This window comes from Flavobacterium sp. UW10123, assembly GCF_040538975.1.
Classification (GTDB): domain Bacteria; phylum Bacteroidota; class Bacteroidia; order Flavobacteriales; family Flavobacteriaceae; genus Flavobacterium.
The window spans coordinates 115,343-173,013 of sequence record NZ_JBEWQE010000001.1; the positions used below are offsets into that span (position 1 = coordinate 115,343).

Here is a 57,671-nt window from a genome sequence, read left to right on the forward strand (position 1 = left end):
CTTTCAAGAGGTCACGGTCGGCTCCTGAACATAGGATAAAAAATTGTTTTAACATGATTGATGATTTTTGATTATGATGATACGGCAAATTTAACGCCAAATTTTCAAATACAATCAAAATATCAATTTCTTTTTAGTTGTGAATCAAACGTTTGAAGCTTTAATGTTAGTTAAACATTAATAATTATAGGCAATAACTGACGAATCATAACACTATGTTAATTTTTTTTCAAGGCTTTAGTAATACACGGGTCTTAGTTTCGCAACCGAAATCAAACTAAACACACACAATGAAAAAATTTTATCTATTAACAGCATTCTTTTTATTCGCCTTTACAGGTTTTGCTCAGAAAGCTATTATATCTGGAAAGATATTAGACGCCGATGACAAACTGCCTCTTCCTGGAGCTATGGTTCAAATTGTAGGCGAGAAAAAATATACCGTTTCTGATTATAACGGTCGTTTTGAATTATTAAATATTAATGAAGGAACTTATAAAGTTGAAGTAAAGTATATTGGATATACTACTTTAACTCAAGAAATAAAAGTTGAGCAAGGAAGAAACAATGTGATTGACTTTGCTCTTAAAGCTTCTGAAAACGAACTGAAAGAGGTTGTAGTCGGAGACATCTTAAAAGGTCAGGCAAAAGCTTTGAATCAGCAAAAAAACAACAAAAATATCGGAAACGTAATCTCTTCTGATCAAATGGGTCGTTTCCCAGATGCTAACGTAGGAGACGCTTTAAAACGTGTTCCAGGTATTACCATGCAGAATGACCAAGGTGAAGCTCGTAACATTATTATTAGAGGTTTAGCTCCGTCTTTAAACTCTGTTACTTTAAATGGCGATAGAATTCCATCTGCTGAAGGAGATAACAGAAACGTACAAATGGACTTGATTCCGTCTGATATGATTTCTACAATCGAAGTAAACAAAACGCTTACTTCTGACATGGATGCTGATGCAATTGGAGGTTCTGTAAACTTAATTACAAGAGCAACTCCAAACGGAGAAAGAATTTCTGCAACTCTTGCAGGAGGATATTTACCAATTCGTGACCACGCTTCTTACACTGCTGGTTTCGTTTATGGTAATCGTTTTATCGACAACAAATTAGGAGTAGTTTTCAGCGGTTCTTACAACAATGTAGATTATGGTTCTGATAACATCGAAAACGAATGGGTAAAAGATGATTTTGGAAATGAATATTTACAAGCTTCTGAAATTAGAAAATATGATGTACAGCGTATTCGCCGAAGCGGATCTGTTGCTTTAGATTATAAATTCAATGATAACAATACCATTTTTGCCAATGCAATTTATAACTGGCGAGATGACAGAGAAAACCGTTTTAGAACAACTTACGATGATATCGAGCCTCTTTATAATGGTGAAGAAATTGTTGGTTTTGAAGGTCGTGTAAAACGCCAAACAAAAGGTGGTTTAGACAATAATAGAAATAAAAACAGAAGATTAGAAGATCAAAGAGTACAGAATTACTCTATTCGCGGAGAGCATTTAATTAACTCAACATTAGATTTAGACTGGTCTGCTAATTATGCAAAAGCAAGAGAATATCGTCCAGGTGAGCGTTATATCGAATACCGTCAGAAAGGTTTAGAAATGTTCGAAGATTTATCAGATATCAGATTTCCTTTAATGACAACTGTTGGCGAATCTGTTGACAAATTTAAATTTGATTCTGTTACCGAAAACACAGATGAAACAAGCGAAAGCGAATTTGGTGCAAAAGTAAACATCCGTTTTCCATTCTCTGTAATTGCAGGAGAAAAAGGAAGATTGAGAACGGGTCTTAGACTTCGTTTGAAAGAAAAAGAAAGAAACAATATGTTCTATTCTTATGAGCCAATTAATGATGATATGGAATTATTATCTCAAGTTCCAACAAGCTATTTTGACGGAAAAGATTTTAATCCAGGAAGTAAATATGTGCCGGGAACTTTTGCTTCTGCAGCTTTCTTAGGAAGCTTAGATTTAAATAATCCTGCTTTATTTGATAAAGAAGCAGATCCAGCAGAATATTTAGCGGTAAACTATAACGCTAAAGAAAGAATTACTGCAGCTTATGTAAGATGGGATCAGGATTTTAACGATAAACTTTCTATGGTATTAGGTTTCCGTGTTGAAAATACTCATATCGATTATACAGGAAACCGTGTATTAGACGAAGAAGAATTGGAGAGTAAAATCAACAATACCAACTCTTACACTAATTTATTGCCAAGTATTTCATTACAATACAACGCAACAAAAGATTTAGTTTTAAGAGCTGCTGCTACAACAGCTTTAGCAAGACCAAACTATTACGCATTGGCTCCTTATGTAAATAATATTGCTGCCGATAAAGAAATTACAGCTGGAAATCCAGATCTTAAAGCTACATATTCGTACAACTATGATTTCATGGCAGAGAACTATTTCAAATCTGTTGGTTTAATTTCTGGAGGTGTTTTCTACAAAAGATTAAATGATTTCATTTACAACTACAGCGATAATCAATATACTGATGCGAAATTTGCTGCAGATTTCCCAAATCAGGCAAACCCAATTCCAGTGGGAGAAAACTGGTCATTTTTACAATCACGAAATGGAGAAAATGTAGATGTTTACGGGTTTGAAGTTGCTTTTCAGCGTCAGTTAGATTTCTTGCCAGGTAAATTCTTAAAAGGATTTGGCATCTATTTAAACTATACGTACACAAAATCGAAAGCAAGCGGAATTGCTGACGAAGACGGAAACGAAAGAAATGACATCAGTCTTCCTGGAACAACGCCTCACATGTTTAACGGATCTTTATCTTGGGAAAACAAACGTTTCTCTGCAAGAATCTCAACCAACTTTACCTCTGATTATTTAGATGAATTAGGTTCTGAGTCTTACAAAGACAGCTACTATGACAAGCAATTTTTCTTAGATGCCAATGCTTCTTATAAAATCACTAAACAATTACGTGTTTTTGCTGAAGCAAATAACTTAACAAACCAACCGTTACGTTACTACCAAGGAGTTGCTGCTCATACAAAACAAGCTGAATATTACCAGCCTCGTTACAATTTCGGATTGAAATTAGACTTGTAATCTGCACTTTTTTAAAATTCTTAAATTAGACAGAGTTTAGCGCTCTGTCTAATTGCATTAAAATATATAATAGAAATGAAAAATAAATCTTTAGTTGCTTTTTTACTTTTAAGCTTAGCATTTACAGCTTGTAAAGACGATAAATTAGCGCCAATTCAGCCAAATGCCGTAAAACCAACAGCGGTTACAGAGGCTCTCCCTCACGATACAGACGATCCTTCAATCTGGATCAATCCAACTGATGCTTCAAAAAGCATAATTGTTGGAACAGATAAAGACACAGACGGCGGTTTATATGCTTTTGATTTGAATGGAAAAATCCTTAAAAAATCAATTCCGTTAAAACGTCCAAACAATGTTGATATCGCTTACGGATTGATTATTGACGGAAAAAAAGTAGACGTTGCCGTTACTACAGAACGTGAAGAAAACAAAATTAGAATTTTTAGTTTACCTGATTTAGAGCCAATTGACAATGGCGGAATTCCAGTTTTTGACGGAGAAGCAGAGCGCGATCCAATGGGAGTTGCTTTATACACTCGTAAAACTGACGGAAAGATTTTTGCTATTGTGGGAAGAAAAACTGGCCCATCTGGAAGCTATTTATGGCAATATGAACTTTCTGGAAATGGAAAATTTGCTACTGCAAAAGTCGTTCGCAAATTCGGAACTTACAGTGGAAAGAAAGAAATTGAAGCGATTGCTGTAGATAACGAATTAGGTTTTGTATACTATTGTGACGAACAGGCTGGAATTAGAAAATACAAAGCAGATCCGGCTTTAAACGATAATAAAGAATTGGCTTTCTTTGGTCAGAAAGATTTCAAAGCAGATCATGAAGGAATTGCGATTTACAAAAAAACAGATTCTACAGGATATATTCTGGTATCCAATCAGCAGGCAAATTCATTTATGGTTTACCCAAGAGAAGGTGCAAATGGAAATCCAAACAATCATCCATTATTGGCAGAAGTTCCAACTTCTACAATTGAATGTGATGGTGCAGATGTTACAAGTGTAAACTTAGGTTCAAAATATAAAAACGGACTTTTTGTAGCAATGAGTAACGGAATGACTTTCCATTATTACACTTGGGATTTAATCCAAAAACGCATCGACGAAACGAAGAAATAAAGATTCAGTGTTGATTTGAAATTGCAGTTTTTCAGTACTTTCCTTTAAACTGTGCTGAAAACTGCGTTTCAATGTCTTTAAAAAGTACTGATTGTCAGGCTGAGCGAAGTCGAAGCCCAGTTTCCAATTGGAACGTTCTTCGACTTCGCTCAGGGAGACAAGCAAACAGTATCAGACAGACACAAAAAAACAAAAAAAGCTGTTCATTTCTGAACAGCTTTTTTATTTTGAATTAAATAATTCCTTCTATTCTGTAATTGGTGCTCCTGCTAAAATTTCAGCATTTGCAAACTCTTCAAATTTCGCAAAATTAGCTTTGAATTTATGTGCTAATTCTAACGCTTTTTTATCGTATAAATCTTTGTCTTCCCAAGTATTTCTAGGATTTAAAATTTCCACTGGAACATTTGGACAATCTTGAGGAATTTCAATTCCAAATACTTCATGATTTTTAAACGCTACATCATTCAATTCTCCTTTTAATGCTGCAGTAATCATAGCACGAGTATATTTCAGCTTCATACGGCTTCCTGTTCCGTAAGCTCCGCCAGTCCATCCTGTGTTGATTAACCAAACTTTTACACCTGCATCTTTCATTTTTTTGCTCAACATTTCAGCATAGCGAGTTGGGTGCAAAGGCATAAATGGCGCTCCAAAACAAGCAGAGAAGTTTGGCTGAGGCTCAGTTACACCAGCTTCTGTCCCAGCAACTTTTGCTGTATATCCAGAAATAAAGTGGTAAGCTGCCTGACCTGGAGTCAATCTTGAGATTGGAGGCAAAATTCCGAAAGAATCTGCTGTTAAGAAAAATATATTTTTTGGATTGTGTCCAACCAAACCTGGCTGTACATTATCAATATGTGTAATTGGGTAACTTACACGTGTATTTTGTGTGATAGAAACATCGTCAAAATCTACTACGTTTGTTCCTGCTTTGAAAACCACATTCTCTAAAAGCGCTCCTTTTTTGATTGCTCTAAAAATGTCTGGTTCATTCTCTTCAGTTAAGTTGATTACTTTTGCGTAGCATCCGCCTTCAAAATTGAAAACTGTATTTTCATTTGTCCAGCCGTGCTCATCGTCTCCGATTAATTTACGCTCTGGATCTGCAGATAAAGTTGTTTTTCCTGTACCAGACAATCCGAAGAAGATTGCTGTATCTCCTGCTTCACCAACATTGGCGCTGCAATGCATTGGAAGTGTATTTTTGAAAACTGGAAGAATAAAGTTTAATGCAGAAAAAATTCCTTTTTTCATTTCTCCTGTATAACCTGTTCCACCAATTAAAGCAATTTTTTTAGTAAAATCTAAAATAGCAAAATTAGACTGGCGTGTTCCGTCTACAGCAGGATCTGCCATAAAACTTGGAGCACAAACTACGGTCCATTCTGGAGTAAAATTTGCCAGCTCTGAATCTTCTGGACGTAAGAACATATTGTAGCAAAACAAGTTTGACCAAGCAGTTTCTGTTACAACACGAACATTCAATCTATAATTTGGATCAGAACACACATAAGAATCACGAACAAAAACTTCTTTGTCTGATAAAAATGCTGTTACCTTATTATAAAGCTTTTCAAAAGCTTGAGGCTCAAATGGGATATTTACATTTCCCCACCAAACTTGATCCTTAGTAATATCGTCTTTTACGATAAAACGATCTTGTGGAGAACGACCTGTAAATTCACCTGTATTAATTGCTAACGCTCCAGTAGAATTCTCAACACCTTGACCAGACTGCAAAGTAATCGCATGTAATTCATCTGCAGATAGTTGATAACGAACTTTTGCATTTTCAATTCCTAACTCTTTTAACGAAATCGATTGCGCGAAAACTGTATTTGTGTCCATAAGTTTTTAAGTTGTGTGTGATTTTTTGTTTAAGGCAAAATTACAGATTTATTTTTATTTCTTTTAAAATACTTAAATTTCACTTTAATTTATACGAAAAAAGAGAAATTTCACTTTAAAATTTACAAAAAGAAAAAAATAACCGCCTCTAATTTGTTTATTTACAACCTTATACGCGAATTTGTTATATTATTTTTGTTTGACAATGTAAAATACAAAAAAGTCACACAAATAAAGTTATATGTTATTTATGTGACAAAATTAAAGATTAATTCTTAGACAGAATTTTTTTTTCGGGATTTTATGATTTTCTCTTCAAAATCGTAAAGAATAATAGTGCCCAAGCAATAATTAATAAGAAACCACCCAAAGGTGTTGCGAATACTACAATTTTAGACTCGAATAAAGTGTAGTCCTTTGTTGCCAATAAATAGATAGAACCGCTGAAAAGAAGAACACCTCCAACAACCAAATTATAGATCGATTTTAAGGTCTTTTCTGCAATGTCTTTTTGGGTCGACAAAAAAAGAAGAAAGAGTGCATGGTACATTTGGTAACGGACACCAACTTCAAAAGTATTTAATTGGTCAACTGAAAGATACTTTTTCAATAAATGAGCCCCAAAAGCGCCCAAAATAATAGCTAGCATACCAATAAATGCTCCAGTTAGAACGATTCTTCTTTTCATAATATATTTCTTTGAAATTTCAAACAAAAATACTCCAAACGAACCGAAAAACCGCCTTTGTTTCTAGATTATTTAGAACAAAATCAAATTATTTCTTGAGTTTTGCGAAAAAAATAATTTAATTTTCTTTAATTTTAATTGTTATATTTATAACAATTAAATATATTTGTGTTAAATATTTAAGACATGAGAAACATTTTAATATTTGGAGCAGGAAGATCTGCATCTTCTTTGATTCGATATTTACTATCAAAATCTAACGAAGAACAGCTGCATTTAACAGTAGCTGATCTTTCATTGAATCTTGCGAAAGCAAAAACACAAGACCACCCTAATGCCACTCCGCTTGCCTTAGATATTTTTAATTCCGATGATAGAAAAAAAGCTATTGAAAATGCATCAATAGTCATTTCTATGCTTCCCGCACATCTGCATATTGAAATTGCAAAAGACTGCCTTGAATTCAAAAAACATCTTGTAACTGCATCTTATATCAGCGATGCTATGCAGGCTTTAAACGAAGAAGCAATTCAAAACAATCTGATTTTTATGAATGAAATTGGTCTTGATCCAGGAATTGATCATATGAGTGCCATGAAAGTCATTGACGAAATCAGATCAAAAGGTGGTAAAATGCTTTTGTTTGAATCTTTCTGCGGCGGACTAGTAGCCCCTGAATCTGATAATAATTTGTGGAATTACAAATTTACTTGGGCGCCAAGAAATGTCGTTTTGGCTGGACAAGGCGGTGCTGCAAAATTCATTCAGGAAGGAACTTATAAATATATACCGTACAGCGCTTTGTTTAGAAGAACCGAATTTCTGGAAGTAGAAGGTTACGGAAAATTTGAAGCATATTCTAATCGTGATTCGCTTAAATACAGATCGGTTTATGGTTTAGATAATATTTTGACATTATATAGAGGTACAATTAGAAGAGTGGGTTATTCTCGCGCTTGGAATATGTTTGTACAGCTTGGAATGACTGACGATAGCTATATTTTAGAGGGGTCAGAAAATATGAGTTATCGTCAGTTTATCAATTCTTTTCTTCCGTATCATCCGACGGATTCTGCCGAAATTAAAACTCGCTTGCTCTTAAAAATTGATCAAGACGATATTATGTGGGATAAACTTTTGGAACTGGATTTATTCAACCCAAACAAAAAAGTCAATCTGCCAAATGCTACTCCTGCTCAAATTTTAGAAAAAATCTTAACTGACAGCTGGGCTCTTGAACCAGATGACAAAGATATGATTGTGATGTATCACAAATTTGGTTACGAATTGAATGGAGAAAAGAAACAAATCGATTCTAAAATGGTTTGTATTGGTGAAGATCAGACTTATACTGCAATGGCAAAAACAGTCGGACTTCCGGTTGCAATTGCGACTTTATTAATCTTAAACAGAAAAATTACAACTCCAGGCGTTCAGCTTCCTATTAAAAAAGAAGTTTACGAACCGATCTTAAAGGAGCTAGAAGAATATGGGGTCATTTTTAACGAACAAAATGTACCTTATTTCGGATACAATCCAGACTTGTTTTAATCTGGTTTGCATGTTTATTTTTAGAATTTTTTTTTAATTAGTTTTTAATTTTATCCGCTTCTCCCATCAAGAAGCGGATTTTTTTCTTTTAAGGGACAAAGATTCAGAGGAACAAAGTGACAAAGGTTTTATACTTTGCGTAAAAAAAACTCCAACTAAAGCTGGAGTCTTTTAAAAAACCTTTGTCACTTTGCTACTTTGTTACCCTGAACCTCTATTTCTCACTTTGAATGGTAATTGGCAAAGAATACAACACTCTAACTGGTTTTCCGTTTTCACTACCTGGAATCCACTTTGGTGAAAGTTTTAAAACTCTTATTGCTTCATCTGCTGTTCCGTAGCCTAAATTTTTTACAACATTAAACTCAGACAGACTTCCATCTTTTTCGACCATAAACTCAATAAGAAGTTTGCCATCCATTTTTTGTTTCGAAAATTCTTCTGACATTTTAAAATTTTGCCCCACAAACATATAGAACTTTTCTATTCCGCCAGGAAATTGTGGCTGATTCATATCTGCCTTTTCATTAACACTATTACCGTTTTTTCCATTAAAACTGTTTTGCGCAGTAGCTTCCGAATTAAAGGCAATTAACAATAAAATAGAAACGACCGTTACAGAACTCACTTTTAAAATCATTGTAATTGGCGATTTTTCTTTAGTCATCATGAGCAAACGTTTTTTGGTTATTAAATAATTAATATTACTTGCCAAAGCGACAGTATGTTTATTTGAAGCAAATTGCAACAATAAGTTCTGATAACTTTTAACTTCATCAAATTGTTTGTTTACGGCTTCATCGGCTAAAAATTCATGATTGAGTTTTATTGCTTTTTCAAACAAAACAAACATCGGATTAAACCAAAATACGATTTGCAAAACCTCAACAAAAAGAATATCCAAAGTATGTTTTTGCTGCAAATGTGCTTTTTCATGAGCGATTAATTCTGATGGAATTTTTCCATTTGCAAAATCTTCTTTACTGATAAAAATAGCATTCCAGAAAGAATGTGGCAAAATCGATTCTTTTATTAAAACAAGTTTCTGATTGTCTATAAATTGCACCGAATTCTTTTTTATTTTCAAGAAAAAAGAAGACACGTTTATAGCAAATCGAATCAGTAAAATTGTTGCAATGAGAACATAAATTGCTCCTAAAAAGAAATATACGATTTCATTGTATGAAACTTCGTTTAAGATAGATTTACTAGACACGATCATTATTTCGTCCATCTGAATTGTTTTAATTTCTGACGGAAAAAATGATGCAACCGAAAACAATTGCAACGGAATAACTAAGCTGAAAATCAAACTTCCTAGAAGATAGGCACGATTGAATTGAAACATTCTTTCGTTTTCTAACAACAATTTATACACTGCATAAAAAACAGCAAGCAGTAAACCCGATTTTAAAAGATATGCTATCATTTCTTCTTTTTTTGAATTTCTGAATCGATTATTTTTTTAAGATCTTCCAATTCTGAAGCCGACAAATTGGTTTCGGTCGTAAAAAACGAAGCAAATTGTGAAGCCGAATTATTAAAGAAATTGCTAATCAGCCCTTTTACATGTTTTGCAAAATAGTCCGTTTTCTTTACCAGCGGATAATACTCTCTCGAATTTCCAAATTCGTTGTACGCCACAAATTTCTTATCGATCATTCGTTTCAATAAAGTTGCAACTGTCGTTGTAGCAGGTTTTGGTTCTGGATACGCTTCGAGCAAATCTTTCATAAAAGCTTTTTCAAGCTTCCATAAATGCTCCATTAACTGTTCTTCTGCATTTGATAATTGTATCATGGTTTTGTATTTTCAAGTTTTTCAGTTTCAGCCAATTCCTTTTTATATTGCTCCAAATTCCATTCAATATTCAATTTTGCAGCATATTCGGCCATAGTTCCAAGTCCGACCTCAGCGCGTCTTTTATCCACATTATCTGGGTCTATCATTGGCGCTATACAAATTTTATTAGTCTTTTTATTCTTCGAACTCTGACTGCCATAAATTTGTTTTTTCCCTTCCCTCAAAGCTACTCTATCTTCTAAATACGCTAGATTTCCAGGATTGGCATTGCCATTTTTAACCGCCTCTCTCATCATAGGCAGGTATTTTTGCTGATATTTTAAATCAGAATGCTGAATCACCATAAACAAAGTCTGATTTCCCTGCGTTCCGACCACATTTTTTCCCAACCAGCCTCTTTCGTCCAGTATTTTCATCACTTTAATGAGATTAATACTGTCTTTTCTTTCCATTATTTTGCCAATGCTGTCAATTTTCTTTTTGTCAGGTTTAGTAGCTCTATAAACATTCATAAACTCGCCTCGAATTTCCTGATCATCGGTGTAAATCTCTGCTAATTGCCTTTCGAGAACCTTATCATAATTTGCTCCAATAACATCTAACTTCTTCTGCAGTTTATCAATTGTTTTATTCCATTCTTTTTCTGAATGCAAAGACTTTAAATCCTCATCAATTTTAATATGCGCAATGTTCTCGTATCCTTTATCTATAGAAAGATTCAGCCATTTAAATGCTTTTTTATGCCGCATTGCCATAGAAGCAGAACAGCCTGCGTCGTATAAATCTGCATAGTCTTTCTGTTCTATTTTAAACGCATTTTCATAATACGAAACAGACAATTCATAGTTTTTTACCATGTAACAAGAATCTGCTTTATGAACCCATTCTTTATAGGTTTGGGCTTGCATCAAAATGCAATTCATTAAAAGAAAAGAAAGCGTTATTAATTTTTTCATGGTTTAGAGGCTAGTTTGTCTATTTAATATTTTGTTCCGAAATCAATTCTCCTTTATCGTAATTTTTGACTCCTTTTAATTTTCCTTTGTCCGAATAAAACTTCCATTCTCCAAAATAAAACCAATGTGACTGAACCGAATCAGTCTCAAATTTAGTTTTCCCTTTCGATTCCAGTTTTCCGTTTTCGTAATAACTTTTTACGATACAGATTCCGTTTTTATATTTCTCTGTTTTGTAGATTTTTCCGTTAATATACGTTTTCCATTTTTTAACCGGAAGATCATTTTTATAATATTCATACGATTTATAATTCGTTCCATCTTGCGAATAACTATCAATCCAAACGCCTTCTTTTTTCTTATCAATTTTTTGATTGATCGGTTTACTTTTACAGCTCAAAAACATTATCCCGCAAAACAATAGTAAAAAGAGGTTTTTCATATTTATGTTTTAATTCTACAGATATAGACATTGCTCTACAAATGTAGAATTAATTTTCAAACTAGCAAATATTTTTTTAAGATTCTGATATCGTAAGACTTAAAAGTTCTTACAACCTAAATTTTCTTGATTTTCCAAATGCGTTAGGGATTACTTCACATTATTTTTATTTTATTGGAGTTCAGTGAACTTCGTTTGAGGCGGTATCCTTTTATGTAGCGAAGCGGAATAAAAGATATAGCCGAAAGCCCGACCGAAGGGAACGCCCATAAAAAAATCCGCTCATTTCTGAACGGATTTATATAAAACTTTGCACCTCTGTGCCTTTGAACCTTTGTTTCTTTTTTATTTACTTAATTCCACAAAATACTTGTAAAACAACGGAATAGTCTCAATACCTTTCAAGTAATTAAAGATTCCGAAATGTTCATTTGGCGAGTGAATAGCATCGCTGTCCAAACCAAATCCCATTAAGATTGTTTTACTTTTTAATTCTTTTTCGAATAAAGCCACAATCGGAATACTTCCTCCAGAACGAACCGGAATTGCAGGAACTCCAAACGTTTCTGTATACGCTTTGTTTGCTGCCTGATAACCAATGCTGTCAATTGGCGTAACATAACCCTGACCACCGTGATGAGGTGTAACTTTTACTGTAACTCCAGCTGGAGCAAGGCTTGTAAAGTGTTTTGTGAAAAGTTCTGTAATTTCTTCCCAGTCCTGATTTGGAACCAAACGCATTGAGATTTTAGCGAAAGCTTTACTCGCAATAACCGTTTTAGCACCTTCGCCAGTATAACCGCCCCAAATTCCGTTTACGTCTAATGTCGGACGGATTGAGTTTCTTTCGTTCGTTACATAACCTTTTTCGCCGTAAACATCAGCAATGTTTAAAGCATTTTTATATTTTTCTAAACTGAAAGGCGCTTTTGCCATTTCTGCTCTTTCTTCTGCAGATAATTCTTCTACTTTATCGTAGAAACCTGGAATTGTAATATGATTGTTTTCGTCGTGAAGCGAAGCAATCATTTTTGCCAAAATATTAATCGGGTTCGCCACAGCTCCACCGTATAAACCTGAATGCAAATCGCGGTTTGGACCTGTAACTTCTACTTCAACATAACTCAAACCTCTTAAACCTGTCGTGATAGACGGCTGTTGGTTAGAGATCATTCCTGTATCTGAAATCAAGATTACGTCGTTTTTCAGTTTTTCTTGATTACGTTCTACGAACCAAGCCAAACTTGCTGAACCAACTTCTTCTTCACCTTCGATCATGAATTTTACGTTACAAGGCAACGTATTGCTTTGTACCATTAACTCAAGCGCTTTTACGTGCATGTACATCTGACCTTTGTCGTCACAAGCTCCACGTGCGAAGATGGCTCCTTCTGGGTGAATATCTGTAGTTTTAATAACCGGTTCAAAAGGTGGTGAAGTCCATAATTCTAATGGATCTGGCGGTTGTACGTCGTAGTGGCCGTAAACTAAAACCGTTGGAAGATTGGGATCTATAATTTTCTCTCCGTAGATAATTGGGTAACCTGGAGTGTCGCAAGTTTCGACATAATCGCACCCTGCTTTTGATAAACTTTCTTTTACAGCCTCTGCTGTGTCAATAACATCTTGAGAATATGCAGTGTCGGCACTAACCGACGGAATCTTTAATAATTCGATCAATTCGTTGATAAACCGATCTTTATGTTGTTGAACGTAGGACTTAATATTTTCCATTTAAATTATTTTTATAGAAAACCAAAAGTACGAAAAAGAGAATTAAAAAAAATTTTCAAAAAATGCTTTGATAATTCAAAAGTATGCCTATCTTTGCACCCACAATTACCGCGGATATGGCGAAATTGGTAGACGTGCCAGACTTAGGATCTGGTGCCGCAAGGCGTGTAGGTTCGAGTCCTATTATCCGCACTTTTAAAAAGCTTCTGAATATTTTTTCAGAAGCTTTTTTGTTTTTTGGCAATGTCCAATTTTTTATTACATTTAACCAAAAGCATATCTTCAAAAAAAAAAAAAAAAAAAAAAAAACTTATTTCATTCAATGTCAACGGTTTTAAAAATATTACTACTTCTATTTTCAATTTTAAGCTTCTCACAGAATAAACAAGAAAATGAAATATTTAAAAAAATAATTAGCCACGAAATCGAAAAGAACAAAGTATCTATTTATATAAAATGTAGAAAACCTAAAACTTCATTTAATGTAAGAGAATTTAAAGAAGATACTAGAGGAATTACAGTATCTGAAATGACATTAAATGATTTTAAAAAAAACAATACTGATACCGAGGAAACTTGGGATTTAGAATTAATAAAACAATCTGAATTTGATCCTAAATACATCAAAAATACAAATTGCCTGACCGACGAAGAAATAGAAATAATATTTAAAGATATTTACAAAAGGCAAAATATAATATCGGTAAGCAAACCCTTATTTGATAATGATTTTGAAAACTGCATTGTATCTATAACATATTCAAAATCTTTTCAAAGCGCTTCCGGAAGGAGTTATCTCTTAAAAAAAACTAATGGGATCTGGACAATTATAACTGAATTTGGGCATTGGATTTCATGATTAAAAAAGATTCCTAATCAATCTCAATATAACTATCCTCTTTCAAATATAGCTCGTGATTTCAATCACGGGAGACAAAGATTATCGACAATGATTGCGTTTCAATGGTTGAAACCATTGGCCATGTTTTGAGAATAACACCAACCTATTAGTACAGTTTTGTCATTTCGAGGAACGAGGAATCACACGCGTATATCTACAAAGATTGGCGATTTTCTTTGCGGAGTTTCTAGTGCGATTCCTCGTTCCTCGGAATGACAAACTGTGTGGCTATACTTTGTGTTTTATCTTTCTTATCTCAAATCCAAATAAGGATCGAGAACTTCTGCTAGTTTATTTAGCTAATAAAAATTATCATCTATGTTGGTGAATTCCATTTCATCAGTTTTACGACTTCTCATGCAGTATAAAGAAAGAAGATAATTTACCTCTCGAATTGTTTTCGCCATATCTTTTGGATCAATAATTTCATTAAAAAAACCTTTTAGCCTAGTTTCAACTTCTTCTGAAAAATGATTTGTACTCATAATTTTAGATTTAAAATATTGCAAAAATCATTCGAACTTAATTTCATTTGAACCCATATATGCGTTCAACTCTAATTATTTTTTTCTTATAGAAATCAATTTTCGGCTAAAGCCTTTTCCTTTTCAAACATAAAAAAACCTCCAGCTAAAGCAGGAGGCAATCCATTTAACTTTCTTATTCCATAAAGCATATCCGTCTAATTTGTCATTTCGAGGAACGAGACTCGAGCGATAGCGAATAGGCAAAGCAAATCTTCGCGAGAAGCTCGACAAAGATTAGCTTTTCGTTGCGGAGTTACTTGTGGAGATTTCTCCTCCGTCGAAATGACAATACTTTATGGTTACAATGCGGAAAAAACTTTGCGGAGTTTCTAGTGTGATTGCTTCGCCAGTTCGCTATCGCTCGTGTCCTCGTTCCTCGGAATGACAAAAAAAGAGCGAAAATCCTTTTAATCTTAATAATCTGTGGCAAAACAAAAAACAATTCAGAAATTTCTTTAATTATTTTACAGTTTAGTATTTAAATATTCTTATTTTTAAAACACCAAAAACCTAATTCTCAAAATTTCGCTTGTTTTTAAATCTCAAAAAACAATTAGAACACATGAGAAAATACAGATTATTAGTTATTCTATTAGCAATTATTGCTGTTTTTTATTTTGCGAGAACGGTTCGAAGCTTTACTGTTCAGCACGAAACCAAAACTCTTAAATCGGAGCATTTTATTGTTTCCTATAACGGAATTTATAAAAGCGAAGCCGAAAAAGTCAACAAGCATCTCGAGGAAAATTATTCTAGAATAAGAGAAAATCTAAAAGATATTGAACACGACCCTATAAAGGTTTTTGTTTATGGTTCGCAATTCAAGTTTAATGAAGCTACGGGTTTAACAGAAAACACAAAAGGCACAAGTCGTGGTCCAAACGAATTTCATTTTGTATGGACAAATTGGTTTAATTCTATTTTTCCCGACGATCCGCTCAAAACGGCGCTGCACGAATTTACGCATTGTGTTCAGCTAAATATTTTAATTTATAAAGCAAAAGACACCATCATCACCCAAGACCGACTGACTTTTGATAAGGAATTTGATAAAAAGTTTAAAGCCAAATATCCGCGCTGGCTCTGGGAATCGATTAGTATTTTTGAAGCAGGAGAAGTTAATTCGCTAAGCGTAAAATACGCCAAAAGCAAAAACCTGACTTTAGAAGATCTTAATCACGGCAATCAGATTTACAATATTGGCTACACGATAATCGAATATATGACTCAAAAATGGGGAAAAGATATTCTACCCAAACTCATTGCGTCTTTCGGCAATATCCAAAAAACATTGAACGTAACGCCAGAAGAATTTGAAAAAGGCTGGATGGCTTTTTTGGAAGATAATTATTAAAAAAGCTTTGCGACTCTGCGACTTTGCGAGAGATTCATAAGTATAAAAATTACATACTTTAAAAATTAATCTCGCAAAGACGCTAAGTCGCAAAGTTTGAAATTTTATTTAATTAGAATTTAGCAACTCAATTATCTTATCGACATTAATTTCACTATAATCATTAATATAAAAATCGCATGGCGGAAGTTCTTCTTTATTATGTGTGCTCAAAACACCTACGACTTTCATTCCGGCATTTAATCCTGCTGTAACGCCCGAATAAGAATCTTCAAAAACCACACAATCCGACGGAGAAACTCCAACTCTTTCTGCCGATTTTAAATATACTTCCGGATTTGGTTTATGAAACGTAACGTCTTCTGACGACCTCATCGAATCCATTTTTTCGTCTAGTTTCAGGAAATTGGCAATTAAATCCAGATTCGCACGTGGCGCCGATGTTCCGACAGCCGTTTTGAATCCACGAGATTTTAATTCGTTTAAAAAATCCATATAATGCGGAATCGTTTCGACTTTGTCTTTGTAAATCTCGCGAAACATTCCTTCTTTTTCGTCTTCTAATTTTAGAAGTTCTTCTCCCTGAATTGGGCGTTTGAAGAAATGCGTCATGATATAACTATTGTGTTTTCCGTACATATGCTCTTCAAATTCTTCTTGAGTATACGGAATATTATATTTTTTGAAAAACTCCTCAAAAGCGACTACATGATGCGGATTGGTGTGACAAATCACACCGTCCATATCAAAAATTACACATTGCTGGCTCATAATTTTGTTTTGTTGTTTTTAACGGTTGCAAGATACTTAATTCCGTAGAGTTGGATCGAGGTTTCTCGCAGAGTTTTTTGTTTCACGCAGATTTTAAAAAGATTTAAGCAGATAAGCGCAGATTATTTATTTTTAAAAATCTCAAAAATTAAATCTGCTAAAATCTGCAGAATCTGCGTGAAAAAAAATCCTTTAAATCTTTATAATCTGTGGCTTTAAAAATAAAACCTTTGCGTCTCTACTCCCGATGGCTATCGGGATTGCGAGAATAATAGACAAAGATTGGCAAAAACTTGAAACATTAAACCTGAAACAAAATCTTTACCCAATCCAAATCTTGCTTTTAACCAAAGTCATAGTCTGTCTCAAATGCTGATTACATGCAATAAGAATAATCAAAACCAACAAACCATAACCCACAATGGTGTAAATCTCCATATCTGCCAATAAAGTCGACTGTTTGGCGATGCTTCCGAAAATCTTTTTCATAGCCAAAACATTCGCATTATCTACCGAATATCCTTTGGCAATAAAACTCTGTGTAGCGTTTGCAATGTTTTGCTGTGCTTCGGGATTTTCACCCGTTACAAATTGACTAAGCTTTAAAAAGTGTTTTTTGTTTAAAAATACAGTTGCATTCTGCATAACGCAAAAACCAATCGTACTACCCCAGAAACGTCCAGAAACGCCGACAATTCCAGAAGAAACCGCCATATTTGCAGGAACCGAAGAAGTAGTAAATAAAATCAACGGAACAAATAACAATCCAACTCCGATGCCCTGCAAAAAGTACGGAACAATAATATCTGACAAAGCCACATCGGGCACAAAAAGAAACGTAAACCAAAAGTGATACAACGCAATCAGCGAAAAGCCAATCAGAAAAATGATTTTGGTCGAAAGCGATTTCATCAAGAAAAAAGCCGCCAAAACCAATCCGATAATATTTCCGAGTCCGTTAATGTATTGCACGCCCGCAACTCGAGACGGATCCCAATTCCAAATCGAATACATCGCCGAATGGCAAAGACTCAGCGTTGCCCTGCTGATGTAAAACAAGAAAAACAATAAAAACCCAATTCGAAGATTGGCATATTTAAAAACTTCAAAATTAAAAGTTGGCCTTTTGACCAAAAGTTCTTTAAAGATGAACAAACCTCCCGTAATAAGTGCCATGATAAGCATTAAAACCATTTGAGAAGATTCGAACCAATATTTTTTTTCGGCATACACAAAAAAGTAGGCACCGCAAAGAATAGCTGTTAAAACCAAAAAATAGCTCATCCAGTCGATTTGATACAACGGGATTTTCTTTGTTGTTCGGTGCCCACGAAAAGTAACCAAGATTAAAAAGACATTTAAAACCTGCAGTCCGCCCGAAACATACAGCATGTATTTCCAGTCGTAATGATCCAGAAACCAAACTGCAATATTCATAATAAAAGGCGTTGACAGCAGTAGAGAACCGTAATAAAAGGAAAAACCAATTATAATGGCATTTTTAGAATCAAACTGCTCAATAAGCAATTGTCTGATGGTAATGGCAGGAAGAGCCATTAAGATTCCTTCGGCAACTCTCAGCAATAGAAAAACTGCAAAATTATCGACATAACCTGACGTCACAATCGTAACTCCAATTAAGGAATAAACGCCCATGAGGTAATTTTTGGCAGGGAAAAAACTCGAAAATCGGCTTTCTATGAGAATTGTAGCCAGCAGAGTTCCGTACGTTACGCACATCGCGTACTGCAAATCTTCGGGCTCAATGTCCAGAAAACTTGCTGCATATGTTACGTTTGACGTATAAACTCCCAACAAAATCATAGAATGCAAAAGACAAACAAACAAAATCGTAATGATTGCCCATTTTGGAACCCATGATTTAAAAATACTTTTATCTTCCATTTTAATGTGCTGCGATCACACTAATATTCATTCCCGCTCTTAAAAAGTCGGCTTGTTTATCGTTATCTTTTAACTGAATTCTAACCGGAATTCTTTGTTCGATTTTTACGAAGTTACCCGTTGCATTATCTGGAGGAAGCAATGAAAATCTTGCCCCGCTCGCTGGCGATAAAGAGGCAATTGTACCAATGAAAGTTTTGTCGCTCAAAGCATCCGCTTTGATTTCGACATCCTGTCCAACAGTTAAATATTGCAATTGCGTTTCTTTAAAATTGGCTGTAATCCATTTTTCTTTACTTACAATTGATAATAAAGACTGACCTTCTTTTACCAATTGTCCTGGCTGTAAAGTTCGTTTTCCAACCCAGCCGTCATAAGGCGCCGTAATTATGGTGTACGAAAGAAATAAAGCCGCATTATCTGCCGTTGCTTGTTTTGAAGCAATATTGGTTTGCGTTGTCGGAACATTTGCTTCGGCAACAGAAGTACTCAAAGCAGATGAATGAATTCTATTCTTCATTTCCTGAAAATGCGCCTGCGCCGACTCGTAATCTGCTTTTACTTTCTCTAATTGCTGAGAAGTTGCCGCTTCTTCGCTTACCAAAGCTTTATAACGTTCGTATTCCAGTTTGGTTTTCCAAAGATTCGATTTGGCAGCGTCCAATTGCGCTTCGTTAATTGCTGTAGCGCTGGCTGTATTTACAGCATTTTTCTCAGCCACAACACTATTTTGTTTCGCATTCTGAACATCGGCAAGAGCCACATCCAATTTCGATTTGTATTCTCTGTTATCAATTACAACCAAAGTATCGCCTTTATGCACAAACTGATTTTCATTAAAACGAACTTCCTGCACATAACCCGTAATTCTCGACATAATTGGCGTTACATATTGCTCAACCTGAGCATCATTGGTTTCTTCGTGATTTCGGTTAAATACATAAAACCAAATCCCCAAAATAACTCCGCTTATAACAAGCACACACGCAATAATTGTTATTAGTATATGAAACGTTTTGTTTCTTCTAGTTTCATTTTTTATCTTAACCATATCTCTTTAATCTCTTTACTTAGTTCTTTTCTAAAATGTCTTTTTTCTTGCTTCTTACTCCTATCAAGTCTTGCTCTTATAAAGTCTTGCTTCTTGTCTCTTTCCTCTAAAAACCTCTCACCATCTAGCTCTGCGGAAGCATTCCAGCCGTATGAAGCAATTCGTAATGTTTTAAAACCGCATCCAATCGAGTAGAAATTTTGTTGTATTTCGCCTGAAGCAAAGCATTATCAGCGTCAACCATTTCGGTAATTAAAACCAATTGATTTAAGTATTTCAGCTTTACAATGCGGTAATTTTCGTCAGCCAAATCCAATGCTTTATCCACAACAACAAACTTTTCAAGAATTTCCTGATACTGCGTATGTTCTTTATACAACTTGTCTTGAATTTCCTCTTTTACAATTTCATTCTGCATTTCCTGCCATTTGATTTTGGTATTCGCCTGCTCCATTTTGGTTTTATTTTTATATAAAGACGAAAGGTCAAAAGTCGCTTCAATCCCAACTTGCCCTAAAGTGTACAGATACGGATTGGGCGGAAAGAATTTATAGTTTGGATAATAAAAACCATAATTCCCAAAGAAATGAACACTTGGCAAATAGTTTCCTTTTACCAGTTTCAGCTCCGTTTTGCTGATATTTAATTCTTGACTTGCAATACGCATTTCTTCGTTTTGCAAAGCTTTATTCATATAAAAATCATACGGATCCAAACCGTTCATTTCATCCAAACTCGACGTTGTATCAATCGCAATTTCTTCGTTTTCTGGAATCTGGATCAGCGTTTTCAGATCGTGAAGTGCGATTTTAATGTTTTTGGAGTTAGTTAACGCATTCAATTCGCGATCTGAAAGCTGTAATTCGGCACGAATAACTTCGTTTTTCGTAACCGTTCCATGTTTTTGAAGCGATTGCACTTCTTTCAATCGGCTTTTTTCTTCTTTGATGTTTTCTTCGAATATTTTCTGAAGTTCCATCATTTTATAAATCGCCAGATAATTAGCAACGACTTCAAGCTCGATATCATTTTCGGCCTTTTCTGTTTTTATTTTAGCTATTTCGCTTTCCTGATTGGCAATTTTGATGGCATTATTAATCTTATTTCCAGCATAAATTGGCATTTTAAAAGTCGAATTGACCTCATAAATTTCAGGAATTGCCGGTGTAACTTCTTTGTCTTTTAAAAACCCGCTTCCTTTAAATTCGGTAATATTCGTAATTCGAGAATACATACCGCTTAGCTGTACATCTGGTAGTCGGAGTTCTTTTCTTTCTTTGATATTCTGCTCTGAGAGCGTGACCTCCAATTGAGATCTAAGGATTTTTTTGTTGTTTTCTTTAGCCAGTTTCAAAGCTTCTTGTAATGAAACCGAATGAACTTCCTGCGCTTGTAAACCATTGAATACTAATATCATTAAGATTAACAGCAGGAATCTGGGAAAACAGTCGTCTGTAGAATTTGTTGTTTTAAGGAACATGAATACATTAATATTTGATGCTGCAAAGTTCCTTCATTTTTCTCGTGACTGATAATTCTAAAAAGCCAAGAACATATTCATTTCAGACAAATGTTAAAATCATGTTTTCCGAAAACGTTATATTAAAACACTGAAAAACAATTTATTACAAAACAGATTTGGATTGTGATATTTCACGCAGATTTTAATAGATTTTAGCAGATGCGCGCAGATTTTCCTTTTTACTCTCGCAGATTTGTCAGATTGTGCAGATTATAAAGCATTTAAAAAACTGTGAAATCTGTGAGATTTTTTTTATGCGGAATAAAAAAGAATCTGCAAAATCAGCTAAAATCTATTAAAATCTGCGTGAAATAAAAACTATTTACTTTCCAAAATCTCTTCTCCGTTTAAGTAATCGGAAGGTCTTTGCCCTAAAATCTTGAAGAAAGTATTACTGAAAGTCGGAGCACTATTGTAACCAACTTCTTCGGCTACCTCTTTTACCGAAAGTTTTCTTTCTAATAAAAGTTCGATTGCCTTTAAAATTCTTCTAATAGTATAATATTGAATAAAAGACATATTGAGATCTTTTTGAAACAAGCGGTACAAAGAGCGTTCGCTAAAACCAAATTCATGAGCGACATCAGCAAACAGAATCGTTTCTCCTAGGTTATTCTCAATATAACGAAGAATCTTTCCAAGTCGTTTGTCTTTTGGTTGTGGTAATTCTAAAGGTAAATTATTGGTGCAAATTTGCGGAAGAATCGCTTTTATAGCTTTAGCAATGGCAAAGTTCGGAGTTCCTTTTTTAAGATCGCCATTCCATCGATTCGTAAAAAGCATCATTTGCAACAGTAAGTTATTAACGGGATAAATTCCTTCTACTTTATAAAAGTCATCTTCTTCTTTTTCAACAGGAAAATACAGATTTCGCATCATAACACTTTCCGATTTCGGCTCGATGCTATGCTCCACTCCACTCGGAATCCAGATAAAATGTCTTGCAGGTAAAAAATAAGTTTTGGTTTCTGTAGTCACAAAAACAACATCGCCTTCCGCATATAAGAGCTGTGCTTTCTGGTGTCTGTGTGGCGGAATAAACAATTCACCCATCAAATCGTGGTGGCAGTAAATGCTCTTTTTATCAGCATCTACTTTTTTGATATAGTATTTATCGAGTTTCTGACCGGAGTGTTCCATTGGTGTTTAATATAGCACTTTTAGTGATATTAAAGATAAGAAGAAAATTGGATTGTGAAATTTAACCGCAAAGCCCGCAAGGAAAGCGCAATCCCGATAGCTATCGGGAGCAAAACTTTTTATACTTAAAATTTTTAGCCACAGATTAAAAGGATTAGAAGGATTTTTTAAAATCTGTGTTAATCTGTATAATCTGTGGCTAAATTAAACTTTGCGAACTTTACGTAAATCTTAGCTCCCGATAGCTATCGGGATTGCGGTTAAATAACAAAAACAAAAAAGCCTTTCCGTTAAGAAAGGCTTTTAACAACTTAGGCGGTCTGGACGGGACTCGAACCCGCGACCCCATGCGTGACAGGCATGTATTCTAACCAACTGAACTACCAAACCCTGCGTTATTGCGAGTGCAAAAATACAACAGATTTTCGTTTCTGCAAGCGTTTTTTCAAATAAAATTTGGACAATTTTTTAATTAGTTAAAATCCAATATTTTAAAAATTTAAGTTTTAATTAAAAAGTAGGAACTTTCTTTTACTTAACCGCTAAAAGCACTATCCCGATAACTATCGGGAACGCAAAGTCCACAAATTTTAAAACTTTGACAAAGGCTTTTTCATATAGAAATATTCAACCTGATTTAAACATAGCCCGTGGTTTCAACCACGGGAGACGTATTTATTTACATTGTGTTCCCACGGTTGAAACCACGGGCTATACTTTAATATATAAACGGAAAATCTTTGTTGAGTTACTTGCGAAGATTTCTCGTTCCTCGAAATGACAAACTGTTCGTTGAAATCAGAATTGAGAAAAAAAAATCGCAAAGCTTAAAATTGATTAAGCTTTGCGACTTTGCATTCTTTAAAAAATATCTTTGTGAACTTTGCGTAAATCTTTGCGCTCTTTGCGGTAAAATTTTCATCTTATTTAAGCAAAACCAAAAGTGTCTTAAATCAAAAAAGCCATCCACAAAAGTGGAAAGCTTTTCATTGGTCTAACTACTAAACCAGCTACGAGTTACAAAGTCGTAGCAAAACAACACAACTAATCTTAGATACCGTATTTGGGCAAAAAAGCCTTTCTGTTAAGAAAGGCTTCCCCAATATTGCGGTCTGGACGGGACTCGAACCCGCGACCCCATGCGTGACAGGCATGTATTCTAACCAGCTGAACTACCAAACCTCTGCGTTATTGCGGTTGCAAAGATATAACAGAATTTCATTTCTGCAAGCGTTTTTATAAAAAAAATGAAATTATTTTTTAAAATATTATCCAAAGTTTTGTTTTTCAACCAAATATGTAGTCAATATTTTTTCAAAATTATCACCAACATTTACCGGAACGTACTTAATTTGGTTCTTTGCGCAGGTTAAAGCCAAGTTTCTAAAATAAGCTTCTACCCTTTTTTCGTATTCCTCTTTTACATTATCAGCAAAAATAGAAACCTCATCTCCAGATTCTAAATCAATGAATTTTCTTGGCGAATTATCAAAATCAAACTTCAATTCGGTTTCATTATCAACTACATGAAATAAAACCACTTTATGTTTATTGTGTTTTAAATGCTGCAATGCGTTGAATAATTTCTCGTCATCTTCTGTCTGAAACATATCTGTAAACAAAATAATCATCGAACGGCGATGCATTTTCTCCGCAATCTGATGTAAATACGTAATTGTATCGGTTGTTTTTTTGACTTTTGGCTGAACCAATAATTCTTCCAGTTTGTTCAAAAGCATTCTGTGATGACGATCGCTTCCTTTTTCTGGGGCGTAATATTCGTATTTATCTGAGAAAACGCTCAAACCAACGGCATCACGCTGTTTCTTTAAAATATTCATTAAAACAGCAGAAGCCAAAACGGCAAAACCAATCTTCTTTTCGTAAAAAGGCTGATTCGATTTTAATTCAGGATAATGCATTGATGACGAATTGTCGACAATCAAATGACAGCGTAAATTGGTTTCTTCCTCAAAACGTTTCGTGTACAAACGGTCGGTTTTGGCAAACAATTTCCAGTCGATATGTTTGGTGCTTTCGCCTGCGTTATAGACTTTATGTTCGGCAAATTCGGCGGAAAATCCATGAAACGGACTCTTGTGCATTCCCGATATAAAACCTTCCACAACCTGATTCGCCAGCATTTCAAGGTGCTGAAAACTGGAGACTTTTTCTATTTCCGATTCAATTTTCATTCGGTTTCTTTTTTAATATTTTGTGCTTTATAAAGCAAATCTGTCGCCATGAATAATTTGCGTTTCAAGATCGGACTAAAATTAGGGTTTTCTTTTAAGAATCTTTGCACTTCATCAAAAGCAAATTTAGACGAATATCTTCCAACTGTATTGTCCAACCAATCTTTCGGGAAGAAAATATCTCCCGTGCGCTGAATTTCTTCTACCAAATCTAATGAAAATCTAATATATTTCTGCGCGCTTTCTTGACGAAGCGGATGATGAATATTACTCAAACCAACCGAAACCCAAGATTCTTTTTCACGATTTGCATCGTCTTTTAAAGATTCCATAAACGCATTTCGAACCGATTCATCTTTTGATAAAGAAGGCAATAAAAACTCAAAACGCTTTTGTTTATCAGGATTTGTAAAGGATGTTCTGGTTTTCTCCAAAATCTCATCGGCTTTTGGATGTTTAAAAATCGCCAGATTCATCGCCATGTTGGTATAATCATCTTCATTTAATTTCAAATTCGGAATCGAGATTTCTCTGTTCCAGACTTTATACAAACTGCCTTTTGCTGAATTGGAATACGCAATCGAAATAAATAATCCGAATAACGTCTTTTTTATATTTGCAGATAAATTCGCCTGCAAACGTTCATTCAAAATACCATCAAGCTGTTTCTGAACTTTATTTTGCTGTTTTTCAGTAAAAAATCTCCAATAAATGGTATTCAGACTATTCGAAGCAATTCGCAGAACCAATTCATTTTGCTCTGTTTGAATTCCCTTTAAAAAACAATCAAAAGCTTTTTCTGGCGAAACATTTCCAATCAAAGTATTTTCATAAAGATTACTGTAACTGGAAGCTCTCGCCATTTCATCTTTTAAATCAGCTATATAATTTAAATTATTCCCGTCAAGCGGAAAAACTCCGTATCCAAAACCATTATAATTGTAAACAACAGCAAGTGGTTTCTCAAGTCCTTCCGCTTCTTTTACAACGGTATTTTTGTCATTAATATTAACTGACAAAACCTTTACCTCTTTGGCATAAACTAAACCAATCTGAAAAACCTGAGGCCAGATATTCTCTGATTTATCCTCGGCTTGTTGTTGAATTTCAAAACTTTTAATTCGGTTTTTAGAATCATATTTTATTTGAACTGTAAAAATGGCTCTTCCGGATTTGTTTACCCAGACATCGCTCCATTTTTTCATGTCAAGCGGAGTTTCGGCATCAAGAAGTTCTACGAGATTATTCCAGTCGGCATTGTCATTAGCATATTTCTGAATGTATTTTTGAATTCCTTTCTGGAAAGCTTCTTTTCCCATTGAAGCTTCTAACTGGCGCATCATGATGGGCGCTTTGTTGTAAATAATAGCTCCGTACAACGAACCCGCATTCTTTAAATTCGCCAAATGCTGTTTGATCGGATGTGTTCCTAAAGATCTATCTTCCGCATAAGCGCTAGGATAATGCGCGGTAAAAAATTGCAGATTATGATTGACTTTTGGGAAAATCGGATTCATGATTTTATCGGCCATGAAGTTGGCAAAAACCTCTTTCATCCAAACGTCATCAAACCATTTCATGGTAACCAAATCCCCAAACCACATGTGCGAGGTTTCGTGAGCTATCAATTTAGCACGGTTTAATTTCTCGGTATCGGTTGCGCTGTTGTCCAAAAATAAAGTTGATTCTCTGTATTGAATTGCGCCAACATGTTCCATTCCGCCATACTGAAAAACAGGAATTGAAGCAAAATCCAGCTTTTGAAACGGAAATTTGTAATTGGTATATTTTTCCAAAAAATCTAAAGACTGCTGATGTAAATTGAAAATAGTATCTGCGCTTACGCGAAATTTCTCTGGACTATTTTCACGATACAGCATCGTCATTTCTAAACCTGGTTTTTGCGTCGTGCTTTTGAATTTTCCAGCAACGAAAGAAAACAAATACGTACTCATTTTGTCTGATTCACCAAAAGTGTAAGCTGTAAAATCTCCTTTCTCGAGTTTTTCCACCACATCGGCTCCAGCTAAAACCGACCAGTCTTTTGGTACAGAAAGTCTTAGTTTATAGGTCGCTTTCAAATCTGGCTGATCAAAGCAGGGAAATAAAGTACTTGCACGATCCGGAACTAATAAAGTATAAAGAAAATCATCATTTCGGTTTAAGGATAAATTACCCGCAATAAAGGAAATTGAAACACTATTTTTTCCTGAAACCAAAGTCGAAACCGGAATTACAATATGTCCGTTTTCATGAGTAATCGAAAGCTTTTTTCCGTTTACTTCAATTGTTTTTATGTTTGAAGTTTTCTCTTTAAAATCTAAAATTAAAGGCTGACTTAAATCGGACAAACTCAAATTTACTATCAAATTAGAATTTATATTTTCTGCTTTCTGATTCGGAATTTCAAAAGACAAAGTGTATTGAAGATCTGAAATCTGTTTTTTACGAAAATGTGCCAGCTGTTCTGAAACACCGTTTTCAAATAATTCACTTGCTTTTGACTGAGAAAAACTATTGAAAATCAATATAAAGAAACAAAGAAGGCTGTAGAAAATTTTCATTTTTAGGGAATATAAGATTTGATAAAATTAGCAAAAGCATTGATTTTTTGCAAACAATTATCGCAACAACATTGCATTTAAGAATAAGATTTTTATATTTGCAACACTATTGCATTAATTCTGATTTAAAATATCAGAAGTAATCATTAACGAATGAAAAAGAAACTTAAATTTATAAATCTCTTCATGCCTTTGATTGTATTGTTCGCAATACTTTTTCCGGCTGTCCATTCGTATGAGCACATTTTGGATACTCATAATTCAAAAGAGAAGTTAGAATTTTCTGTTTCAGAAAAGCCTCAATTCAAGGCAAAATTGCATTCGTTTCATAAATGTTCGATTTGTGATTTTAAGTTTAGCGCTGTTGGCACATTTGAATTTCATGCTTTTCAGTTTTTCAAGAATAATCCTGTTGTAAAACAACTTATTTTTTACAGCAAACCGCATTTTACATTTTTTAAGGGTGCTCTTTTCTCACTTCGAGCCCCACCTTTTACACTTTAGATTTTTTTGTGCACCCGATTTATTTTTGCAATTCGGCTATTTAGCTGTTTTTAATGATTTATATCTTAAAAACTTTCAATAGCTATTTTATTCATTTTAAGCAGTTAATATATCATGTTGATAATTTCTGTCTGCTTTTTCAGCACAATAAAACTTCAACATTTTATCTATCAACGCATTTATAACTAAATCCTAATTCGGGTTTTAGTTATGGCTGTACCTTTTTGAGCATTTGTTTGTTCTCGCAAAGTCGCGAAAACGCAAAGCTTAGAACAATTTTTTTGCGTCTTCGCGACTTTGCGAGAGCTAAATAAAAGAAAACCTTAAAGAAAAAATCTTAACCTAATGTCTTTAGCCATAAAAGCTTAAAAGCATTTACAAACTCTTTTATAACCTAAACACCCTTTATAAAATGATCAGAATCAAATCAGAAAAAATGAAAACAACAAAACTCATTCTGGCTTCGCTTTTTGCGGCAATTGCTTTTACAGGCTGCAGTAACGACGATTCAGAACAAGAACAAGCAATTCCAACTATTGACAAAATCGAGCTGGGTCTTAAAAACAGCGAAACAGCAACTATTGGTGCAGATTTCCATTTTAATGCAGAAGTAACAGCTGCTGACAAAATCGAAAATGTGCAAGTAAAAATTGTTCAAAGAAGTGCAGAAACTTACTCTAAAGTCTGGTCGCACGAAATTACTTGGACACAATATGTGGGCGCAAAAAACGCGACGGTCCACAAACATTTTGATATTCCAGAAGATGCTGCAGAAGGCAAATATGACTTTATCATTATCGTAAACGATCAAAACGGAACTAAGCTAGAAGTGAAGAAAAACTTAACCATTATAAATCAAAAAATATGAAAAAATTAAAGTTCCTTTTTGGCGTTTTGACACTTGCCTTTATAACATCATGTTCAAGCGATAAAGCCGAAATTGACAGCGAATATCCCGTAATTGACATCACTGGAACAAATGCTTTTCCAATTCAATGCAGCACGATCGAACGCGGAAAAACCTTCACTTTCAAAGCCACTTTTAATGATAATGTCGCTTTGGGTTCTTACAGCTTAGACATTCACCACAATTTCGACCATCATACGCATAGTACAGAAGTTAACACTTGTGAAACCGAAGCTGTAAAAAGCCCTGTAAAACCAATGCTTTTTATTAACAATTACACGATTCCAAACGGCGTAAAAAGTTACGAAGCAACGGCTCAAATCTCCATTCCTGCCGATGTTGATCCTGGCGATTATCATTTTATGATCCGCTTGACAGATAAAGAAGGCTGGCAGACGCTGAAAGGTTTAAGTATTAAAATTTTATAAGATCAGATTAATGAAGAATGCCCTATCCATGTATTGGAAATATTGTTTTTTACCTATCAGTTTATTGGTTTCAGCCGAAGCTTTTTCTCAAAATCAACCTTCAGAAAAGAAACCAGAAATCAAAGAACTTAACGAAGTTTTAGTTAACGGAAATTCTATTGAAAAACGCAAAAAAGAAGAATCGCTGAATGTTGAAACGGTAAACAATAGTTTCATCCAGCGTAATCTTGGCGGAAGTTTAATGCAGTCTTTGCAGAAATTGCCAGGCGTTAAAACTATTTCGATTGGTTCTGGAGGTTCGAAACCGCTTATTCGAGGTTTGAGTTTCAATCAGGTTATTGTGGTCGAAAACGGCTTGAAACACGAAGGCCAGCAATGGGGCGCCGATCACGGACTGGAAATCGATCAATATGCGGTCAATCGGGTAGAAATTATAAAAGGCCCTTCTTCATTTATCTACGGATCTGATGCTGTCGGTGGTGCGATAAATATTAAACCGCTTCCTCTTCCGTCGCAAAACACTTTTGGCGGAAGCGTCGATCTTACCGGAAAAAGCAACAATGCACAATTTGGAAGTTCTATTAATTTATTTGGAAGAAATAAAAACTGGTTCTTTGATTCCCGTATGACCACAATGGATTACGGCGATTATCGCGTTCCAACCGATGTGGTTCATGTGTACAGTTATGCTGTTCCGCTATACAAAAATCATTTGCGAAATACCGCGGGAAAAGAACTTGATTTTCATTTGAGTTCAGGCTATTCGGGAGATAATTTAAAATCAGTTTTTTATTTCAGTAATGTGCATACCAAAAGCGGATTTTTCGCGAATGCGCATGGACTCGAACCTAGAAATGTCGATCTAGAATTACACGACAAATCGAGCCGTGATATTTTGATGCCGTATCAGCAAGTCAATCATTTAAAGGTAAGTAATACAACTTCTTTTCAGTTGGGAAATCATGCTTTTGAGATGCAGATTGGTTTTCAGAATAACTTTAGAAGAGAATATAGCCATTACGTAAATCACGGTTATATGCCACCAATTTATCCTGAAAATATGTACGCTCCGCAAGATTTGGAACGTCAATATGATAAAGATGTTTGGTCGTTTTCTGCTAAAGATGAATTCCGATTTAATCGCCATCAGATTACTGTCGGAACCAATATTATCGGACAAGAAAATGCCATTGGCGGATGGAGTTTTTTAATTCCTGCTTTCACTCAATTTAACGCGGGTTTATTTGCTTACGATAAAATTGAACTGAATGAAAAATGGTTTCTGCACGGTGCTATTCGTTACGATTACGGAAAAATTAAAATGAAATCGTATTACGATTGGTTTCAAAGTCCCGTTTCTGAAAACAATCAGACGGAATTGGAATATTTGCAACGTTCTCAAGATTTAACAAAAACTTTTGACAGCTTTATATGGTCTGTTGGAGCAAATTATAATCCTGGAAAACTCTCGCTGAAAGCCAATTTGGGATCAAGTTTTAGAATGCCAATTGCCAAAGAACTGGCTTCAAACGGAGTAAATTATCATTATTTCAGATTCGAAAAAGGGAATCCGAATTTGGATGCCGAACGTTCGTATCAACTCGATTTGGGAATCGAATGGAATCAGCAAAACTGGTCTTTTCAGCTGACTCCGTTTGTTAACTATTTTCCAAATTTCATTTATCTGAATCCAACCTCAGTACATGATATTTATTATGGCGCAGGAAATCAGGTTTTTGAATATGAACAAAGCAAAGTCTTTCGTTACGGCGCAGAATTGCAGACGAGATACTATTTCCTAAAATCTTTAAGCGCAGAAATTGGCGCCGAATATCTTTATTCGGAACAAAAATCAGGAAGCAAAAAAGGCTATACTCTTCCGTTTTCGCCACCGCCTTCTATTTTGTTTGGATTGAATTACGAACCGCAAATCAGCTTTTTAAAAGAGCCTTATTTTTCTGTTGATTATCGTTTTACGGCACAGCAAAACAATATCGTTCCGCCTGAGAAAAAAACGGCAGAAAGTCATGTTTTTAATGTGGCTTTTGGCTCAAAAGTAAAAACAGGAAAACAGGATATCAGCATCAATATTCAGATCCAGAATTTATTTAATACGAGATATTTAAATCACACCAGCTTTTACCGACTTATCGAACTTCCAGAAGCGGGACGAAACATTATTGTTTCTATGAAAATTCCGTTTTCGTTTTCGCAATAAGCAGACTATTCAAAATTCAATTATTTACAAATTTTAAATCCTTTATTACAATGAAAAACAAGTTTTACAAACTACTATTTTTATTTGCAGTTTCGCTTTTTGCGGTTTCGTGCAGCAACGACGATGACAATCACGACGATCATGATCATGATCACGACACTTCACAAGAACACACTTTTGTTCGAGTTTTACTTTCTGACGAAAAAACAACTGAGTTAACACTTTTTGATCCGCATGAAGATAAAATCAGTTCTTTTACTGCAAAATTTGCGAAATCGTCTTTGTACACAACAGAATCTGGACGTTATGCAGGAATTGTTCACAGAGACAATAATTTCGTAGAAACTTTTGACAGCGGATTAGAATTACACGGTGATCACATTGATGTTGATGATCTTCCGAAATTTGGAGCTTTAGCCACAAGCGCATTAAAACCAACGCATTTTAAAAGTAAAATTGGTGAAATCCTGACTTTTAATGATGGTGACGGAACGCTTTCTGTTGGTAAAGAAGCTGATGTAAACAAAGCTGGTGCAACTTTCAAAACAATAAATGCAGGTTTATTGGCACATCACGGTGCAATGGCAACTTTTACAAACGGAACTTATGCCATTACGGTAAAAGACAATTCGGTAACTGGAACGCTTCCTGAAAAAGTAAAAATCATTGATAACACAGGAAAAACACTTTTTGATGCAAAAATTCAAACAAAAGGAATTCACGGAAATGCTTCAGATGGCGTTTATGCAGTTTTTGGTTCGTCAAGCGGAATTTTGGTTGTAGAAAGCAACGGAAACCAAAAACTAATCGATCATCCAGCAGATTTTGGAACAGCTTGGTTTGGAAGTATTTTAGAAACGGCTTCGGCAGGAAAATTTATTGGGTATACTGCTGTAAAAGGCGCTTATTTAATTGATGTTGTAGCTAATACTGTAAAACCAATTATTGCGAACACAACCATTATGCAATGCAAAACAAGCTATGATCGTAAAAAATTGGCTGTTTTATTGCATTCTGGAGAATTTAAACTTTATGATATCAGCAGTTTGCAAGCTGTAAAAGAAACTAAAGCGACTGCAGAAACAGCTACAGATGCAACATTAAAACCTCAAATGGCAGTTACAGATCGTTTTGCTTACATTACTTCGCCAACAACTGGAGAATTAGTGCGAGTTAACCTTTCTACATTGGCAATCAAAAAGACTAAGGTTTCAAGTACGCCTTATATGATTACGGTTTTGGGTTATGAAAACAGCGAAACACACAGTCACTAATTAATTTTCGAACAAAGGTTTTCTGCCACCAATTCACGAATTAAATTTGTGAAATTATCAGAACGGCTATATACGTTTTTGGAAGTAATTAAATTAGCGCGAATTCGTGAATTCGTGGCAGAAAAATAAAATAAAAAAGGTTTGACTCTCGTCAAACCTCTTTTATATAATATCGTAATCTGAGATTACAATAAAGCGTCTAAACTATCTGCGTAGGCTTGTTTCGGAGCTACTCCTACTTGTTTTCCTACTACTTCACCATTTTGAAACACCAAAACGGTTGGTATGTTACGCACACCATATTTTGCAGCAAATTCTTGGTTAGCATCTACATCTACTTTACCAACAACTACTTTACCAGCGTACTCTTCGCTTAATTGGTCAATGATTGGACCAACCATTCTACAAGGACCACACCATGCTGCCCAAAAATCTACCATTACTGGTTTATCTGATTTTAAAACTACTTCATCAAAAGTAGCATCTGTTATTGCTAATGCCATAATATATTAAGATTAAAATTAGGTTCGAAATATTAACTTTCAAACTACAGTACAAATTTAAAAATTTAAAATAAATCAAACACCATTACTAAATTAGTTTTCATTATAAATGTATTGTCAATAATTATAAACTGTATAATGCTAAATTTACAATTTATTTACCTGAAAATCAAACCAATAAACTTTTTAGCATTTTTTTAGTATCTTTAGTTATCCAAAAATACGATTAACATGAAAGAAACTTTATCCAAAACAAAATCCTTTCTGCAATCTGATTCTTTTAAAAAATATGCCAAACGCTTTGGATATTTTATTTTGGGCCTAATCGCGATTCTTCTGCTTGCCTGCGGAGGTTTGTCAATATATTTTAACCGAAATAAAGCTGAAATTATTGCCAAAGTCAATACCAAAATCAACGAGAATATAAACGGCAAATTTCATGTTGGCGATTTTCATTATAAGTTTCTAACGGGTTTCCCAAACTTTACATTGGCGCTGAATGATGTCGAAATAAAAGACAATCAATGGCAAAGCCACAAACATACTTTGTTGAGAGCAAAAGAAATCGAAGCACGTTTGAACATTTTGAGTTTATTGAAACATGAAATCAACATTCATAAAATCTTAATTAACGACGCTGATATTTATATCTACAAAGCCGAAAACGGTTATTCTAATGCCAATATTTTTAAACCCAAAAAGAAGAAACTGCAAACCGATAAAGAAAAACCCGAAACTACGATTGACGAAGTAAACCTCAACAAAGTTCATGTGATTATTGACAATCATTTGGGGCATAAATTGTTTGATTTTGATGTGGCGAGTTTAGATTCAAAAGTAAATTATGAAGATGACAGCTGGCAGACCAATTTGTTTTTGAAAACCAAAATTAATAGTCTCGCCTTTAATACCGTTCACGGAAGTTTTGCCAAGGAGAAAGTTCTAGAAGGCAATTTTGATATTTCGTATGCCCAAACCAATCAGAGAATAGATATTAAAACCAAAGGACTTAAAATTGGTTCTGACGTTTTTGATATTGTCGCTTTCTTTAATATCGGAAAAAACAATTCGCTTTTCGGAATCAATATCGGAACGGATATTTTATGGCGAAATGCTTCCAATTTATTATCGGCAAACATTAGCTCAAAACTTAACCAATTTGATATAAAAAAACCGATTAAGGTAAACTGCGATATCAAAGGTGATTTGAATGTTGAAGGCGACCCAAAAATTGTGGTGCAAGCAGATATTCGCGATAATGAAGTGAGCATTCCTGATGGTTTGTTTACCAATTGCAGTTTTAAAGGAATTTTTACTAACACTTTTAAACCCGAAAAGGAATCCAGCGATCCAAACTCCGCCATTATTCTCACCCATTTTAAAGCCGAATACGAAAGCATTCCGCTAAAAATTGCGCAAGCCGTAATTAATAATCTCGAAAAACCGATTGCTACTGGAGTTGTAAATGCTGATTTTGACATTTCGAAACTCAACGGAATGACGAACGAAAAAATTCTTCATTTTGAAAGCGGTCATGCCAAAGCCAATTTGAAATTTCAGTTTGATATTGTCGATTTGTACATCAATAAACCCAAATTTACAGGCGATGTTGACATTACTGATGCCACATTCGATTATCTTCCGAAAAAGATTCATGCCGAAAAAACGGCTGTTCAATTGTCTTTTACGCAAGAAGCGCTTTATATTAAAAAAATAGCCTACAAACACAAAAAGAACATTATCCGCATTGACGGAAAAATCGATAATTTCTTGAATCTCTATTACGACGCACCAGAAAAAATGGTTGTAAACTGGAATATTTACTGCCCAAATATTGATGTAAAACAGTTTATAGGCGTTTTAGAAAGTTCTCCGAAACAAAAAGTCGCAGTGAAAAAACCAGTTAAACAGAATGTCAATTTTACAAATCAATTGAGATCTGTAATAGAAAAATGTACAGCTGTAATTAATCTTAAAGCCGATAAAATCACCTATGGCGCGCTTACTGCAACCAATACTCAGGCTACACTGCAAATGCTAAATTCTAAGATTCTGCTTAAAAACGGAACATTAAATACTTCTGGCGGAAGCATAAACTTTAGCGGCTCTGTTGAGCCAAGTGGAAATCGTTATGTTTTTACTTCAAACGCACAGGTAAACCGAGTTGATATTGCGAGTTTTTTAAGGTCATTCAATAATTTCGGAATCAAATCTTTCAGTCCGAAAAACATTCGCGGGCGATTAACTAGCAATGCCAATGTTGCTGGTTTAATGAGCAGCACGGGCGATTTGATCATGAATTCGATGAAAGGAAAACTAGATTTTAATGTCAACCAAGGCGCATTACTCAATTTTGAACCGATTATGAAAGTTGGGAAATTTGCTTTTCCGTTTCGTGATGTAGAGAATATTACTTTTAGCGATTTGTCGGGTTCGCTCAATCTGCGTGGTGAGCAAATCGATGTCAATAAACTTACCATAAGTTCCAGCGTCTTAAACTTTGATGTTGTCGGAATTTACTCTTTCGGCCGAGGCACCAATCTCGCGCTTACCATTCCGCTAAGAAATTCTAAAAACGACGCCAAACTCGCCACCAAAGAAGAACGAAAAGCCGTTCGCGAACGCGGTATTGTCCTGCATTTGATTGCTTATGATAATGAAGGGAAAATGAAGGTTAAGTGGGGGAAGAAGGATAAGGGGTAGAAAAAATCTCTTGTTTTTTTGTCATTCCGAGGAACGAGGAATCTTCATTAATTATTCTTTACAATAAATCTCAAATCTCATGGTTAATATCCAGTTGAAAACTAAATATTTTTGAGGCCAATTGTACGCAGGTCAATTGTACGCACAAAACTATTTTTATACACTATGAATATCAAAGAAAAATTCGGATTCAAGGTCAAAGAACTTCGAGAAAAAAACGGATACTCAATCGAGTATTTAGCCAATATTTCCAACGTTGATAGAAATTATATCTCAGATATTGAAAAAGGTCAACGAAATGTTTCCATAGAAATAATAGAAAAAATAATAACAGCTCTTAATACTGATTTTGGGGCTTTTTTTAACGATAACAATTTTAAGAAATGAAGAAAAAGATATATGCAGAAACCAAAGAAGTTATCAACGAAGAAGTAAACGAACCACAGTTTAATATCTTTTACGAAAAAGAAAACTGGGTTGATAAAAAATTTAGCAATCCCAATGCAACTATTCGCTTAGCAACAATGTTTAGTGGAATAGGATCTATAGAACATGCCTTAGAAAGATTAGATTTAAAAAGTGAAATCGTATTTGCTTGTGATAATGATAAACATGTTAAACAAAGTTATTTTGCTAATTATGAAATTTCAGAAAAAAGCTGGTATGAAGACGTAAAACAAATTGATGGATCAAAATATGAAGGAGGCATAGATTTATTGGTTGGGGGGAGTCCTTGTCAATCATTTTCTATGGTAGGCAAAAGAAGAGGATTTGAAGATACAAGAGGGACATTATTTTATGAATTTGCTAGAGTTGTAAAAGAAAGTCAACCTAAGGTTTTTATATTCGAAAATGTAAAAGGGTTGGTAAATCATGATAAAGGGAACACTTTTAAAGTTATAAAAGAAACTTTTAAAGAATTAGGATATAAAATCAACTATCAACTACTAAATTCAAAAGATTATGGAATTCCACAACATAGAGAAAGAATTTTTGTTGTTGGTTTTAGAGACACTGAAACTCAATTTCAATTTCCTGAAGAAATTCCATTAGAGTATAAAATGCAAGATTTTCTTGAAGATTATATTGACAGTAAATATTATTTAAAAGAAAAAGGAGTGAAATTTGTTACAAGCACAAAAAACAGAAATAAAAGATACACTCAAATAAATGGCGAAATTGCTTTATGCCAAAAAGCAAACCAACAATTTAACTGGCATGGAGATTTTGTTTTTGAAGAAGCAGAAAGCAGTTTCAATGATTTCATTTTTAATGTAAATGACGTTGAAGAAAAATATTATTTATCCGAAAAAACGAAAGCCTATGTACTAGCTACAGGCACTAAATCATTTAAAACAACAGTTGGAACTGATTTAGAAATTGCAAGACCTATTTTACAATCTATGCATAAAATGCATCGTTCAGGCGTAGATAATTATGTAACTCACAATAAAGGAAAAATAAGAAAACTAACTCCTCGTGAATGTCTTCGTTTGATGGGTTTTAAAGAAGATTTCAAGCAAGTTGTTAGTGATACTCAAATGTATCGACAAGCAGGCAACAGTATTGTTGTGAATGTTTTTATTGCTTTAATGAAACAAATGGATATAACTAAATTTGGTGTTTAGTTATGGCAATTCAATATATATTAGCCGATTATTTACCTATTCCAAATGAAGTTGTTTTAAGAAAAAAAGAAGATGACAGACGTGAAATAGCTAAAAAGAAAAATGCAAATGATATCATATATTTAGGAACCAAAAAAAAATTTACAGAAAATGTTTCTAATTTAATAAGCAATGAAATTATAGATTCTTTATATGATAAATTTGAAGAAAACAAACAAAATGGAGCTTCTATGCAAAAAGGATCTGGTATCCTAGTCAAACATTGCATTGATTTGAAGGAATTAGAAAAACAAATCAAGAATATAGACAAATATTTAACTGAATTTAAAACTTTATACCGAAATCCAAACTTCAATAAATTAATTATACAAAAAAAGATTAACAAGCTTTTGATTTCTTCTAAAAATCTAGAATTTTATTCAGATTTAGTTTTTATTTCAGACAAATCACCTAAACCATATTTCAAATGGTTTAGAGATGTTGATGAGCAATCAAATAGTTCTTATGAATTTGTTAGACAATTTTTAATTCCCAAGATATTATCATGGAATTTTAAAATTGATTCTTTTGACAACGAAATATTGTCTGTCACATGGAAAATCAATTTCAGTAAACTTATTGAATTAAATAAAAACACCGAACTTAGAAAAAAATACAACGAAACTAAAGCTTTTGTAATAGAGAATATTTTATCTAAATCTTCAGAACTTTCAGATAGTGAATTAGAAACAATTAAAAATGCCGTTATTAAAATAAGACTTAGACAATCTAAATTCAGAAAAGATCTTTTATCCTCATCCAAAAACAAATGCATTTTTACTGACATAAACGAGCCAAGATTATTAATTGCAGGACATATTAAACCTTGGAGTAAGTCAATAAACAAAGAACGTCTCGATGTTAACAATGGAATTCTTTTAACCCCAACATTCGATAAGCTTTTTGACAAATTTTTAATTTCTTTTGATGAAAATGGAAAAGTAATGTTGTCAGAAAAAATCGAAAAGAATGTCTGGGTGAGTTTATTTCCATCACTTGAAAACATTACAAACACGAAAATTACAATTGACGAGTATAATAAAGAATATCTAGAATATCATAGAAACATATTTAAACAAAATGTAGATGGCGACAATTAACATTAATGAAAATCTATTTGAAATTGTCGATACAATTGAGAAAATGACAATTGCAGATTCATTTGTAGCTCGATCAAATAAAATTGGTGGTGGAAATGGCGAAGCAAAGTTTTATGTCGGTAACGAAAATGCAGAAACAAGATCATTCTTTGGAGAAAATGGATTTCGCATAAATTGTTTTTTATTGAAAAAAGATCTAAAAGAATTTTTACTTAATTCTGAAGGAGAATATAAAAACCCTGAACAACCTTATCAAAAAAAAGAAAACTTACCTGCTCTATGGCAAGAAAGAATGAAAATTATAGAACAACTTGACGAGGTATTACATTTTACTTTAATAGAACAGACCCAAATTGCTGGCCCAAGAATATACGTTAAAGCTCCCGACAACGATCCTATTTATAAATTAATTCGTGAAATTGCTTTGCCAAATATAAGTTATCTTTCAGCAATTAAACTAATTGACCCAAATGGAAATTTCGTTTTTTATTTCAAACCTTTTGTAGATTATTTTGGCGAATATGAAAATCCTTTTGTAATTGAAGAAGAAATTAAAATTCTTGAAGAAGAAGAACTGCCAACAGAAGTTAAAACTCAATTATTAAGAGCAAGAAAAGGTCAAGGAAAGTACAGACAAGCTCTTTTGGAAGAATGCCCTTTTTGCCCAATAACTTTAATATCCGATGATCGTTTATTAATTGCAAGTCATATTAAACCTTGGGTAAAATCAGATGATGATGAAAAAATTGATCCAAAAAATGGTTTTATGCTAACTCCAACTTACGATTTACTTTTTGATCGTGGCTTTATTTCATTTAGCAACGATAAAAAAATTATAATATCTCCCTGGCTTTCAAAGATGACTTGTTCAAAATTAAGCATCTCACCAGAAAAACAATATCCAATGCTTCCAACCGCAGGAAGAGAAAATTATTTAGAATATCATAGAAATAACATTTTTAAGGGATAACAATAAGTCAAAAAGCAAAAAAGCCACTTTCCCAAGTGGCTTTTTATTTTTGTCTTTACACAATCCCCAAATAAGGATCAAGAATTTCGGCTAATTCATTTAACCAAAAGAAACCATCTTCAATATTTACGGTTTCAGTTTTCATAAATCCATCTTCTCGTATTGCATTTAACGCAATAAGGAAATTTACTTGCCTAATGGTTTTTGCCATACTTTTAGAATCAATTGAATTGTTGAAGAATTCAGTTAACCTCAATTCGGTTTCTTTGGAAAGGGTGTTTGTACTCATAAGTCTGAAAGTTTAGAGAGTATAAAACCCGCATGGGTTAGCTGCTCTACGCCTTTCAGAGCGTTGCGGTTGTTTCCAATACCGCCAGCATGCCGTGCGGGCAGAAGTTTTGTCTTGTTCATATTCTGAAAGTTTAGAACTTCAAATATACGAAAACAAAAGATATATTGTAAGTTTTTTCTTTATTTATAAAATAAAATACTCTGAGTATATTTTCTCCAAATCGAAATTACAAAATTGAAAAATAAATCATTTTAAAATTTCATAATATTTCCTTAACTCACTTGTCTTTTTCCTCTAAAATGGATAAGTTTGAGAATGAATCATTAAATTTTATTTGTTATGAAAGTACAAATCAACACCGACAAAAACATTGAAGGAAGTGCAAGATTAGAAAGTTATTTTTCTGGAGAAGTAGAAAAAAGCTTAGACCGTTTTCAAGATAAAATTACTCGCGTAGAAATTCATTTTGGAGATGAAAATGGAGAAAAATTCAGCTTGCATGACAAAAAATGTGTGATTGAAGTTCGTCCTGTAAAACTACAGCCAATTACGGTTACAGAACACGCCGATACTCTAGAAAAAGCTTTTAGCGGTGCATTGGCAAAAGCTAAAAAAACATTGACTACGACTTTCGAAAAAATAAAAGAACATTAAATATAAAAGTGACAAAGGCACAAAGGTGCAAAGTAACAAAGGAAAAAACTTAGATCCTTGGTTACTTTGCACCTTTGTCGCTTTTCTATTATTTCGGTAAAGGAGCTCCAACTGCAATATCGCAACGGTGACCTGGTTTTCCGTGTGGCGGATTCATTCCTTCTGCAACTGTTGCTTCATTTCCTTCTGTGCTTAACAAAGCTGGAACTGGATTTGATGCTGGCGGTGAAACTGAGAAATTCTGCGTAACCGTTCCGCTTTGAGCCGTATTTGTCGTTGTTGCAGTTGTTGTCGCTTTAGGCGAATTTAATGGCGCTCCAACCGGAATATCACATCTATGTCCTGGTTGTCCATGTGGCGGATTCATTCCTTTTGCCACTTTTACTGGCGTAGTGGTTGTAGTCGTAACCATTTTCTGCTGCTGACTCGGATTTACTTGCACAGTTTGTCCTTGAGTTGCCTGCACTTGCTGTGTCGGCGCAGAATTTAAAGGCGCTCCAACGGCAATATCGCAACGGTGTCCTGGCTGTCCGTGAGCAGGATTGATTCCTTTTGTATCGCTTAAAACTGTATTTGGGTTCGCTGCAGGGTTTTGCACCACTGGCGCAGCTGGTTTAGTTGTATCTTTTGCAAGTCCTAACCTTACTAATTCGGAGTTTGCTGTACTTTCTTGCGGTTCTAATTCCTTTTTACAGGAAACGAACAATAGAGAAGTCACAGCGAGTGAACTTATAAGTAATTTTGCCTTCATGACTGGGGTATTTTTATTGAGAATCAAATATAGTAGTTTTTTAAGAGATTAAATGACATGAATATTGTTAATGATAATTTAATGAGGAACAAAGGTACAAAGTTGCAGAGGTGCATAGTCATTAGGCATCTTAAAATAAACTTTGCGACTTTGCGAGATTCAAAAAACAGCATTGCGAGAAACCTCACTTCCATCGTTAAAAAAATTATACCTTTAAACTCAAATAACATATCTCATGAAAAAAATACTTTTACTTCTTTTATTCGCTGCAACTTTTACAAATGCACAAAATGACAAAAACAAAATCAACCAAACTCTCGACGCGTGGCATAAAGCTGCCGGCGATGTAAAATACGATGCCTACTTCAGTACATTGGCAGACGATGCCATTTACATTGGAACCGATGCCACAGAGAATTGGACCAAAAAAGAATTTGCTGTTTGGGCAAAACCATTTTTCGATAAAGGAACGACTTGGAATTTTAAAGCTTTAGAACGTCATATCTTTTTTGATAAATCGGGAAAAATTGCTTGGTTTGACGAATTGCTAGACACACAAATGAAAATCTGTCGCGGTTCTGGAGTTTTGATTAAGGTGGGGAACGAATGGAAAATTCAGCATTATGTTTTATCCATGACGATTCCGAATGACGAAGTTGATGCTGTAACCAAGATAAAAGCACCAATTGAAGACGCTTTGATTGCAAAACTTCAGAAAAAATAAAACATTTTACTGTTTTCTTATTATAAACATAACTTTTTGAGCATATTAGAAGCGCTGTTAGCAGATTAATTTTAATTAATTCGGCAAAAACAGCGCTTTTTTGTAACTTTAGAATAAGATACTGTCAAAAAAACGAACTGTATTTTACAAAATCCATCAAAATAAAACCAACACCTCTATTTTAACAGCCTTAAAAACAAGAATCTTTATTTTTTTCTAACTTTGACCCCAAAAAAAATAGGGTTAAACAAAGTATTTTAAAAATGAAAATAGAAAAACGCTGGATTATCTCCTTTATCATGATAAGCGTCGTATGTACGATAGGGGCATTTTGGCCAACAGTTACAGAAAATAATTATGTTTTATCAGAATTCGGAACTACAGATCATATTGTTCCTGCCGATGTTGCCTGGATGCTTACTTCGAGCTGTCTGGTTTTAATCATGACACCAGGATTGTCTTTCTTTTATGGCGGAATGGTTGGAAAGAAAAACGTTATTTCGACCATGCTTCAAAGTTTTATCTGTTTAGGAGTTGTAACTCTTTTATGGGTTGTGGTAGCTTTTAGTTTGGCTTTTGGAGAACCAGTTGGTTTTGGCTCAGGAGATCATTTTTACAGCTTTTTCGGAAACCCGACCACTTTTGCTTTTATGGATTATGTTGGCGTTCTGCCTCATAAACAATTGGCCAATACGATTCCGTTTATGCTTTTTGCTTTGTTTCAAATGAAATTTGCCATCATTTGTCCTGCAATTATCACGGGTTCGTTTGCTGAGCGTGTTCGTTTCATCTCTTATCTAGTTTTCATTAGTTTATTCACGATATTCATTTATGCTCCTTTATGTCATGCCGTTTGGTATCCAACAGGCGTTTTAGGAAGCTATTTTGGCGTTAAAGATTTTGCAGGAGGAACTGTGGTTCACATGAGTTCTGGTTTTGCAGCTTTGGCTGGAGTTATTGTTTTAGGAAAAAGAAAAAACAGCCAACATATTCCAACTAATATTCCGTTTGTATTATTAGGAACAGGAATGCTTTGGTTTGGCTGGTTCGGATTCAACGCTGGATCTGCTCTTGCTGCCAACGGAACTGCTGCTATGGCTTTTGCTACAACGACAACTTCATCTGCCGCAGCGATGTTAACTTGGATTTTCTTTGATCGAATGAACGGAAGAAAAGTTTCTGCTCTTGGCGCTTGCATTGGTGCTGTTGTTGGTCTTGTTGCCATTACGCCAGCTGCAGGATTTGTTTCGGTTCCAGAAAGTATGTTCTTCGGTTTCATTACAGCGTTGGTTTCTAACACGGCTGTAAATTGTAAATATTCTAAAAAATTCGACGATACCCTTGACGTTTTTGCTTGTCACGGTGTCGGCGGAATTATGGGAATGATTCTAACTGCTATTTTCGCTCACGGCGAAGATGCAAGCTTACTTCATGGCGGATGGAATGTTTTTGGACATCACATGATGGCGTTGGTTCTAGTTTCAATCTTTACTTTCTTCGGAGCTTATTTCTTGTTTAAAGTAACCAATTTCATTATTCCGTTAAGAGTTTCAGAAGAATCAGAACATATCGGATTGGATTTGTCGCAACACGATGAATCTCTTGACCCAAAAGCGCAACCCATTACTGAGCCACATTACGGTTAAAAAGATATGCCACAGATTTCAAGGATTAAACAGATTAGAAAAATCCTTTCAATCTGTAAAATCTGTGGCAAAAAAACATTTAAACCCACTTACGCCATTTCATTCGTTTATATTCCTTAATTTTGCGGAAAATTTTTGTAAAAGTGGGAAGTAAAAATAAACTAAAAAGATTCAGAGAAAACGAAACATTTCAAAACGTTTTTCAACCAACCAGAGAAGAAGTTGTAGGCGATTTAATGCCTTTAAAAGGAAAATGGAATTCTGATTTCTTTAAAAATGATAATCCATTAGTTTTAGAATTAGGATGCGGAAAGGGAGAATATTCTGTTGGATTAGCAGAAAAATACCCAAACAAAAATTTTATCGGAATTGACATTAAAGGCGCTCGTTTCTGGCGCGGTGCTAAAACTGCTGTAGAAAACGGACTTCATAATGTGGCTTTCGTTCGTACACAAATTGAATTGATCAATCATATTTTTGCAGAAGGCGAAGTTGACGAAATCTGGATTACTTTCCCAGATCCGCAGATCAAATACAAGAGAACAAAACACAGAATGACGAATTCTGAGTTCTTGAAATTGTACAAAAAAATCTTGAAAAAAGACGGTGTTGTAAACCTTAAAACCGACAGTGAATTCATGCACGGTTATACTTTAGGATTGCTTCACGGTGAAGGTCACGAAGTTTTGTATGCCAATCATAATGTTTACAAAAACGAAGGAAGTCCAGAGGTTGTAACTTCTATTCAGACTTTCTACGAAAAACAATATTTAGAAATTAATAAGGCAATTACGTATATTCGTTTCAAAATTAAAGACTAACTTTAATTTTGAAACCTTTATCTAACCGATTTAATAACTAAATGACCTACCTTACTCCTTTAATTTCAGGTTTTATTGCCGCTGCCATTGGGACTATTCCGCCTGGATTGCTCAATATGACGGCTGCCAAAATCAAAATGAAAGAAGGGAAAAAGAATGCGCTGTCATTTGTAATTGGCGCGGTTTTAATTATTTTTTTTCAGGCCTACATTGCGGTATTATTTGCTCGTGTGATAGACAATCGTCCAGATGTTGTCATATTATTGCGTGAAGCTGGTTTTATCATTTTTTCTATCTTAACTGTTTATTTTTTCTTTTTTGCAAAAGATCCGATAGCAAAGAAAAAAACGAAACTAAAGAAAACCAGCAAAAAAAGCAGTTTCTTTCTCGGAATGCTGCTTTCTGGATTAAACTTTTTTCCGATTCCTTATTATGTTGTAATAAGTGTAACGCTTGCTTCGTATCATCTTTTTGTATTTGAAAATACTATTATTTTAACCTTTGTATTAGGCTCAGTTCTTGGGGCTTTTGCAATTTTATATAGTTACATTGCTTTCTTCGGAAAAATAGAAAAGAAAACCGATTACTTCATGCGAAATATGAATACCATTATCGGATCTATTACAGGATTGGTTGCTCTTGCAACACTTTTTAATATTCTGAATTATTACTTCGGATAATTTTATAGCCACAGATTTCACAGATTAAAAAGATTTTTTTACTTTGTGGCTAAACATTTTTCACGCAGATTTTTAAGATTTTTTGCAAATAATCTATTTAATCCCTTTAATCTGTGGCAAAAAAAAACAAAATCATGGCAGAAGAGAATTTTTTCGAAAGAGTGTATGTAATCGCCAGACAAATTCCGTTTGGAAAAGTTACTTCTTATGGCGCTATCGCGAAAGCATTAGGAACGGCTCGTTCTGCACGAATGGTAGGCTGGGCAATGAATGCTTGTCATAATATGGACGATGTTCCTGCGCATAGAGTCGTAAACCAAAAAGGACTTCTGACAGGAAAACATCATTTTGACGGAACCAATTTAATGCAACAGCTTTTAGAAAACGAAGGAATCAAAGTCGTAAACAATCAGATTGTAGATTTTGAAAAACATTTCTGGAAACCTGAAGTTGAGATTTAAAAAACAGTCATAACTCATCTGTCAGGCTGAGCGGAGTCGAAGCCCAATCATGTAATAAGCCCTTCGACTTCGCTCAGGGTGACAAAGGTAGTTTCACATCATTATTTTCAGATCAAGCAAATCACAAAACTTGTTTTATCTTCGTCGGTTTGATAGCTTAGATAACCTCCGTGAGCTTCTATAATATTTTTAGAAAGTGTTAATCCAATTCCTGCTCCATCTTTTCTGGTAGTGAAAAATGGCAAGAAAACTTTATCTCTAATCTCAGCATCAACCCCTTTTCCGTTATCTGCAATCACAATAAAAAAGCGATTGTTTTCGGTATAGCTCGAGATTATCATTTTCTTTTCTGTTTTCTCTTTTAAAGCATGAATACTATTGGTAATCAAATTGATAATTACTTGTTCCATTTGATTTTTATCAATCAAAATCGAACGTGAGCTGTGTATTTCATTTATCAACTCAATTTTTTCTTCCTTCAAAATCGGACTCATAATTCGTAAACAATCTTCAAATAAAGCATTAATTGGCGTCATTTGCTTATTTGGCGTTGGTAGCATTGCCAGTTTACGATAATTCTCCACGAAAAACTGCAAATGATCACTCCTATTGATAATGGTCGAAATGCTGCTTTTGATGTCTTCAAAATCATCTTCTTCTAATTCTTCCTGATCTACAATATGAAGCAGGTTCTGCGAAAGTGCACGAATGGGCGTTAAGGAATTCATTAATTCATGCGAAATAATCTTCATCAGATTTATCCAAGCCTCTTTTTCTTTCTTCTCAATAACACGCTGAATACTGTCTAATAAAATAATAAAATACTCCTTATTATATGTTTGTGTGTGCGAAGTCTGAAGCATAAAAGTCTGCAGATCATGATCTTCAATTTTTATGGAAATGGCTGTTTTGAGTTCACTAAAACCAACATTTTCAATTTCGCTGCAAAGCGCCGGAAGATAATTTTTAAGATATTTCCAATGGCTTACTTTTGGCACTTTGAAGAGATTCGAAAAGCAGTCATTCATTATAAAAATAGTCCAATCGTCATTTTCTTTTTCTAATATTAATGCTGCAGTATCAATACTGTTCAAAATCGAACGGTAGATTAATTCTTTAGAAATCTGCTCTTGCTTCTGAAGCTTTAAAGTATCATACAAAAGATAAAGGCTATTGAAGTTGTCTTTTTTATGTTCTTCGGGAAAGTGAGCTGAAAAATCGTCATGCAGAATAGAGTTTATGGTTTTGTCATAAAACAGCAATTGGTTTTTGACAAAAAAGTACATTTCGAACAGAAAAATCAAAACAAAAATTCCAACTAACAACGCATTGAATCGAAATCCTTTATACAACAATAATGCACTGCAAAGAAAGAGCGCCATAACAAACACGACTCTCACGAACAAGGCGTTATAAAATTTCCAGTTCTTCATTTATTATTTTTTTTTGCCACAGATTAAAAGGATTAAAAAAGATTTTTTATTTTAAATCTGTGAAAATCCTTTTAATCTGTGGCAAAATAATTATTCGTTCTAATTCTTCAAATCGTATTTTTCTATTCTTCTATACAAAGCGGCACGAGACAAACCCAATTCTTCAGCTGTTTTACTGATGTTTCCGTTGTGCTTAAAAAGTGCTTTTTCAATCGCTCCTTTTTCCATTTCTGATAACGGATTTTCATCGTTTTCTTGAATTTCTTCAAAGTCCAAAATATCCAGATCCATTACCGAAATCGTATTGTTTTCTGCCAAAATCAAAGCGCGTTCGATTTTGTTTTCCATTTCACGGACGTTACCTTTCCACGGGTATTTTTCCAGATATGGCGCTGCGTTATCCTCAAAATGCCAATTTCCCTGATTGTATTTTTCGGCAATCTGTTCCAGAATAAAGTTTGCCATCGGTACAATATCATCTTTTCTTTCACGCAAAGACGGAAGATTGATTTCCATTGTATTAATTCGATAAAGTAAATCTTCTCTAAAAGTTTTATTCTTTACTTCTGTTTTAATATCGCTATTTGTTGCTGCAATAACGCGCACATTCAGCGGTCTTGGTTTACTTTCTCCCAAACGCGTTACGGTTTTGGTTTGCAAAACATGAAGCAGTTTCGCTTGAAGATGAAGTGGAATATTTCCGATTTCATCCAAAAAAATAGTTCCGTTTGAGGCATTCTCGAAACGTCCTGGAGTATCAACTTTAGCATCGGTAAAAGCTCCTTTGGCATAACCAAAAAGTTCGCTTTCGAATAGATTATCACTTAACGAACCCAAATCTACGTGCACAAAAGGCTGATTTTTCCTCTCCGAATGCTGATGGATAAATTCAGCAAAAACATATTTTCCTGTTCCATTTTCACCTAAAATCAAAACATTAGCATCTGTTCTCGCTACTTTTTCGGCTATAGAATAAGCCTGTTTTATTTTGGCTGAAGTTCCAACAAAGTATTTCTTTTCGGTTTTTTCTACCTTTTCAGCTGTTTTTTTACTGTTTTTTCTGCTTTCGGCAACAGCCTTATCAATAACTTCTAATAGTTTTTCGTTGTTCCAAGGTTTTAGAACATAATCAAAAGCACCAATTTTAATGCCTTCTACAGCAGTTTCTATTTTACCAAAAGCAGTCATTAAAATCACAATAGTTTGCGGCGAAAGCGTTTTGATTTCTTTTAGCCAATGAATTCCTTCTCGCCCATCTTCAAAACCAATTCTATAATTCATATCCAGCAAGACCACATTTATGTCATTTTCGCTTAAGATTGAAATGATTTTTTTAGGGCTATTGGTTGTAAAAATGGTTTCAAAATGTTTTTTAAGAATCATTTTTGCAGAAAAAAGAATTTCTTCCTGATCATCGACAACTAATATTTGGGCTAGTTTTTTTCTCATGTGGCTTTTTTTTGTCCGCTTCCGAACGGTCAACTGTTCATTATCGGACACTGCTTTTTTGAAGTGTTTCCTCAAGCCCTTTTAAAATCAGTGCTTTACAAATAATAAATTTTATGGCACAGTATTTACCTATTGATTATCAGTAAAATAATTAAAAAATGGACACGGTAATTCCTCGTAAAAATAAAAAATTTAGATATCTCGCAATAGCAATTGCTGTTTTTTTAGTTTTGCTTACTGTTACGGTTTTTGCTTTTAACACTAAAAGAACTTTAAATGTAAAAGCAGACGAGCTAGTAATTCAAAAAGCAGAAAAAAACTTTTTTGAAGATTTCGTAGTTTTTCAAGCAAAAGTAGAACCTTTGAATGTGATGCTGGTAAACGTTACTGAGGGAGGTTCTGTAAAAGAGATTTTTGTAGAAAATGGCGCAATGGTTACCAAAGGACAATCGCTGGCTCGTTTATACAACCCAAACACAGAATTGAATTACCTGACTCAAGAAACTGCGATTATTGAGCAAATCAACAATTTGAATACAGGAAAACTAAACATTAGAAATCAAGAATTAAACTTAAACAAAGATTTAGTTTTGATTGAACATGATTACAACGACGCAAAGAGATTATATGATATGAATGCAAAGCTGTATGAGAAAGATGTAATTTCTAAAAACGACTGGAACACTTTCAAAGAAAGCCTTCGTTTTCAGGAAGAGCGCAAAAAAACAATTCAGCAGAGCATTCAAAAAGAGAAACAAAGCAATCAGGTTCAGATTTCTCAAATAAACCGTTCTATCCAGACCATGGAAAAGAGTTTGGATATTCTTAGAAATAACAAAAAGAACTTTTTAATTACAGCGCCAGAAACAGGACGATTGACTTCTTTTGAACCTGTTTTAGGAAAAACTTTTCAGGCAGGCGCTAGCATCGGAAAAATTGATTCTAATAAAGGATACAAATTGACTGCCGAAGTTGATGAATTTTATCTAGAAAAACTTAGAGAAGGATTAAAAGGACAAGTAGAATTTAAAGGTAAAAATCTTGAAGTTATTGTTACTAAGGTAATTCCTGAAGTTAAAGGCGGGCGTTTTACTGTAGAATTGGCATTTGCATCTAAAGAAAACATTGTACTTCAAGACGGACTTAGCTTTGGCGTAAAATTAATTTTATCTGAAAAGAACAAAACTTTAGTTATTCCGAGAGGCGCTTTTAATCAGGAAGCAGCAGGAAAATGGATTTTTGTAGTAAACGGAAACAAAGCCGTAAGAAGAAATATCAAATTAGGCCGTGAAAATCCTTCCTATTATGAAGTTTTAGAAGGTTTAAAAGAAGGCGAATCTGTAGTTACTTCTTCTTATACCGATTATAAAGATATTGAAGAGCTTTCTCTAAATAAAGAATAGTTTGTTTTGTTTCAAGTTTCAGGTTTCAAGTTAACGCAACGAAAAGAACATGAAACTTGAAACCAGAAACAAACAAAAACAAAATCATCATTTCAATCATCAATCAAAAAACGATTTTAATAACATTTCAAAACCTTAAAAATTATGATCACAATTCAGAATTTAACCAAAGTTTTTAGAACAGAAGAAATAGAAACTGCTGCTTTGAGCGGTATCAGTTTAGAAATAAAAAAAGGAGATTTTCTAACTATCATGGGACCTTCAGGCTGTGGAAAATCAACTTTATTAAACATTATCGGACTTTTGGATAGTGCAGATAGCGGAAGCTACAAATTACTAGATCAAGAAATGATCGGATTAAAAGAAAAAGGAAGAGCTCAAGTACGTAAAGAAAACATTGGTTTTATTTTTCAAAACTTCAACCTAATCGATGAGCTTTCTGTTTATGATAATATTGAATTGCCTTTGCTTTACAATAATGTAAAAGCTTCTGAAAGAAAACAGAAAATTGAAGCTATTGCTGAAAAATTAAATATCTCTCATCGTTTGAAACATTTTCCGCAACAGCTTTCCGGAGGACAGCAGCAGAGAGTTGCCGTGGCAAGAGCTTTGGTAAACGATCCGAAAATTATTTTGGCCGATGAGCCAACAGGAAACTTAGACAGTAAAAACGGTAATGAAGTTATGGAACTTTTAACCGATTTGCATGCTAAAGGCGCTACCATTTTGATGGTTACCCACTCTGATTATGATGCTTCTTTTTCGCAAAGAACCATTCACATGAAAGACGGAGTTATATTTTCTGAAAAGTTAAATCAACGAAATGTTGATGTTTTTATGGACGCTAAATAACAAAGTGATGATTAAAATTATTGTTACTGCACTTGTGGTTCTGGTAGAATTAGTGTGCAAAATATTTACTATGATTTAAAACCGAAAGGTTTACCAAAACAGCCATATCAACTATAAAAAATATACATCAAAATGATTTTTAACTGGTTTAAAATATTTATATATCATTTAAAGCAAAGCAAACTGTTTTCGTTTTTAAATGTTTTGGGACTAAGCATCGGGATTGCGGGCGTAATCTTTGCCATTTTATATTGGAACAATGAGCATTCTTATGATCAATGGAATCCTGAAAAAGAGAATACTTACATGGTTCTTAATAGACTTAGCAATGGAGACACATGGGGTTCCAATTCTATTCCGTTTGGTGAAACTTGCAAAGCTTCTATTCCAGAGATAGAAAATGTGTGCTTCTTTCATACTTGGTACGATGAAGACATAATTAAATATCAGGATCAAAAACTGATGACAAAAGACATCCTTTCTAGTGATGAAAATTTCTTTGAATTTTTCCCTTTTGAAATTATTAAAGGTGCCAAAACCAATATTCTAAAAGAAAAAAATAGTGTTGCAATTTCTGAAGAACAGGCATTATTAATCTTTAAAAATGAAGATCCTATCGGAAAATCTATTTCTTATAGCAATAAAAACTATACCATAAAATCGGTATACCGCATTAGTAAACCATCATCTATAGAACCTTCTTTTGTTTTTAGTGATGTGAAAAGAGAAGGCGACCTAGATGCATGGGGAAATTTTAATTATGGTTTATTAATTAAAACCAAGAAAAATGCAAATGTTTCTACTGTTTTAAAGAAAATGCAAAATGTTTATTTTGTAAATAGAACTGTTAAAGATGCCAAAGAAAGCGGTATGACTGTTGAACAATATGTTAAAGAAAATGGCGAAATAAAAGTCATTTTAGATCAATTGAAAACGTCTCGTCTTTACGGAACCAAAAGTTCTGCTGGGCAAAACTATCCTGAAGGTGTAGGAAATTTAAAATTGCTTTATATCATGGCGGGCCTATCTGTCTTGATTTTAGTTTTATCATTGGTTAACTATATCAATTTAGCAACAGCATCGGCTATAAAACGTGCAAAGGAAGTTGGAGTACGCAAAATTGTAGGCGCTTCAAAAAACCAGATTATTATTCAGTTTATTTTCGAAACTGCAATAATTGTAACATTAGCTATTTTGTTTGCATTAGCAATTGTAGAACTTTCATTGCCATATTACAACAATTTTTTAAACAAAACACTGACTATGAATGGCAGTGAATTCTACCTGCAGCTCATTTTTATATTTGGATTAGTTATCGTTCTTGCGGGTATTTTCCCTGCCATTTATATCTCAAATTTTGAAACTCTAAAAGTTTTAAAAGGTAATTTCTCACGTAGCAAAGGTGGCATTTGGATTCGGAATTCGATGCTTATTTTTCAATTCGGAATTGCGGCTTTCTTTATCATTGGAGCGCTAATTGTCAATTCTCAGGTAAAATATATGATGGAGAAAGATTTGGGCTTCAGTGGCGATCAGGTAATTTCTATTCCTTACAATACTGTAGACAGACTCAAAAGGACAGATGATTATTTAGTTTCAAAACAAGAAATTAAAAAAATTCCAGGGGTTGTCGATGTTACTACCTTTGCAGGAGCCTTTGGAGGCAACTCAGGTTCAAGTTCAGGATTTAAGCACAATGGGATTTTTGTACAGCCAAAAAACATTGAAATGGATTTTGGTTTCCTAGATATGATGAAAATAAAAATCGTTAAAGGTCGCGATTTATCTCCTCAATACGCTTCAGATACCATAAGTGGTATGCTTATGAATGAAACATTGGTTAAAATGTTAAACCTAAAAGATCCAATTAATACAGTTATTACCTCAGGATGGAGCATCGGAAGTGGCGATAATTTAAAGTTTAAAATTGTTGGCGTTGTGAAAGATTTCAATTTAATGGGATTACAAAATAAAGTTCCGCCAATGGTTTTTATAAATCTTAAAACTTTAAAATGGAATAACTTTGGAAATGTGCTTGTAAAGGTTTCTCCAAATAATTTAACAGAAACGCTAGATAAATTGAAATTATATTGGGAGAAAAACGTAAATCCAGATTATCCGTTTGATTACGAATTTGTTAACAAAGGATTTGCAAAGACTTATGCTGAGCAAGTGAAACAAAAAAACCTATTTTTTATCCTAAATTTGGTTGTAATCGTAATTGCTGTGTTCGGATTGTTTGCTTTGGCATCATTTTCGATGGAGAGAAGACTGAAAGAAATCGCCATTCGAAAAACTTTAGGAGCTGAAACAGACATACTCTTAAAAGAATTATCGAAACAATATATTGTTTTCTGTTTTATGGGATTTGCAATCGGAATTGTTCCTGCTTATATATTATTACAGAAATGGCTTGAGGATTTCGCTTTTAGAATTGGAATATCGACAATTCCGTTCGTAATTGCCCTGATTTCACTTTTGCTTTTAACTTTAGTGATTGTCTTAACAAAAGCATTTCAGGTTACTAGAATAGACGTTTTAAAATATCTAAAATACGAATAAGCTTGTAGACCATTTTTTTTAAAGAAGCCCGACAGATTTCAGTAAAATCAGTCGGGCTTTTTATTTTTAATCTTTCATTGTAATAGCATCATTATAAATCAGCTTATCCAGACTTTGGTCACGATCGTATACATCTGGAAAAAAATTGACTTCTCCATTGTCCTGAACCCAACAGGTAAAATAACCTATATAAACCGGAATTTTGCGTTTAAGCATACAAGTTGTTTCTTTTCCTCCGTTCATAGCGCTATCGATTTTGTCTGCCGGCCAATCTGGATCATCTTTTAAAATATGCAATGCAAGCTGTTTGGCTTCTTTTACATTGATACAGCCGTGGCTAAAAGTACGTTTTTCAAATTCGAACAAACTTTTGGCTGGTGTATCATGCATGTAAATATCATTCGGATTCGGGAACATAAATTTCACTAATCCGAGAGAGTTTTTTGGTCCTGGTTTTTGTCGCACTTTACCTCCATTCCATTCCATATTATGATCTGCCAAATAATTTTTATCATTTGCAATCTGAAGTTTTAATTCATTCTGAATAATACTCGTTGGCACATACCAATACGGACTAAAAACAATTCGATCCATATTTCCGCTGAAAATTACAGTCTCACTAAGCCTGTTTCCAACAAAAATATCCGAAACGAGATCATACTTTCCGTCCTTAACATAAAACAATCTGAATGAAGGAATGTTAACCATTACATACTCTTCTGCTTTTGCCAATTTCGTCGGAATCCATCTGCATCTTTCCATATTCAGCATAATGGTTCTTATTCTCTTGCTAATCGGCTCATTCATCTGATTGACAATATCTCTCGTTAGGGCATAATTTATTTTCAGGTTATATCTTTTTTTATAATTTAAAACTCCCGCCATTAATTCTTCGTCATAAATATCACTTCCAGAATCTTGTTTTAAATCTCCTACTACAAATAAGCGATTTCTAATTTGTTTTATGGCAATAGCTGTATCGTCTGGTCTTAAATCTTTGTAAGTAGCACTGTCAATCGTAATTTTCTGCCATAGATTATCGGTTTCTATTTTACGATATTTTTTCAGCGCATCTTTCAATTTGTAATATTGGCTGAATAAAAGATTATCATCTTTATCCAATCGGTCAGAATCGACCATTAATGAATCTAGAATATGAGTATATGAAATAGATTTTGCTGGCAGGTACCATCCTATTTTTTTTAATGTCGCAGGGTCAACTCCAGAATACACATTACTGGCATAAAACACATACATACTGGTTAGCAGTAATTCAGTATCAAGCTGTGATGGCTTGTTGGAAGAACTCTCGTTAAAAGCCTCATCAATTTGTTCTTTGTAAGGCATTTTTTCTTCAATTCCCTGATCTTTCAAAACATTTACTTTCTGGTACAGTAAAGATCCAAATTCGGTTATACTTTTATCATCATACCAAATAGATTTATATTCTTTGGCTTTATAAATCCCCTCAACATCTTTCTGATATTTTTTAAGCTTAGGATATTTTTTAAAAAAGGCATTAATAGAAGCCGCGTCAAGAGTAATCACAGAAACAGCCTTTCGATTTGTCAAATCAGCCTTGCTTTTAGCATTGTTAGAAAATGAATTGAATGAAAATGCAAAAAAACTGACTGCAACAACAATTAAAGAAGAAGTAAAATTTCGCATATTTTTAAAGTTTTAAATTGGTAGAAACAACTTTAAAAAAAATACCGAAAACCCAATAAATTACTCAAAAACCTTAGTTTTCACATATTTTTTTCATATCTGGTAATCATCGATTTGGGCAATCAAATATAGCGAAGTTTTGTGAGAATTTTAATTTAATTAGAAGAAAATTTTTATAAAAAATCATTCCTAATAAATCGATCAAAATTTTATAAAAGTATCAAAAGGGAAGATTCTTAAATTCGGTTTTCAACTAAAAGTTATGTTGAATAATTTTGAATAATCTCAATATCAATAATTACAATCCAAAAACGCTTAATTTCCAAACTTAATCTGTTATCTTTGCACCCTAAAATCAGTTTAAATAAATATAATCTTATAAGACTGGTTTGAGAATAAAAAAATAGCCCATTACAATGAAACTAGATAGAAAAGAAATTCTAAAAGCCTTAGAGACAATCACTATTGCTGGAGAAGGAAAAAATATGGTTGAGAGCGGTGCTGTAACCAATGTTATTACATTTGGAGATGAAGCTGTTGTAGACCTTGTATTGCATACACCTGCTATGCACATCAAAAAAAGAGCTGAAGATGATATAAAAAAAACAATTCATGATTTAATATCGCCAGACGCAAAAGTAAAAGTAAACATTAAAGTAGAAACTCCAGAGAAACCTGAAATTAAAGGTCGTGCGATTCCTGGAATCAAAAATATTATCGCAGTTGCTTCTGGTAAAGGAGGAGTAGGAAAATCTACAGTAACAGCAAACTTGGCTGTTACACTTGCCAAAATGGGCTTTAAAGTTGGTGTTTTGGATGCTGATATTTATGGACCATCTATGCCAATTATGTTTGACGTTGAAAACGAAAAACCTATTTCAGTAACAGTTGACGGAAAATCAAAAATGAAACCTATTGAAAGCTACGAAATCAAAATGCTTTCAATCGGATTTTTTACAGCGCCAAGCCAAGCCGTGATTTGGAGAGGACCAATGGCCGCAAAAGCATTAAATCAAATGATTTTTGATGCAGATTGGGGAGAATTAGATTTCATGCTTCTTGATTTACCTCCTGGAACTGGAGATATCCACCTTTCTATCATGCAATCGCTTCCAATTACTGGAGCTGTTGTAGTAAGTACTCCGCAGGCAGTAGCTCTTGCCGATGCTAAAAAAGGTGTGGCAATGTTTATGCAAGACAATATCAATGTTCCTGTTTTAGGAATTATAGAAAACATGGCATATTTTACACCCGAAGAATTGCCAGAAAATAAATACTATATCTTTGGACAAGAAGGTGCTAAAAACCTTGCTGAAGATCTAGGCGTACCATTTTTAGGAGAAGTTCCTATTGTACAATCTATTCGCGAAGCAGGAGATTACGGCCGTCCAGCGGCATTACAGACAGCGTCTCCAATAGAAAAAGTGTTCGAAGAAATTACTAGAAATGTTGTACAAGAAACAGTAAACAGAAACGAAAGCCTACCTGCAACAGAAGCTATCAAAATTACAACAATGGCAGGCTGTTCTGCAGTTAAAAAATAATTAGATAATTGAGATAATGAAACTAATGAGATAATTTGAAAATTAGATAATGAGATAATTTCACGCAACAAAGTGAATTTTATAATTATCTAAATTGGCACATTTTCTAATTAAAAACATTTTCTAATTGACACATTAATATTATGACAACAGAAGAAATAACAAGCAATGTTTTATTGGCCTTAGATGAGATAAGACCATTCTTAAAATCTGACGGTGGAGATATTTCATTAATCTCTATTGAAGATGACAAACATGTAAAAGTTCGTTTGGAAGGCGCTTGCATTAGCTGCAGTGTTAATCAAATGACACTGAAAGCGGGTGTTGAAACAACAATAAAAAAATATGCCCCACAAATAGAAACTGTGGTAAATGTTATGTAACAAAATCGCTCCTTTTTTTCATAATTAAACTTTCAAAGTTTAACAAGAATAATAAGTGTTTTATTATTTGATTGAAAAAATCATAAAATAACGTCGAAAAAAAGATGCTTTTTGTCACATTCATAAAAAACAATGCAAAGTTTTAAGAGTTTCCGTTAAGGAATTGTTACATTTTTAACTTAAATTTGTCAACATAACCCTTAAATCTTAAACTATGAGAAACTTTTACGCTCTTTTTTTATTATTTTTTGTAAGCGCTGTAAATGCACAACAGGGCCAAACACTTTTTGCTGATAAAGCTTGGGTAAATGAATCAGAAGAATGGTCAGATTTCCAGTATTCAGGCCAAATCATTTTTTCTACGAATGGAAAAACTGAAGAAGGCGCTTTAAGAATTGGAAATTATGATTTCCTATATGACCTTTGTGACGGAAAAGCAAAATTTTCAAACAAGGCAACATATAGCTCAGCCGATTTTTCGCATCCGAGAAAACTTAGTGCACAAACAGACAAACAAGGAATTTTAAACTCTACTTATGAAGGGACCTTAATATTCCAGTCTGACAAAGATTATTACTCTGTTATCTCTCTAGTAACAATACTAGAAAAAGGAGGTAATATTATTGGCGTAAAAATGCGCATTAAAGACAATAGTAGAAAAGAATATGCTTTTAGCTTAAAAGAGAAAAGTTAAAAATTAATAGAGAATTTGAACACGTTTTTCAAATTCTACACAAAATTCCAATAATTAAAATGGATGTATTAATAAAGATTAAAGATCGAGAAGGAGTTATACACGAATTACAGGCTCCGACTGATATGGCAATGAATATAATGGAGTTATGCAAAGCATACGAACTTCCTGTTGAAGGAACCTGTGGCGG

General features: G+C 34.0%; 49 protein-coding genes and 3 tRNA genes (2 of these 52 running past the window's edge). 28 read left to right on the forward strand and 24 right to left on the reverse strand.

Annotation, left to right across the window (positions count from 1 at the left end; translation table 11 throughout):
• Positions 1–55 carry the beginning of a DUF4407 domain-containing protein gene (locus tag ABXT06_RS00500; protein ID WP_354588999.1) on the reverse strand. It extends 1,046 nt beyond the left edge of the window, so the window shows 55 of its 1,101 coding nt (coding positions 1–55); it begins with the start codon at positions 53–55; its stop codon lies beyond the left edge, outside the window.
• Between the two features lie 235 nt (positions 56–290).
• Here ABXT06_RS00500 and ABXT06_RS00505 point away from each other — a divergent pair, with 235 nt between their 5' ends.
• Positions 291–3,101 carry a TonB-dependent receptor gene (locus ABXT06_RS00505; protein ID WP_354589000.1) on the forward strand — a complete coding sequence of 937 codons (2,811 nt, stop codon included), beginning with the start codon at positions 291–293 and terminating at the stop codon, positions 3,099–3,101.
• A gap of 75 nt (positions 3,102–3,176) precedes the next feature.
• Positions 3,177–4,235 carry a phytase gene (locus ABXT06_RS00510; protein ID WP_354589001.1) on the forward strand — a complete coding sequence of 353 codons (1,059 nt, stop codon included), beginning with the start codon at positions 3,177–3,179 and terminating at the stop codon, positions 4,233–4,235.
• A gap of 246 nt (positions 4,236–4,481) precedes the next feature.
• On the opposite strand, the gene pckA is transcribed toward ABXT06_RS00510, so the two are convergent.
• Together pckA and ABXT06_RS00520 are read right to left on the reverse strand one after the other, a co-directional pair.
• Complete coding sequence (gene pckA, locus ABXT06_RS00515) at positions 4,482–6,086, reverse strand: phosphoenolpyruvate carboxykinase (ATP) (protein ID WP_278019745.1); 1,605 nt, start codon at positions 6,084–6,086, stop codon at positions 4,482–4,484.
• A 301-nt stretch (positions 6,087–6,387) separates the two neighbouring features.
• Entirely contained in the window at positions 6,388–6,774 is a 387-nt protein-coding gene (locus ABXT06_RS00520; protein ID WP_354589002.1) for a DUF423 domain-containing protein, read from the reverse strand.
• A 186-nt stretch (positions 6,775–6,960) separates the two neighbouring features.
• Here ABXT06_RS00520 and ABXT06_RS00525 point away from each other — a divergent pair, with 186 nt between their 5' ends.
• Positions 6,961–8,325: a saccharopine dehydrogenase family protein gene (locus ABXT06_RS00525; protein ID WP_354589003.1), complete on the forward strand. Its 1,365-nt coding sequence runs from the start codon at positions 6,961–6,963 to the stop codon at positions 8,323–8,325.
• Positions 8,326–8,539: 214 nt separating this feature from the next.
• Here ABXT06_RS00525 and ABXT06_RS00530 read toward each other — a convergent pair whose 3' ends face one another.
• The 5 genes from ABXT06_RS00530 to ABXT06_RS00550 form a co-directional block, all read right to left on the reverse strand.
• Complete coding sequence (locus ABXT06_RS00530; RefSeq protein WP_354589004.1) at positions 8,540–9,754, reverse strand: M56 family metallopeptidase; 1,215 nt, start codon at positions 9,752–9,754, stop codon at positions 8,540–8,542.
• Positions 9,751–10,125, reverse strand: coding sequence for a BlaI/MecI/CopY family transcriptional regulator (locus ABXT06_RS00535; protein WP_198854767.1), 375 nt, complete (start codon positions 10,123–10,125; stop codon positions 9,751–9,753). The genes ABXT06_RS00530 and ABXT06_RS00535 overlap by 4 nt, the downstream gene beginning before the upstream one ends.
• Positions 10,122–11,084: a DUF6624 domain-containing protein gene (locus ABXT06_RS00540; protein WP_354589005.1), complete on the reverse strand. Its 963-nt coding sequence runs from the start codon at positions 11,082–11,084 to the stop codon at positions 10,122–10,124. The genes ABXT06_RS00535 and ABXT06_RS00540 overlap by 4 nt, the downstream gene beginning before the upstream one ends.
• 19 nt (positions 11,085–11,103) lie before the next feature.
• Complete coding sequence (locus ABXT06_RS00545) at positions 11,104–11,526, reverse strand: toxin-antitoxin system YwqK family antitoxin (RefSeq protein ID WP_354589006.1); 423 nt, start codon at positions 11,524–11,526, stop codon at positions 11,104–11,106.
• Between the two features lie 345 nt (positions 11,527–11,871).
• Positions 11,872–13,260 carry a dipeptidase gene (locus tag ABXT06_RS00550; RefSeq protein WP_008466344.1) on the reverse strand — a complete coding sequence of 463 codons (1,389 nt, stop codon included), beginning with the start codon at positions 13,258–13,260 and terminating at the stop codon, positions 11,872–11,874.
• 110 nt (positions 13,261–13,370) lie between these two features.
• Between ABXT06_RS00550 and ABXT06_RS00555 the strand changes: the two genes are divergently transcribed.
• Together ABXT06_RS00555 and ABXT06_RS00560 are read left to right on the forward strand one after the other, a co-directional pair.
• Positions 13,371–13,452: transfer RNA gene (locus tag ABXT06_RS00555), tRNA-Leu, on the forward strand.
• Positions 13,453–13,582: 130 nt separating this feature from the next.
• Entirely contained in the window at positions 13,583–14,119 is a 537-nt protein-coding gene (locus ABXT06_RS00560) for a hypothetical protein (RefSeq protein WP_354589007.1), read from the forward strand.
• A gap of 341 nt (positions 14,120–14,460) precedes the next feature.
• Here ABXT06_RS00560 and ABXT06_RS00565 read toward each other — a convergent pair whose 3' ends face one another.
• Complete coding sequence (locus tag ABXT06_RS00565; RefSeq protein WP_354589008.1) at positions 14,461–14,646, reverse strand: hypothetical protein; 186 nt, start codon at positions 14,644–14,646, stop codon at positions 14,461–14,463.
• 604 nt (positions 14,647–15,250) lie between these two features.
• On the opposite strand from ABXT06_RS00565, the gene ABXT06_RS00570 reads away from it, so the two are divergent.
• A complete protein-coding gene (locus tag ABXT06_RS00570) occupies positions 15,251–16,042 on the forward strand; it encodes a hypothetical protein (RefSeq protein WP_354589009.1) in 792 nt (263 codons plus the stop codon).
• 108 nt (positions 16,043–16,150) lie between these two features.
• On the opposite strand, the gene ABXT06_RS00575 is transcribed toward ABXT06_RS00570, so the two are convergent.
• The 9 genes from ABXT06_RS00575 to ABXT06_RS00615 all read right to left on the reverse strand — a co-directional run bounded on the left by ABXT06_RS00575 (position 16,151) and on the right by ABXT06_RS00615 (position 27,190).
• Positions 16,151–16,813 (reverse strand): HAD family hydrolase, encoded by a 663-nt coding sequence (locus tag ABXT06_RS00575; RefSeq protein ID WP_354589010.1) that lies wholly within the window; start codon positions 16,811–16,813, stop codon positions 16,151–16,153.
• Between the two features lie 321 nt (positions 16,814–17,134).
• On the reverse strand, positions 17,135–18,718 hold the full coding sequence (locus ABXT06_RS00580) for an MFS transporter (RefSeq protein ID WP_354589011.1): 1,584 nt from the start codon (positions 18,716–18,718) through the stop codon (positions 17,135–17,137).
• Position 18,719: 1 nt separating this feature from the next.
• A complete protein-coding gene (locus tag ABXT06_RS00585; RefSeq protein WP_354589012.1) occupies positions 18,720–19,769 on the reverse strand; it encodes an HlyD family secretion protein in 1,050 nt (349 codons plus the stop codon).
• A gap of 124 nt (positions 19,770–19,893) precedes the next feature.
• A complete protein-coding gene (locus ABXT06_RS00590; RefSeq protein WP_354589013.1) occupies positions 19,894–21,186 on the reverse strand; it encodes a TolC family protein in 1,293 nt (430 codons plus the stop codon).
• Positions 21,187–21,609: 423 nt separating this feature from the next.
• Positions 21,610–22,431 (reverse strand): AraC family transcriptional regulator, encoded by an 822-nt coding sequence (locus tag ABXT06_RS00595; RefSeq protein WP_354589014.1) that lies wholly within the window; start codon positions 22,429–22,431, stop codon positions 21,610–21,612.
• A gap of 316 nt (positions 22,432–22,747) precedes the next feature.
• Positions 22,748–22,821: transfer RNA gene (locus ABXT06_RS00600), tRNA-Asp, on the reverse strand.
• 718 nt (positions 22,822–23,539) lie between these two features.
• Positions 23,540–23,613: transfer RNA gene (locus ABXT06_RS00605), tRNA-Asp, on the reverse strand.
• An 86-nt stretch (positions 23,614–23,699) separates the two neighbouring features.
• A complete protein-coding gene (locus ABXT06_RS00610; protein WP_354589015.1) occupies positions 23,700–24,626 on the reverse strand; it encodes a DUF58 domain-containing protein in 927 nt (308 codons plus the stop codon).
• Positions 24,623–27,190: a M1 family aminopeptidase gene (locus ABXT06_RS00615; protein WP_354589016.1), complete on the reverse strand. Its 2,568-nt coding sequence runs from the start codon at positions 27,188–27,190 to the stop codon at positions 24,623–24,625. The genes ABXT06_RS00610 and ABXT06_RS00615 overlap by 4 nt, the downstream gene beginning before the upstream one ends.
• A 940-nt stretch (positions 27,191–28,130) precedes the next feature.
• Between ABXT06_RS00615 and ABXT06_RS00620 the strand changes: the two genes are divergently transcribed.
• The 4 genes from ABXT06_RS00620 to ABXT06_RS00635 are packed head-to-tail and all read left to right on the forward strand — an operon-like array spanning position 28,131 to position 32,521.
• Positions 28,131–28,562 (forward strand): DUF4625 domain-containing protein, encoded by a 432-nt coding sequence (locus ABXT06_RS00620; RefSeq protein WP_354589017.1) that lies wholly within the window; start codon positions 28,131–28,133, stop codon positions 28,560–28,562.
• On the forward strand, positions 28,559–29,029 hold the full coding sequence (locus ABXT06_RS00625) for a DUF4625 domain-containing protein (protein ID WP_354589018.1): 471 nt from the start codon (positions 28,559–28,561) through the stop codon (positions 29,027–29,029). Before ABXT06_RS00620 ends, ABXT06_RS00625 begins: the two co-directional genes overlap by 4 nt.
• 10 nt (positions 29,030–29,039) lie before the next feature.
• On the forward strand, positions 29,040–31,247 hold the full coding sequence (locus ABXT06_RS00630) for a TonB-dependent receptor (protein WP_354589019.1): 2,208 nt from the start codon (positions 29,040–29,042) through the stop codon (positions 31,245–31,247).
• A gap of 50 nt (positions 31,248–31,297) precedes the next feature.
• Positions 31,298–32,521, forward strand: coding sequence for a hypothetical protein (locus ABXT06_RS00635; RefSeq protein ID WP_354589020.1), 1,224 nt, complete (start codon positions 31,298–31,300; stop codon positions 32,519–32,521).
• Between the two features lie 185 nt (positions 32,522–32,706).
• Here ABXT06_RS00635 and trxA read toward each other — a convergent pair whose 3' ends face one another.
• A complete protein-coding gene (gene trxA, locus ABXT06_RS00640; protein ID WP_008466289.1) occupies positions 32,707–33,024 on the reverse strand; it encodes a thioredoxin in 318 nt (105 codons plus the stop codon).
• A 231-nt stretch (positions 33,025–33,255) separates the two neighbouring features.
• Here trxA and ABXT06_RS00645 point away from each other — a divergent pair, with 231 nt between their 5' ends.
• The 5 genes from ABXT06_RS00645 (at position 33,256) to ABXT06_RS00665 (ending at position 39,464) form a co-directional block, all read left to right on the forward strand.
• Positions 33,256–35,727 carry an AsmA family protein gene (locus ABXT06_RS00645; protein ID WP_354589021.1) on the forward strand — a complete coding sequence of 824 codons (2,472 nt, stop codon included), beginning with the start codon at positions 33,256–33,258 and terminating at the stop codon, positions 35,725–35,727.
• 165 nt (positions 35,728–35,892) lie between these two features.
• Positions 35,893–36,114, forward strand: a complete 222-nt coding sequence (locus tag ABXT06_RS00650; protein WP_286968200.1) for a helix-turn-helix domain-containing protein — start codon at positions 35,893–35,895, stop codon at positions 36,112–36,114.
• The gene (locus ABXT06_RS00655; RefSeq protein WP_354589022.1) at positions 36,111–37,355 is read left to right on the forward strand and encodes a DNA cytosine methyltransferase; all 1,245 of its coding nucleotides are present in this window, start codon (positions 36,111–36,113) and stop codon (positions 37,353–37,355) included. The genes ABXT06_RS00650 and ABXT06_RS00655 overlap by 4 nt, the downstream gene beginning before the upstream one ends.
• A 2-nt stretch (positions 37,356–37,357) precedes the next feature.
• On the forward strand, positions 37,358–38,494 hold the full coding sequence (locus tag ABXT06_RS00660) for an HNH endonuclease (protein WP_354589023.1): 1,137 nt from the start codon (positions 37,358–37,360) through the stop codon (positions 38,492–38,494).
• A complete protein-coding gene (locus tag ABXT06_RS00665) occupies positions 38,481–39,464 on the forward strand; it encodes an HNH endonuclease (RefSeq protein ID WP_354589024.1) in 984 nt (327 codons plus the stop codon). Before ABXT06_RS00660 ends, ABXT06_RS00665 begins: the two co-directional genes overlap by 14 nt.
• Before the next feature lie 55 nt (positions 39,465–39,519).
• Here the strand turns inward: ABXT06_RS00665 and ABXT06_RS00670 are convergent, their stop codons facing one another.
• Positions 39,520–39,753, reverse strand: a complete 234-nt coding sequence (locus ABXT06_RS00670; RefSeq protein WP_354589025.1) for a hypothetical protein — start codon at positions 39,751–39,753, stop codon at positions 39,520–39,522.
• Between the two features lie 342 nt (positions 39,754–40,095).
• Between ABXT06_RS00670 and ABXT06_RS00675 the strand changes: the two genes are divergently transcribed.
• Positions 40,096–40,410 carry an HPF/RaiA family ribosome-associated protein gene (locus tag ABXT06_RS00675; protein ID WP_354589026.1) on the forward strand — a complete coding sequence of 105 codons (315 nt, stop codon included), beginning with the start codon at positions 40,096–40,098 and terminating at the stop codon, positions 40,408–40,410.
• Between the two features lie 88 nt (positions 40,411–40,498).
• Here the strand turns inward: ABXT06_RS00675 and ABXT06_RS00680 are convergent, their stop codons facing one another.
• Entirely contained in the window at positions 40,499–41,161 is a 663-nt protein-coding gene (locus ABXT06_RS00680; protein ID WP_354589027.1) for a hypothetical protein, read from the reverse strand.
• Between the two features lie 235 nt (positions 41,162–41,396).
• Between ABXT06_RS00680 and ABXT06_RS00685 the strand changes: the two genes are divergently transcribed.
• The 5 genes from ABXT06_RS00685 (at position 41,397) to ABXT06_RS00705 (ending at position 45,493) form a co-directional block, all read left to right on the forward strand.
• Complete coding sequence (locus ABXT06_RS00685; protein WP_354589028.1) at positions 41,397–41,885, forward strand: nuclear transport factor 2 family protein; 489 nt, start codon at positions 41,397–41,399, stop codon at positions 41,883–41,885.
• A gap of 263 nt (positions 41,886–42,148) precedes the next feature.
• Positions 42,149–43,531: an ammonium transporter gene (locus tag ABXT06_RS00690; RefSeq protein WP_177211239.1), complete on the forward strand. Its 1,383-nt coding sequence runs from the start codon at positions 42,149–42,151 to the stop codon at positions 43,529–43,531.
• Between the two features lie 143 nt (positions 43,532–43,674).
• Complete coding sequence (trmB, locus tag ABXT06_RS00695) at positions 43,675–44,352, forward strand: tRNA (guanosine(46)-N7)-methyltransferase TrmB (protein WP_073408106.1); 678 nt, start codon at positions 43,675–43,677, stop codon at positions 44,350–44,352.
• A 41-nt stretch (positions 44,353–44,393) separates the two neighbouring features.
• Positions 44,394–45,032, forward strand: a complete 639-nt coding sequence (locus ABXT06_RS00700; RefSeq protein WP_354589029.1) for a lysine transporter LysE — start codon at positions 44,394–44,396, stop codon at positions 45,030–45,032.
• Between the two features lie 134 nt (positions 45,033–45,166).
• A complete protein-coding gene (locus tag ABXT06_RS00705; RefSeq protein ID WP_263523981.1) occupies positions 45,167–45,493 on the forward strand; it encodes an MGMT family protein in 327 nt (108 codons plus the stop codon).
• Between the two features lie 107 nt (positions 45,494–45,600).
• Here the strand turns inward: ABXT06_RS00705 and ABXT06_RS00710 are convergent, their stop codons facing one another.
• Both ABXT06_RS00710 and ABXT06_RS00715 read right to left on the reverse strand, forming a co-directional pair.
• Entirely contained in the window at positions 45,601–46,926 is a 1,326-nt protein-coding gene (locus ABXT06_RS00710) for a sensor histidine kinase (protein WP_354589030.1), read from the reverse strand.
• A gap of 99 nt (positions 46,927–47,025) precedes the next feature.
• Entirely contained in the window at positions 47,026–48,375 is a 1,350-nt protein-coding gene (locus ABXT06_RS00715) for a sigma-54-dependent transcriptional regulator (protein ID WP_354589031.1), read from the reverse strand.
• Between the two features lie 158 nt (positions 48,376–48,533).
• On the opposite strand from ABXT06_RS00715, the gene ABXT06_RS00720 reads away from it, so the two are divergent.
• From ABXT06_RS00720 to ABXT06_RS00730, 3 genes are all read left to right on the forward strand, one after another.
• A complete protein-coding gene (locus ABXT06_RS00720; protein ID WP_354589032.1) occupies positions 48,534–49,778 on the forward strand; it encodes an efflux RND transporter periplasmic adaptor subunit in 1,245 nt (414 codons plus the stop codon).
• Positions 49,779–49,922: 144 nt separating this feature from the next.
• Entirely contained in the window at positions 49,923–50,630 is a 708-nt protein-coding gene (locus ABXT06_RS00725; protein WP_354589033.1) for an ABC transporter ATP-binding protein, read from the forward strand.
• Between the two features lie 132 nt (positions 50,631–50,762).
• Positions 50,763–53,192: an ABC transporter permease gene (locus tag ABXT06_RS00730; RefSeq protein WP_354589034.1), complete on the forward strand. Its 2,430-nt coding sequence runs from the start codon at positions 50,763–50,765 to the stop codon at positions 53,190–53,192.
• 66 nt (positions 53,193–53,258) lie between these two features.
• On the opposite strand, the gene ABXT06_RS00735 is transcribed toward ABXT06_RS00730, so the two are convergent.
• Positions 53,259–54,860, reverse strand: a complete 1,602-nt coding sequence (locus ABXT06_RS00735) for a L,D-transpeptidase family protein (RefSeq protein WP_354589035.1) — start codon at positions 54,858–54,860, stop codon at positions 53,259–53,261.
• A gap of 416 nt (positions 54,861–55,276) precedes the next feature.
• Here ABXT06_RS00735 and ABXT06_RS00740 point away from each other — a divergent pair, with 416 nt between their 5' ends.
• From ABXT06_RS00740 to ABXT06_RS00755, 4 genes are all read left to right on the forward strand, one after another.
• Positions 55,277–56,404, forward strand: a complete 1,128-nt coding sequence (locus ABXT06_RS00740) for an Mrp/NBP35 family ATP-binding protein (protein ID WP_354589036.1) — start codon at positions 55,277–55,279, stop codon at positions 56,402–56,404.
• A gap of 143 nt (positions 56,405–56,547) precedes the next feature.
• A complete protein-coding gene (locus tag ABXT06_RS00745; RefSeq protein ID WP_008466263.1) occupies positions 56,548–56,787 on the forward strand; it encodes a NifU family protein in 240 nt (79 codons plus the stop codon).
• A gap of 214 nt (positions 56,788–57,001) precedes the next feature.
• A complete protein-coding gene (locus ABXT06_RS00750) occupies positions 57,002–57,481 on the forward strand; it encodes a hypothetical protein (protein WP_129746028.1) in 480 nt (159 codons plus the stop codon).
• Positions 57,482–57,540: 59 nt separating this feature from the next.
• Positions 57,541–57,671, forward strand: the 5' portion of a protein-coding gene (locus ABXT06_RS00755) for a 2Fe-2S iron-sulfur cluster-binding family protein (protein ID WP_091490641.1). 187 nt of this gene lie beyond the right edge of the window; only the first 131 of its 318 coding nucleotides appear in the window; it begins with the start codon at positions 57,541–57,543; its stop codon lies off the right edge, out of view.

What these genes read in the sequence shown, in the direction of transcription:
- ABXT06_RS00665 (WP_354589024.1), top strand. Translation starts at nt 38,481, where the DNA reads ATGGCGACAATTAACATTAATGAAAATCTATTTGAAATTGTCGATACA.
- ABXT06_RS00650 (WP_286968200.1), top strand. Translation starts at nt 35,893, where the DNA reads ATGAATATCAAAGAAAAATTCGGATTCAAGGTCAAAGAACTTCGAGAA.
- ABXT06_RS00735 (WP_354589035.1), bottom strand. Translation starts at nt 54,860, where the DNA reads ATGCGAAATTTTACTTCTTCTTTAATTGTTGTTGCAGTCAGTTTTTTT.
- ABXT06_RS00525 (WP_354589003.1), top strand. Translation starts at nt 6,961, where the DNA reads ATGAGAAACATTTTAATATTTGGAGCAGGAAGATCTGCATCTTCTTTG.
- ABXT06_RS00530 (WP_354589004.1), bottom strand. Translation starts at nt 9,754, where the DNA reads ATGATAGCATATCTTTTAAAATCGGGTTTACTGCTTGCTGTTTTTTAT.
- ABXT06_RS00580 (WP_354589011.1), bottom strand. Translation starts at nt 18,718, where the DNA reads ATGGAAGATAAAAGTATTTTTAAATCATGGGTTCCAAAATGGGCAATC.
- ABXT06_RS00675 (WP_354589026.1), top strand. Translation starts at nt 40,096, where the DNA reads ATGAAAGTACAAATCAACACCGACAAAAACATTGAAGGAAGTGCAAGA.
- ABXT06_RS00615 (WP_354589016.1), bottom strand. Translation starts at nt 27,190, where the DNA reads ATGAAAATTTTCTACAGCCTTCTTTGTTTCTTTATATTGATTTTCAAT.
- ABXT06_RS00725 (WP_354589033.1), top strand. Translation starts at nt 49,923, where the DNA reads ATGATCACAATTCAGAATTTAACCAAAGTTTTTAGAACAGAAGAAATA.
- ABXT06_RS00575 (WP_354589010.1), bottom strand. Translation starts at nt 16,813, where the DNA reads ATGAGCCAGCAATGTGTAATTTTTGATATGGACGGTGTGATTTGTCAC.
- ABXT06_RS00655 (WP_354589022.1), top strand. Translation starts at nt 36,111, where the DNA reads ATGAAGAAAAAGATATATGCAGAAACCAAAGAAGTTATCAACGAAGAA.
- ABXT06_RS00535 (WP_198854767.1), bottom strand. Translation starts at nt 10,125, where the DNA reads ATGATACAATTATCAAATGCAGAAGAACAGTTAATGGAGCATTTATGG.
- ABXT06_RS00705 (WP_263523981.1), top strand. Translation starts at nt 45,167, where the DNA reads ATGGCAGAAGAGAATTTTTTCGAAAGAGTGTATGTAATCGCCAGACAA.
- ABXT06_RS00635 (WP_354589020.1), top strand. Translation starts at nt 31,298, where the DNA reads ATGAAAAACAAGTTTTACAAACTACTATTTTTATTTGCAGTTTCGCTT.
- ABXT06_RS00630 (WP_354589019.1), top strand. Translation starts at nt 29,040, where the DNA reads ATGAAGAATGCCCTATCCATGTATTGGAAATATTGTTTTTTACCTATC.
- ABXT06_RS00700 (WP_354589029.1), top strand. Translation starts at nt 44,394, where the DNA reads ATGACCTACCTTACTCCTTTAATTTCAGGTTTTATTGCCGCTGCCATT.
- ABXT06_RS00710 (WP_354589030.1), bottom strand. Translation starts at nt 46,926, where the DNA reads ATGAAGAACTGGAAATTTTATAACGCCTTGTTCGTGAGAGTCGTGTTT.
- ABXT06_RS00730 (WP_354589034.1), top strand. Translation starts at nt 50,763, where the DNA reads ATGATTTTTAACTGGTTTAAAATATTTATATATCATTTAAAGCAAAGC.
- ABXT06_RS00680 (WP_354589027.1), bottom strand. Translation starts at nt 41,161, where the DNA reads ATGAAGGCAAAATTACTTATAAGTTCACTCGCTGTGACTTCTCTATTG.
- ABXT06_RS00720 (WP_354589032.1), top strand. Translation starts at nt 48,534, where the DNA reads ATGGACACGGTAATTCCTCGTAAAAATAAAAAATTTAGATATCTCGCA.
- ABXT06_RS00595 (WP_354589014.1), bottom strand. Translation starts at nt 22,431, where the DNA reads ATGGAACACTCCGGTCAGAAACTCGATAAATACTATATCAAAAAAGTA.
- ABXT06_RS00750 (WP_129746028.1), top strand. Translation starts at nt 57,002, where the DNA reads ATGAGAAACTTTTACGCTCTTTTTTTATTATTTTTTGTAAGCGCTGTA.
- ABXT06_RS00610 (WP_354589015.1), bottom strand. Translation starts at nt 24,626, where the DNA reads ATGAAAATTGAATCGGAAATAGAAAAAGTCTCCAGTTTTCAGCACCTT.
- ABXT06_RS00745 (WP_008466263.1), top strand. Translation starts at nt 56,548, where the DNA reads ATGACAACAGAAGAAATAACAAGCAATGTTTTATTGGCCTTAGATGAG.
- trxA (WP_008466289.1), bottom strand. Translation starts at nt 33,024, where the DNA reads ATGGCATTAGCAATAACAGATGCTACTTTTGATGAAGTAGTTTTAAAA.
- ABXT06_RS00570 (WP_354589009.1), top strand. Translation starts at nt 15,251, where the DNA reads ATGAGAAAATACAGATTATTAGTTATTCTATTAGCAATTATTGCTGTT.
- ABXT06_RS00585 (WP_354589012.1), bottom strand. Translation starts at nt 19,769, where the DNA reads ATGGTTAAGATAAAAAATGAAACTAGAAGAAACAAAACGTTTCATATA.
- ABXT06_RS00540 (WP_354589005.1), bottom strand. Translation starts at nt 11,084, where the DNA reads ATGAAAAAATTAATAACGCTTTCTTTTCTTTTAATGAATTGCATTTTG.
- pckA (WP_278019745.1), bottom strand. Translation starts at nt 6,086, where the DNA reads ATGGACACAAATACAGTTTTCGCGCAATCGATTTCGTTAAAAGAGTTA.
- ABXT06_RS00505 (WP_354589000.1), top strand. Translation starts at nt 291, where the DNA reads ATGAAAAAATTTTATCTATTAACAGCATTCTTTTTATTCGCCTTTACA.
- ABXT06_RS00510 (WP_354589001.1), top strand. Translation starts at nt 3,177, where the DNA reads ATGAAAAATAAATCTTTAGTTGCTTTTTTACTTTTAAGCTTAGCATTT.
- ABXT06_RS00645 (WP_354589021.1), top strand. Translation starts at nt 33,256, where the DNA reads ATGAAAGAAACTTTATCCAAAACAAAATCCTTTCTGCAATCTGATTCT.
- ABXT06_RS00565 (WP_354589008.1), bottom strand. Translation starts at nt 14,646, where the DNA reads ATGAGTACAAATCATTTTTCAGAAGAAGTTGAAACTAGGCTAAAAGGT.
- ABXT06_RS00685 (WP_354589028.1), top strand. Translation starts at nt 41,397, where the DNA reads ATGAAAAAAATACTTTTACTTCTTTTATTCGCTGCAACTTTTACAAAT.
- ABXT06_RS00625 (WP_354589018.1), top strand. Translation starts at nt 28,559, where the DNA reads ATGAAAAAATTAAAGTTCCTTTTTGGCGTTTTGACACTTGCCTTTATA.
- ABXT06_RS00660 (WP_354589023.1), top strand. Translation starts at nt 37,358, where the DNA reads ATGGCAATTCAATATATATTAGCCGATTATTTACCTATTCCAAATGAA.
- ABXT06_RS00620 (WP_354589017.1), top strand. Translation starts at nt 28,131, where the DNA reads ATGAAAACAACAAAACTCATTCTGGCTTCGCTTTTTGCGGCAATTGCT.
- ABXT06_RS00690 (WP_177211239.1), top strand. Translation starts at nt 42,149, where the DNA reads ATGAAAATAGAAAAACGCTGGATTATCTCCTTTATCATGATAAGCGTC.
- ABXT06_RS00590 (WP_354589013.1), bottom strand. Translation starts at nt 21,186, where the DNA reads ATGATATTAGTATTCAATGGTTTACAAGCGCAGGAAGTTCATTCGGTT.
- ABXT06_RS00545 (WP_354589006.1), bottom strand. Translation starts at nt 11,526, where the DNA reads ATGAAAAACCTCTTTTTACTATTGTTTTGCGGGATAATGTTTTTGAGC.
- ABXT06_RS00560 (WP_354589007.1), top strand. Translation starts at nt 13,583, where the DNA reads ATGTCAACGGTTTTAAAAATATTACTACTTCTATTTTCAATTTTAAGC.
- ABXT06_RS00740 (WP_354589036.1), top strand. Translation starts at nt 55,277, where the DNA reads ATGAAACTAGATAGAAAAGAAATTCTAAAAGCCTTAGAGACAATCACT.
- ABXT06_RS00670 (WP_354589025.1), bottom strand. Translation starts at nt 39,753, where the DNA reads ATGAGTACAAACACCCTTTCCAAAGAAACCGAATTGAGGTTAACTGAA.
- ABXT06_RS00550 (WP_008466344.1), bottom strand. Translation starts at nt 13,260, where the DNA reads ATGGAAAATATTAAGTCCTACGTTCAACAACATAAAGATCGGTTTATC.
- ABXT06_RS00715 (WP_354589031.1), bottom strand. Translation starts at nt 48,375, where the DNA reads ATGAGAAAAAAACTAGCCCAAATATTAGTTGTCGATGATCAGGAAGAA.
- ABXT06_RS00520 (WP_354589002.1), bottom strand. Translation starts at nt 6,774, where the DNA reads ATGAAAAGAAGAATCGTTCTAACTGGAGCATTTATTGGTATGCTAGCT.